At 72.0% G+C, this 57296-nt stretch carries 51 protein-coding genes, 2 pseudogenes and 1 riboswitch (1 of these 54 cut by a window edge); of the genes and pseudogenes, 43 read left to right on the top strand and 10 right to left on the bottom strand.

Translation table 11 applies throughout. The annotated features are described in order from the left end of the window. The 9 genes and pseudogenes from carB to AC07CM_RS33090 form a co-directional block, all read left to right on the top strand. On the top strand, positions 1 to 2451 hold the 3' portion of the coding sequence (carB, locus tag AC07CM_RS33130) for a carbamoyl-phosphate synthase large subunit (protein ID WP_478880162.1). 867 nt of this gene lie to the left of the window's left edge; 2451 of the gene's 3318 nt are visible here — the last part of the coding sequence; its start codon lies beyond the left edge, outside the window; the stop codon is at positions 2449 to 2451. A gap of 78 nt (positions 2452 to 2529) precedes the next feature. Continuing rightward, on the top strand, positions 2530 to 3636 hold the full coding sequence (locus AC07CM_RS33125; RefSeq protein ID WP_478880161.1) for a quinone-dependent dihydroorotate dehydrogenase: 1107 nt from the start codon (positions 2530 to 2532) through the stop codon (positions 3634 to 3636). Next, complete coding sequence (pyrF, locus tag AC07CM_RS33120) at positions 3633 to 4478, top strand: orotidine-5'-phosphate decarboxylase (RefSeq protein WP_478880160.1); 846 nt, start codon at positions 3633 to 3635, stop codon at positions 4476 to 4478. Before AC07CM_RS33125 ends, pyrF begins: the two co-directional genes overlap by 4 nt. Positions 4479 to 4787: 309 nt before the next feature. Next, the gene (locus AC07CM_RS33115) at positions 4788 to 5111 is read left to right on the top strand and encodes an integration host factor (RefSeq protein WP_003977346.1); all 324 of its coding nucleotides are present in this window, start codon (positions 4788 to 4790) and stop codon (positions 5109 to 5111) included. Between the two features lie 27 nt (positions 5112 to 5138). Continuing rightward, positions 5139 to 5729: pseudogene (gmk, locus tag AC07CM_RS33110) on the top strand (guanylate kinase); the annotation flags it as partial. Between the two features lie 62 nt (positions 5730 to 5791). Further along, complete coding sequence (gene rpoZ, locus AC07CM_RS33105; protein ID WP_005319902.1) at positions 5792 to 6064, top strand: DNA-directed RNA polymerase subunit omega; 273 nt, start codon at positions 5792 to 5794, stop codon at positions 6062 to 6064. A 123-nt stretch (positions 6065 to 6187) separates the two neighbouring features. Continuing rightward, positions 6188 to 7390 carry a bifunctional phosphopantothenoylcysteine decarboxylase/phosphopantothenate--cysteine ligase CoaBC gene (gene coaBC, locus AC07CM_RS33100; RefSeq protein ID WP_478880177.1) on the top strand — a complete coding sequence of 401 codons (1203 nt, stop codon included), beginning with the start codon at positions 6188 to 6190 and terminating at the stop codon, positions 7388 to 7390. A gap of 263 nt (positions 7391 to 7653) precedes the next feature. Beyond that, positions 7654 to 8862, top strand: a complete 1209-nt coding sequence (metK, locus tag AC07CM_RS33095) for a methionine adenosyltransferase (RefSeq protein ID WP_478880159.1) — start codon at positions 7654 to 7656, stop codon at positions 8860 to 8862. Between the two features lie 432 nt (positions 8863 to 9294). Further along, positions 9295 to 11454, top strand: a complete 2160-nt coding sequence (locus AC07CM_RS33090; RefSeq protein ID WP_478880158.1) for a primosomal protein N' — start codon at positions 9295 to 9297, stop codon at positions 11452 to 11454. A gap of 101 nt (positions 11455 to 11555) precedes the next feature. On the opposite strand, the gene AC07CM_RS33085 is transcribed toward AC07CM_RS33090, so the two are convergent. Then, positions 11556 to 12098, bottom strand: coding sequence for a hypothetical protein (locus AC07CM_RS33085; protein ID WP_478880157.1), 543 nt, complete (start codon positions 12096 to 12098; stop codon positions 11556 to 11558). 244 nt (positions 12099 to 12342) lie between these two features. On the opposite strand from AC07CM_RS33085, the gene fmt reads away from it, so the two are divergent. From fmt to AC07CM_RS33040, 9 genes are all read left to right on the top strand, one after another. After that, a complete protein-coding gene (gene fmt, locus AC07CM_RS33080; RefSeq protein WP_478880156.1) occupies positions 12343 to 13311 on the top strand; it encodes a methionyl-tRNA formyltransferase in 969 nt (322 codons plus the stop codon). A 44-nt stretch (positions 13312 to 13355) separates the two neighbouring features. Beyond that, positions 13356 to 14783: an RsmB/NOP family class I SAM-dependent RNA methyltransferase gene (locus AC07CM_RS33075; RefSeq protein ID WP_478880155.1), complete on the top strand. Its 1428-nt coding sequence runs from the start codon at positions 13356 to 13358 to the stop codon at positions 14781 to 14783. A 132-nt stretch (positions 14784 to 14915) separates the two neighbouring features. Beyond that, the gene (gene rpe, locus AC07CM_RS33070; RefSeq protein WP_478880154.1) at positions 14916 to 15602 is read left to right on the top strand and encodes a ribulose-phosphate 3-epimerase; all 687 of its coding nucleotides are present in this window, start codon (positions 14916 to 14918) and stop codon (positions 15600 to 15602) included. Between the two features lie 90 nt (positions 15603 to 15692). Then, positions 15693 to 16736 (top strand): sugar-binding transcriptional regulator, encoded by a 1044-nt coding sequence (locus tag AC07CM_RS33065; protein WP_478880153.1) that lies wholly within the window; start codon positions 15693 to 15695, stop codon positions 16734 to 16736. Positions 16737 to 16806: 70 nt separating this feature from the next. After that, complete coding sequence (locus AC07CM_RS33060; RefSeq protein ID WP_478880152.1) at positions 16807 to 17235, top strand: guanyl-specific ribonuclease; 429 nt, start codon at positions 16807 to 16809, stop codon at positions 17233 to 17235. Then, the gene (locus AC07CM_RS33055; RefSeq protein ID WP_478880151.1) at positions 17232 to 17600 is read left to right on the top strand and encodes a barstar family protein; all 369 of its coding nucleotides are present in this window, start codon (positions 17232 to 17234) and stop codon (positions 17598 to 17600) included. Before AC07CM_RS33060 ends, AC07CM_RS33055 begins: the two co-directional genes overlap by 4 nt. 93 nt (positions 17601 to 17693) lie before the next feature. Continuing rightward, positions 17694 to 19136: a GuaB1 family IMP dehydrogenase-related protein gene (locus tag AC07CM_RS33050; protein ID WP_478880150.1), complete on the top strand. Its 1443-nt coding sequence runs from the start codon at positions 17694 to 17696 to the stop codon at positions 19134 to 19136. A gap of 366 nt (positions 19137 to 19502) precedes the next feature. Then, positions 19503 to 20993, top strand: coding sequence for an amino acid permease (locus AC07CM_RS33045; RefSeq protein ID WP_478880149.1), 1491 nt, complete (start codon positions 19503 to 19505; stop codon positions 20991 to 20993). A 27-nt stretch (positions 20994 to 21020) separates the two neighbouring features. Continuing rightward, complete coding sequence (locus tag AC07CM_RS33040; RefSeq protein ID WP_478880148.1) at positions 21021 to 21473, top strand: Lrp/AsnC family transcriptional regulator; 453 nt, start codon at positions 21021 to 21023, stop codon at positions 21471 to 21473. 165 nt (positions 21474 to 21638) lie between these two features. On the opposite strand, the gene AC07CM_RS33035 is transcribed toward AC07CM_RS33040, so the two are convergent. Next, the gene (locus AC07CM_RS33035) at positions 21639 to 22379 is read right to left on the bottom strand and encodes a GntR family transcriptional regulator (protein ID WP_478880147.1); all 741 of its coding nucleotides are present in this window, start codon (positions 22377 to 22379) and stop codon (positions 21639 to 21641) included. Positions 22380 to 22606: 227 nt separating this feature from the next. Here AC07CM_RS33035 and AC07CM_RS33030 point away from each other — a divergent pair, with 227 nt between their 5' ends. The 8 genes from AC07CM_RS33030 (at position 22607) to AC07CM_RS32995 (ending at position 31312) form a co-directional block, all read left to right on the top strand. Then, the gene (locus AC07CM_RS33030) at positions 22607 to 23767 is read left to right on the top strand and encodes an ABC transporter substrate-binding protein (RefSeq protein WP_478880146.1); all 1161 of its coding nucleotides are present in this window, start codon (positions 22607 to 22609) and stop codon (positions 23765 to 23767) included. After that, positions 23764 to 24663 carry an ABC transporter permease gene (locus AC07CM_RS33025; protein ID WP_478880145.1) on the top strand — a complete coding sequence of 300 codons (900 nt, stop codon included), beginning with the start codon at positions 23764 to 23766 and terminating at the stop codon, positions 24661 to 24663. The genes AC07CM_RS33030 and AC07CM_RS33025 overlap by 4 nt, the downstream gene beginning before the upstream one ends. Next, a complete protein-coding gene (locus AC07CM_RS33020; protein WP_478880144.1) occupies positions 24648 to 25466 on the top strand; it encodes an ABC transporter permease in 819 nt (272 codons plus the stop codon). The genes AC07CM_RS33025 and AC07CM_RS33020 overlap by 16 nt, the downstream gene beginning before the upstream one ends. A 2-nt stretch (positions 25467 to 25468) precedes the next feature. Continuing rightward, positions 25469 to 26545, top strand: coding sequence for an ABC transporter ATP-binding protein (locus tag AC07CM_RS33015; protein ID WP_478880143.1), 1077 nt, complete (start codon positions 25469 to 25471; stop codon positions 26543 to 26545). A 14-nt stretch (positions 26546 to 26559) separates the two neighbouring features. Beyond that, the gene (locus AC07CM_RS33010; RefSeq protein ID WP_478880142.1) at positions 26560 to 28038 is read left to right on the top strand and encodes an HAD-IA family hydrolase; all 1479 of its coding nucleotides are present in this window, start codon (positions 26560 to 26562) and stop codon (positions 28036 to 28038) included. 113 nt (positions 28039 to 28151) lie between these two features. Continuing rightward, on the top strand, positions 28152 to 30494 hold the full coding sequence (locus tag AC07CM_RS33005; protein ID WP_478880141.1) for a sensor histidine kinase: 2343 nt from the start codon (positions 28152 to 28154) through the stop codon (positions 30492 to 30494). Further along, a complete protein-coding gene (locus AC07CM_RS33000) occupies positions 30484 to 30921 on the top strand; it encodes a roadblock/LC7 domain-containing protein (protein WP_478880140.1) in 438 nt (145 codons plus the stop codon). The genes AC07CM_RS33005 and AC07CM_RS33000 overlap by 11 nt, the downstream gene beginning before the upstream one ends. A 7-nt stretch (positions 30922 to 30928) precedes the next feature. Then, a complete protein-coding gene (locus tag AC07CM_RS32995; RefSeq protein WP_478880139.1) occupies positions 30929 to 31312 on the top strand; it encodes a DUF742 domain-containing protein in 384 nt (127 codons plus the stop codon). Between the two features lie 18 nt (positions 31313 to 31330). On the opposite strand, the gene AC07CM_RS32990 is transcribed toward AC07CM_RS32995, so the two are convergent. Further along, a complete protein-coding gene (locus AC07CM_RS32990; protein ID WP_478880138.1) occupies positions 31331 to 31876 on the bottom strand; it encodes a Repetin in 546 nt (181 codons plus the stop codon). Between the two features lie 305 nt (positions 31877 to 32181). Between AC07CM_RS32990 and AC07CM_RS32985 the strand changes: the two genes are divergently transcribed. Together AC07CM_RS32985 and AC07CM_RS32980 are read left to right on the top strand one after the other, a co-directional pair. Then, complete coding sequence (locus AC07CM_RS32985) at positions 32182 to 32970, top strand: carbon-nitrogen hydrolase family protein (RefSeq protein ID WP_478880137.1); 789 nt, start codon at positions 32182 to 32184, stop codon at positions 32968 to 32970. A gap of 52 nt (positions 32971 to 33022) precedes the next feature. Further along, positions 33023 to 34735, top strand: coding sequence for a flavin monoamine oxidase family protein (locus AC07CM_RS32980; RefSeq protein WP_478880136.1), 1713 nt, complete (start codon positions 33023 to 33025; stop codon positions 34733 to 34735). A gap of 33 nt (positions 34736 to 34768) precedes the next feature. Here AC07CM_RS32980 and AC07CM_RS32975 read toward each other — a convergent pair whose 3' ends face one another. Continuing rightward, positions 34769 to 35698, bottom strand: coding sequence for an LLM class F420-dependent oxidoreductase (locus tag AC07CM_RS32975; RefSeq protein ID WP_478880135.1), 930 nt, complete (start codon positions 35696 to 35698; stop codon positions 34769 to 34771). 99 nt (positions 35699 to 35797) lie between these two features. Then, complete coding sequence (locus tag AC07CM_RS32970) at positions 35798 to 36484, bottom strand: DUF5995 family protein (RefSeq protein WP_478880134.1); 687 nt, start codon at positions 36482 to 36484, stop codon at positions 35798 to 35800. A gap of 151 nt (positions 36485 to 36635) precedes the next feature. On the opposite strand from AC07CM_RS32970, the pseudogene AC07CM_RS32965 reads away from it, so the two are divergent. Further along, a pseudogene (locus tag AC07CM_RS32965) lies at positions 36636 to 36818 on the top strand (glycoside hydrolase family 6 protein); the annotation flags it as partial. Here the strand turns inward: AC07CM_RS32965 and AC07CM_RS32960 are convergent. Next, a complete protein-coding gene (locus AC07CM_RS32960; protein WP_478880133.1) occupies positions 36800 to 38194 on the bottom strand; it encodes a uracil-xanthine permease family protein in 1395 nt (464 codons plus the stop codon). The pseudogene AC07CM_RS32965 and the gene AC07CM_RS32960 sit on opposite strands and share 19 nt — an antisense overlap. Before the next feature lie 132 nt (positions 38195 to 38326). Between AC07CM_RS32960 and AC07CM_RS32955 the strand changes: the two genes are divergently transcribed. After that, the gene (locus AC07CM_RS32955; protein WP_478880132.1) at positions 38327 to 39583 is read left to right on the top strand and encodes an alginate lyase family protein; all 1257 of its coding nucleotides are present in this window, start codon (positions 38327 to 38329) and stop codon (positions 39581 to 39583) included. A 99-nt stretch (positions 39584 to 39682) separates the two neighbouring features. After that, positions 39683 to 40141, top strand: coding sequence for an acyl-CoA thioesterase (locus tag AC07CM_RS32950; protein ID WP_478880131.1), 459 nt, complete (start codon positions 39683 to 39685; stop codon positions 40139 to 40141). Here the strand turns inward: AC07CM_RS32950 and AC07CM_RS32945 are convergent. After that, on the bottom strand, positions 40101 to 41315 hold the full coding sequence (locus AC07CM_RS32945) for an MFS transporter (protein ID WP_478880130.1): 1215 nt from the start codon (positions 41313 to 41315) through the stop codon (positions 40101 to 40103). The two genes, AC07CM_RS32950 and AC07CM_RS32945, sit on opposite strands and share 41 nt — an antisense overlap. 120 nt (positions 41316 to 41435) lie before the next feature. Between AC07CM_RS32945 and AC07CM_RS32940 the strand changes: the two genes are divergently transcribed. Beyond that, the gene (locus tag AC07CM_RS32940; RefSeq protein WP_478880129.1) at positions 41436 to 42671 is read left to right on the top strand and encodes an ROK family transcriptional regulator; all 1236 of its coding nucleotides are present in this window, start codon (positions 41436 to 41438) and stop codon (positions 42669 to 42671) included. Between the two features lie 66 nt (positions 42672 to 42737). Here AC07CM_RS32940 and AC07CM_RS32935 read toward each other — a convergent pair whose 3' ends face one another. Continuing rightward, on the bottom strand, positions 42738 to 43481 hold the full coding sequence (locus AC07CM_RS32935; RefSeq protein ID WP_478880128.1) for an SDR family oxidoreductase: 744 nt from the start codon (positions 43479 to 43481) through the stop codon (positions 42738 to 42740). Positions 43482 to 43786: 305 nt separating this feature from the next. Further along, positions 43787 to 43917, top strand: a riboswitch (FMN riboswitch). Positions 43918 to 44080: 163 nt separating this feature from the next. On the opposite strand from AC07CM_RS32935, the gene AC07CM_RS32930 reads away from it, so the two are divergent. From AC07CM_RS32930 to AC07CM_RS32890, 9 genes are all read left to right on the top strand, one after another. Beyond that, a complete protein-coding gene (locus AC07CM_RS32930; RefSeq protein ID WP_478880127.1) occupies positions 44081 to 44689 on the top strand; it encodes a riboflavin synthase in 609 nt (202 codons plus the stop codon). After that, the gene (locus tag AC07CM_RS32925) at positions 44686 to 45327 is read left to right on the top strand and encodes a nicotinamide mononucleotide transporter family protein (protein ID WP_478880126.1); all 642 of its coding nucleotides are present in this window, start codon (positions 44686 to 44688) and stop codon (positions 45325 to 45327) included. Before AC07CM_RS32930 ends, AC07CM_RS32925 begins: the two co-directional genes overlap by 4 nt. Continuing rightward, positions 45324 to 46637, top strand: a complete 1314-nt coding sequence (locus AC07CM_RS32920; protein ID WP_478880125.1) for a bifunctional 3,4-dihydroxy-2-butanone-4-phosphate synthase/GTP cyclohydrolase II — start codon at positions 45324 to 45326, stop codon at positions 46635 to 46637. Before AC07CM_RS32925 ends, AC07CM_RS32920 begins: the two co-directional genes overlap by 4 nt. A gap of 22 nt (positions 46638 to 46659) precedes the next feature. Beyond that, positions 46660 to 47145, top strand: coding sequence for a 6,7-dimethyl-8-ribityllumazine synthase (gene ribH, locus AC07CM_RS32915; protein ID WP_184973168.1), 486 nt, complete (start codon positions 46660 to 46662; stop codon positions 47143 to 47145). Between the two features lie 34 nt (positions 47146 to 47179). Next, entirely contained in the window at positions 47180 to 47452 is a 273-nt protein-coding gene (locus AC07CM_RS32910) for a phosphoribosyl-ATP diphosphatase (protein WP_478880124.1), read from the top strand. A gap of 52 nt (positions 47453 to 47504) precedes the next feature. After that, positions 47505 to 48362 (top strand): ATP phosphoribosyltransferase, encoded by an 858-nt coding sequence (gene hisG / locus AC07CM_RS32905; protein WP_478880123.1) that lies wholly within the window; start codon positions 47505 to 47507, stop codon positions 48360 to 48362. A 15-nt stretch (positions 48363 to 48377) separates the two neighbouring features. Next, positions 48378 to 48839: a PH domain-containing protein gene (locus AC07CM_RS32900; protein ID WP_478880122.1), complete on the top strand. Its 462-nt coding sequence runs from the start codon at positions 48378 to 48380 to the stop codon at positions 48837 to 48839. A gap of 175 nt (positions 48840 to 49014) precedes the next feature. After that, the gene (locus tag AC07CM_RS32895) at positions 49015 to 50349 is read left to right on the top strand and encodes a hemolysin family protein (RefSeq protein ID WP_478880121.1); all 1335 of its coding nucleotides are present in this window, start codon (positions 49015 to 49017) and stop codon (positions 50347 to 50349) included. Next, the gene (locus AC07CM_RS32890) at positions 50346 to 51434 is read left to right on the top strand and encodes a hemolysin family protein (RefSeq protein ID WP_478880120.1); all 1089 of its coding nucleotides are present in this window, start codon (positions 50346 to 50348) and stop codon (positions 51432 to 51434) included. Before AC07CM_RS32895 ends, AC07CM_RS32890 begins: the two co-directional genes overlap by 4 nt. Before the next feature lie 80 nt (positions 51435 to 51514). On the opposite strand, the gene AC07CM_RS32885 is transcribed toward AC07CM_RS32890, so the two are convergent. Beyond that, a complete protein-coding gene (locus AC07CM_RS32885; protein ID WP_478880119.1) occupies positions 51515 to 53383 on the bottom strand; it encodes an AAA family ATPase in 1869 nt (622 codons plus the stop codon). A gap of 410 nt (positions 53384 to 53793) precedes the next feature. Continuing rightward, positions 53794 to 54414 carry a uridine kinase family protein gene (locus AC07CM_RS32880; protein ID WP_478880176.1) on the bottom strand — a complete coding sequence of 207 codons (621 nt, stop codon included), beginning with the start codon at positions 54412 to 54414 and terminating at the stop codon, positions 53794 to 53796. A gap of 251 nt (positions 54415 to 54665) precedes the next feature. On the opposite strand from AC07CM_RS32880, the gene AC07CM_RS32875 reads away from it, so the two are divergent. Beyond that, positions 54666 to 55622 carry a hypothetical protein gene (locus AC07CM_RS32875; protein ID WP_478880118.1) on the top strand — a complete coding sequence of 319 codons (957 nt, stop codon included), beginning with the start codon at positions 54666 to 54668 and terminating at the stop codon, positions 55620 to 55622. Between the two features lie 41 nt (positions 55623 to 55663). Next, positions 55664 to 57205: an amino acid permease gene (locus AC07CM_RS32870; RefSeq protein WP_478880117.1), complete on the top strand. Its 1542-nt coding sequence runs from the start codon at positions 55664 to 55666 to the stop codon at positions 57203 to 57205. Positions 57206 to 57296: the final 91 nt, after the last annotated feature.

The raw sequence follows: 57296 nt of genomic DNA, 5'->3' as shown, positions 1-57296 counted from the left end.
ATCCAGTTCGCGGTGAATCCCGAGGACGGTCGCGTGATCGTCATCGAGATGAACCCGCGCGTGTCGCGCTCCTCGGCGCTCGCCTCCAAGGCGACCGGCTTCCCGATCGCCAAGATCGCCGCCAAGCTGGCCGTCGGCTACACGCTGGACGAGATCCCGAACGACATCACGCGGGAGACCCCGGCCTCCTTCGAGCCGACGCTCGACTACGTGGTCGTCAAGGTGCCGCGTTTCGCCTTCGAGAAGTTCCCGCAGGCCGACAGCACCCTCACCACCACCATGAAGTCGGTCGGCGAGGCCATGGCCATCGGCCGCAACTTCACCGAGGCCTTCCAGAAGGCGCTGCGCTCGCTGGAGAAGAAGGGCAGCCAGTTCACCTTCGTCGGCGAGCCCGGTCACGGCGGAGACAAGGAGGCGCTGCTGCGCGAGGCCGTACGGCCCACCGACGGCCGCATCAACACGGTCATGCAGGCCATCCGCGCGGGCGCCACGCCCGAGGAGGTCTTCGAGTACACGAAGATCGACCCGTGGTTCGTGGACCAGCTCTTCCTGATCAAGGAGGTCGCGGACGAGCTGGCCGAGGCGCCCGAGCTGACCCGCGACCTGCTCGCCGAGGCCAAGCGGCACGGCTTCTCCGACCAGCAGGTCGCCGAGATCCGCGGCCTGCGCGAGGACGTCGTCCGCGAGGTGCGGCACGCCCTCGGCATCCGTCCGGTCTACAAGACGGTCGACACCTGCGCCGCCGAGTTCGCCGCGCAGACGCCGTACTTCTACTCCTCCTACGACGAGGAGTCCGAGGTCGCGCCCCGAGAGAAGCCCGCGGTGCTCATCCTGGGCTCCGGCCCGAACCGCATCGGCCAGGGCATCGAGTTCGACTACTCCTGCGTCCACGCCTCCTTCGCGCTGTCCGACGCCGGGTACGAGACCGTGATGGTCAACTGCAACCCGGAGACCGTCTCCACGGACTACGACACCTCCGACCGCCTGTACTTCGAGCCGCTGACGCTCGAGGACGTGCTGGAGATCGTCCACGCGGAGTCCCTCGCGGGCCCGATCGCGGGCGTGATCGTGCAGCTGGGCGGCCAGACCCCGCTGGGCCTCGCGCAGGCCCTGAAGGACAACGGCGTGCCGATCGTGGGCACCCCGCCCGAGGCGATCCACGCCGCCGAGGACCGGGGCGCCTTCGGCCAGGTCCTCGCCGAGGCCGGCCTGCCCGCCCCCAAGCACGGCACGGCCACCACCTTCGCCGGTGCCAAGGCGATCGCCGACGAGATCGGCTACCCGGTCCTCGTCCGGCCCTCCTACGTCCTCGGCGGGCGCGGCATGGAGATCGTCTACGACGAGACCCGCCTGGCGGCCTACATCGCCGAGTCGACCGAGATCAGCCCGTCCCGGCCGGTCCTCGTCGACCGCTTCCTGGACGACGCGATCGAGATCGACGTCGACGCCCTGTACGACGGCGAGGAGCTGTACCTCGGCGGCGTGATGGAGCACATCGAGGAGGCCGGCATCCACTCCGGCGACTCGGCGTGCGCCCTGCCCCCGATCACCCTCGGCGGCTTCGACATCAAGCGCCTGCGCGCCTCCACCGAGGCCATCGCCAAGGGCGTCGGCGTGCGCGGCCTGATCAACATCCAGTTCGCGATGGCCGGGGACATCCTCTACGTGCTGGAGGCCAACCCGCGCGCCTCCCGTACGGTCCCCTTCACCTCCAAGGCGACCGCGGTGCCGCTCGCGAAGGCCGCCGCCCGCATCTCGCTGGGCGCGAGCATCGCCGAGCTGCGCGCCGAGGGGCTGCTGCCGCAGAACGGCGACGGCGGCGAGCTGCCGCTGGACGCGCCGATCTCCGTCAAGGAGGCCGTCATGCCGTGGTCGCGCTTCCGCGACATCCACGGCCGCGGTGTGGACACCGTCCTCGGCCCGGAGATGCGCTCCACCGGCGAGGTCATGGGCATCGACTCCGTCTTCGGCACTGCGTACGCCAAGTCGCAGGCCGGCGCCTACGGCCCGCTGCCCACCAAGGGCCGCGCGTTCATCTCGGTCGCCAACCGCGACAAGCGCTCGATGATCTTCCCGGCGCGCGAGCTGGTCGCCCACGGCTTCGAGCTGCTCGCCACCTCCGGCACGGCCGAGGTCCTCAAGCGCAACGGCATCAACGCCACGGTCGTGCGCAAGCAGTCCGAGGGCACGGGTCCGAACGGCGAGCGGACCATCGTCCAGCTCATCCACGACGGCGAGGTCGACCTCATCGTCAACACCCCGTACGGCACCGGCGGCCGCCTCGACGGCTACGACATCCGTACGGCCGCGGTGGCCCGCTCGGTGCCGTGCCTGACGACCGTCCAGGCGCTCGCGGCGGCCGTCCAGGGCATCGACGCCCTCAACCACGGGGACGTGGGCGTCCGCTCGCTCCAGGAACACGCGGAACACCTGACCGCTGCCCGCGACTAGCGGCCCCGAGGGGGACACCGGAAACGGTGTCCCCCTCTTCATGAGGGCTCCCTGAAGCTTCAAGAGGACATTCAGAACATGTACAAGCTCTTCTTCCGCCTGGTCTTCAAACGGATGGACGCCGAGAAGGCCCACCACCTGGCCTTTCGCTGGATCCGCCTCGCCGTCCGCATCCCGGTCCTGCGCACGTTCCTCGCCGCCGCGCTCGCCCCCCGCCACAAGGAGCTGCGCACCGAGGCCCTCGGACTGCGCATGCACGGCCCCTTCGGGCTCGCGGCCGGCTTCGACAAGAACGCCGTCGCCGTCGACGGCATGTCCATGCTGGGATTCGACCACGTCGAGATCGGCACGGTCACCGGCGAGCCGCAGCCCGGCAACCCCAGGAAGCGGCTGTTCCGGCTGGTCGCCGACCGGGCGCTGATCAACCGCATGGGCTTCAACAACGACGGCTCCCTGGCCGTGGCGGCCCGCCTGGCCTCCCGTGAGGCCGTCTTCAAGACCGTCGTGGGCGTCAACATCGGCAAGACCAAGGTCGTCCCGGAGGCGGAGGCCGTCGGCGACTACGTGAAGTCGGCCGAGCGCCTGGCTCCGTACGCCGACTACCTGGTCGTGAACGTCTCCTCGCCGAACACGCCCGGCCTGCGCAATCTCCAGGCGACGGAGGTGCTGCGGCCGCTGCTCGGCGCCGTGCGCGAGGCCGCCGACCGTACGGTGGCCAACCGGCGCGTCCCGCTCCTGGTGAAGATCGCTCCCGACCTCGCGGACGAGGACGTCGACGCCGTCGCCGACCTGGCCGTGGAGCTGGGTCTGGACGGCATCATCGCCACCAACACCACCATCGCGCGCGAGGGGCTCGGGCTGAGGTCCGCGCCCTCGCTGGTGAAGGAGACCGGAGGCCTGTCCGGCGCACCGCTCAAGGAGCGCTCCCTGGAGGTCCTGCGCCGCCTGTACGCGCGCGTGGGCGACCGGATCACCCTGGTGGGCGTCGGCGGCATCGAGAACGCCGAGGACGCCTGGCAGCGCATTCTGGCCGGTGCCACGCTGGTCCAGGGATACAGCGCCTTCATCTACGAGGGGCCCTTCTGGTCCCGTGCCATCCACAAGGGCCTCGCCGCGCGCCTGCGCACCAGCCCGTACGCCACCCTCGCCGACGCGGTCGGTGCCGACGTGAGGAGGACGGCATGACTGTTCTGGAGCCCTTCGGTGCCCGTCTGCGCCGCGCCATGGACGAGCGCGGCCCGCTGTGCGTCGGCATCGACCCGCACGCCTCCCTGCTCGCGGAGTGGGGCCTGAACGACGACGTGGCCGGTCTGGAGCGGTTCAGCCGCACGGTCGTCGAGGCGGTGGCCGACCGGGTCGCCGTCATGAAGCCGCAGAGCGCCTTCTTCGAGCGGTTCGGCTCCCGGGGCGTCGCCGTCCTGGAGAAGGCCGTCCAGGAGGCGCGTGCGGCCGGCACCCTCGTCGTGATGGACGCCAAGCGCGGCGACATCGGCTCGACCATGGCCGGATACGCCGAGGCCTACCTGCACAAGGACGCCCCGCTGTTCTCCGACGCCCTCACCGTCTCGCCCTACCTCGGCTACGGCTCGCTGAGCCCGGCCGTCGCGCTGGCCCGGGAGAGCGGCGCCGGACTGTTCGTGCTGGCCCTGACGTCGAACCCGGAGGGCCCGGAGGTCCAGCACGCCGTCCGCGCCGACGGCCGGAGCGTCGGCGCGACCATGCTGGCCCACCTGGCCGCCGAGAACGCGGGCGAGGCGCCGCTGGGCTCCTTCGGGGCGGTCGTGGGCGCCACGGTGGGCGACCTGTCGTCGTACGACCTGGACATCAACGGTCCTCTCCTCGCGCCCGGCGTCGGGGCGCAGGGGGCGACCGCGGCCGACCTTCCCGGGGTCTTCGGCGCGGCGCTGCGCAACGTCGTCCCGAACGTCAGCCGAGGTGTGCTGCGGAAGGGTCCCGACGTCGGGGCGCTGCGCTCGGCCGCGGAGCGCTTCGCGGAGGAGATCAGGGCCGTCGTCGCCGATGGCTGAGCTCTCCGGCGTTCTCCGGCGCGCGTTCCGGCGGGCGGCGCCGGGCCGACTTGAGTGTGAATACATCCTCAAATCGAGGGCAGTATGTCTGAAATGTCCGACCTGGCGGCGGCTGACCAGTACTTTTCCGCTGTTCTCGCTGACTCTGGCGGACTTGCCCGCTAGTCTCCGAGCAGTGGGGGCACCTCCCACGCCGTCAAGGCAGTGGGGGACAACGGGCAGCGTGTTGCTCGTGGCTCCCCAGGTGTGGGGCGACTAGGTTCCTCACCGGTCCGTATCCGACAGTTCGACATCCGAGGTGACGTAGGCGTGGCTCTTCCGCCCCTTACCCCTGAACAGCGCGCAGCCGCGCTCGAAAAGGCCGCCGCGGCTCGCCGGGAGCGGGCCGAGGTCAAGAATCGACTCAAGCACTCCGGCGCCTCCCTGCACGAGGTCATCAAGCAGGGCCAGGAGAACGACGTCATCGGCAAGATGAAGGTCTCCGCCCTGCTCGAGTCCCTGCCGGGCGTGGGCAAGGTCCGCGCCAAGCAGATCATGGAGCGTCTGGGCATCTCCGAGAGCCGCCGCGTGCGCGGCCTCGGTTCCAACCAGATCGCCTCCCTGGAGCGTGAGTTCGGCAGCACCGGCTCCTGAGTCCGGCCCCCGCCGGACCGGGAGTCCCGGGCACTCCGGGATTGCTGGAATAATCGCTGCATGAGTGAACGTCCGCGGCTGACCGTGCTCTCCGGCCCCTCGGGGGTCGGCAAGAGCACGGTCGTCGCCCATATGCGCAAGGAACACCCCGAGGTTTGGCTCTCGGTGTCGGCGACCACCCGCAAGCCGCGCCCCGGCGAGCGGCACGGAGTCCACTACTTCTTCGTCACCGACGAGGAGATGGACAAGCTGATCGCCAACGGTGAGCTGCTGGAGTGGGCCGAGTTCGCCGGCAACCGCTACGGCACGCCCCGCGCGGCCGTGCTGGAGCGGCTGGAGAACGGCGAGCCCGTCCTGCTGGAGATCGACCTCCAGGGCGCCCGGCAGGTCCGCGAGTCCATGTCCGACGCCCAGCTGGTGTTCCTCGCTCCGCCCACCTGGGAGGAGCTTGTGCGCAGGCTGACCGGCCGGGGGACCGAGCCGCCCGAGGTCATCGAGCGCCGTCTGGAGGCGGCCAGGACCGAGCTGGCGGCCGAGCCGGAGTTCGACGTGACCTTGGTCAACACCTCTGTCAAGGATGTGGCGAGCGAGCTGCTAGCCTTGATGGACGTTGTGTGATCGTGACCGCCTGTGATCCGGTCGCACCGACCGAATCTTTCCCACCCATCGGAAGGTAGAGCGTGTCCTCTTCCATCACCGCGCCCGAGGGCATCATCAACCCGCCGATCGACGAGCTTCTCGAGGCCACCGACTCGAAGTACAGCCTCGTGATCTACGCGGCCAAGCGTGCGCGCCAGATCAACGCGTACTACTCGCAGCTCGGCGAGGGCCTCCTCGAGTACGTCGGTCCGCTCGTGGACACCCACGTCCACGAGAAGCCGCTCTCGATCGCCCTGCGCGAGATCAACGCCGGTCTGCTGACCTCCGAGGCCATCGAGGGCCCGGCGCAGTAGTACCGTCAGATCGCAGTTGCTTTATCCACAGGCCCGGCAGTCACGCTGCCGGGCCTGTGGTGTGTGATGGTCTCGTACGTTGCTCGTACGGTGCGCCGTACGTTGCCGAGCCGGGGAGAGATGGTGGACAAGCCGAGGGTCGTTCTGGGGGTCAGCGGTGGCATCGCCGCCTACAAGGCCTGTGAGCTGCTGAGAAGGTTCACCGAGTCGGGCCACGACGTGCGCGTCGTGCCCACCGCGTCCGCGCTGCACTTCGTCGGCGCCGCCACCTGGTCCGCGCTCTCCGGCAACCAGGTCGCCACGGAGGTCTGGGACGACGTCCACGAGGTCCCGCACGTCCGCATCGGCCAGCACGCCGACCTGGTCGTGGTCGCCCCGGCGACCGCCGACACCCTCGCCCGGGCCGCCCACGGCCTCGCCGACGACCTGCTGACCAACACGCTCCTGACCGCTCGCTGTCCCGTGGTCTTCGCCCCGGCGATGCACACCGAGATGTGGGAGCACCCCGCCACCCAGGAGAACGTGGCCACGCTGCGCCGCCGCGGCGCCGTCGTCATCGAGCCGGCCGTCGGCCGCCTCACCGGCGTCGACACCGGCAAGGGCCGGCTGCCCGACCCGGGGGAGATCTTCGAGGTCTGCCGCAGGGTGCTGGCCCGGGGCGTCACCGAGCCGGACCTCGCGGGCCGCCACGTCGTCGTCTCGGCCGGCGGCACGCGCGAGCCCCTCGACCCGGTCCGCTTCCTCGGCAACCGCTCCTCCGGCAAGCAGGGCTACGCCCTCGCCCGCACGGCCGCCGCGCGCGGCGCCCGGGTGACCCTGATCGCGGCCAACGCCGGCCTGCCCGACCCGGCCGGGGTCGACGTCGTGCACGTGGGCACCGCCGTTCAGCTGCGCGAAGCGGTCGTGAAGGCCGCCGCGGACGCCGACGCCGTGGTCATGGCCGCCGCCGTCGCCGACTTCCGCCCCGAGACCTATGCCGCCGGAAAGATCAAGAAGAAGGACGGCCAGGAACCGGACCCGATCGTTCTGGTGCGGAATCCGGACATCCTCGCGGAGATCTCGGCCGACCGGGCACGCCCCGGACAGGTCGTCGTCGGCTTCGCCGCCGAGACCGACGACGTCGTGGCCAACGGGCGCGCCAAGCTGGCCCGCAAGGGCTGCGACCTGCTCGTGGTGAACGAGGTGGGCGAGCGCAAGACCTTCGGCTCCGAGGAGAACGAGGCCCTCGTCCTGGGCGCCGACGGCAGCGAGACCCCGGTGCCGCACGGGCCGAAGGAGGCTCTCGCGGACATCGTCTGGGACCTCGTGACGGCTCGGCTGGGCTGATCGGGTTCCGCCGTCCGGGCCGAATTGTTTCAGCCGTTTGACGTCTTTTTTCCGTACGACAATGTCGCGTGGTGCCCCTGGCCAAGGCCGCACGGCATTGTGCAGAATGCCCGTGCCGCAGGTCACAGCGCTCCCGAGAGGCGAGACGGGTGGGCCGGCGGCCCAGTGCGACCGATAAACTGTTCTCGGACCACGCCGGGCGCAGCCCCCGCGCGCAGTCCGCCAATGATCAGCCAGCAGCCGCTGCAACCCCAGGGAGCGTTGTGTCCCGTCGCCTGTTCACCTCGGAGTCCGTGACCGAGGGTCACCCCGACAAGATCGCTGACCAGATCAGCGACACCATTCTCGACGCGCTTCTGCGTGAGGACCCGACCTCCCGGGTCGCCGTCGAGACGCTGATCACCACCGGCCTGGTGCACGTGGCCGGCGAGGTGACGACCAAGGCCTACGCGGACATCGCGACCCTGGTCCGCAACAAGATCCTCGAGATCGGTTACGACTCCTCCAAGAAGGGCTTCGACGGCGCCTCCTGCGGTGTCTCGGTGTCCATCGGCGCGCAGTCCCCGGACATCGCGCAGGGCGTCGACACGGCCTACGAGACCCGGGTCGAGGGCGACGAGGACGAGCTGGACCGGCAGGGCGCCGGCGACCAGGGCCTGATGTTCGGCTACGCGTCCGACGAGACGCCGACGCTGATGCCGCTGCCGATCTTCCTGGCGCACCGCCTGTCCAAGCGGCTGTCCGAGGTCCGCAAGAACGGCACCATCCCCTACCTGCGTCCGGACGGCAAGACGCAGGTCACCATCGAGTACGACGGCGACAAGGCCGTCCGCCTCGACACGGTCGTGGTCTCCAGCCAGCACGCCTCGGACATCGACCTGGAGTCGCTGCTGGCCCCCGACATCCGCGAGTTCGTCGTGGAGCCGGAGCTGAAGTCGCTGCTGGACGACGGCATCAAGCTGGACACCGAGGGCTACCGCCTGCTGGTCAACCCGACCGGCCGCTTCGAGATCGGCGGCCCGATGGGTGACGCCGGCCTCACCGGCCGCAAGATCATCATCGACACCTACGGCGGCTTCGCCCGCCACGGCGGCGGCGCCTTCTCCGGCAAGGACCCGTCCAAGGTCGACCGCTCCGCCGCCTACGCGATGCGCTGGGTCGCCAAGAACGTGGTGGCGGCGGGCCTGGCCTCCCGCTGCGAGGTTCAGGTCGCCTACGCCATCGGCAAGGCCGAGCCGGTGGGTCTGTTCGTGGAGACCTTCGGCACGGCCAAGGTCGACGCCGAGAGGATCGAGAAGGCGATCGACGAGGTCTTCGACCTCCGCCCGGCCGCCATCATCCGCGACCTCGACCTGCTCCGCCCGATCTACGCCCAGACGGCGGCGTACGGCCACTTCGGCCGCGAGCTGCCCGACTTCACCTGGGAGCGCACGGACCGCGTGGACGCCCTCCGCACGGCCGCGGGCCTGTAGTCCCGGCACCCTTTCCGCACCGAGGCCCGGCCTCCCTTCGGGGGCCGGGCCTCGGCGTCGCCCGGGCGGGCGGGAGGGTGGCACAAAACCGCTCGCCCCGGCGGAGCCCCACCCGTAGGGTGATGATCTCCCGGTGCGCCGGCGGCGGTTACTTCGGTGGAGTGCGCTTCGTGCGTGCGGTGAATCTGGAACATGTCCACCACTGTCGAACTGATCTCGGGAGACCGGCGCCCGCCCGGTGTGAAGGCCGCGGATACTTCTGGGTCGATCCCTCGCAGGTTCGAATCCTGCCGCCGGTTCCGGCGACGGAACCGGCGTGGCCGAGTGGCCGAAGGCGGAAGCGCCGTCAGGCGTCGGTCCGCGGCCGGGCCGATCTCGGGCGGACGCCGGTCGGCAGGTCCGTTGTCGGTGCCGTTTGGTAAGAATGCAAGCGTGAGCAGCGAGAACGGGGCGCCCCGGCCGGACGGGGACGACGGGGCCGAAGGGGCGCCGCCGGAGCAGCTCGCGCTCATCCGGGAGAGTGTGCGCGGGGCCAAGGTGCCCCGGGCCAAGCCCCGGACCTGGCGCGGGGCCGCGCTCGCCAAGGAGCTGCCCGTCGCGCGCGTGCTCGTCGACAAGGGCGTGCTGCACCTCGACCGCTACTTCGACTACGCGGTCCCCGAGGAACTGGACGCCGAGGCCCAGCCCGGCGTGCGGGTGCGGGTGCGGTTCGGAGCCGGACGGCATCGGGTCCGGGACGGGCGGCGCGAGGGCGGCGGGCTCATCGACGGGTTTCTCGTCCAGCGGCTGGCCGAGTCCGACTACTCCGGGCCGCTGGCCGCCCTCGCCCAGGTCGTGTCGCCCGAGCCCGTGCTGGGCGAGGAACTGCTGGGGCTCGCGCGGGCCGTCGCCGACCGGTACGCGGGCAGCCTCGCCGACGTGCTGCAGCTGGCCGTGCCGCCGCGCAGCGCCCGGGCCGAGCGGCGGCCGTCCCCCGAACCCCTGCCGGCACCGGCCGCACCCGCCACCGGGTCGTGGGCGCGGTACGAGCACGGGCCCGCCTTCCTCGACTCCCTGGCCTCCGGGGGTGCGCCCAGGGCCGTGTGGAACGCCCTGCCGGGGCCGCTGTGGAGCGATGAGCTGGCCCGGGCCGTCGCCGCGGCGCTCGCCTCGGGCCGCGGCGCGCTCGTCGTCGTCCCCGACGGGCGGGCCGCCGCGCGGGTCGACGCCGCGCTGACCGCGCTGCTCGGCGAGGGCCGGCACGCGCTCCTCACCGCCGACGCGGGGCCCGAGAAGCGGTACGCGCAGTGGCTCGCCGTGCGGCGCGGATCCGTACGGGCCGTGGTCGGGACGCGGGCGGCCATGTTCGCTCCCGTGCGGGAGCTGGGGCTCGTCGCCATCTGGGACGACGGGGACGACAGCCACAGCGAGCAGCACGCGCCTCAGCCGCATGCGCGCGATGTACTGCTGCTGCGTGCCGCCCTGGACAAGTGCGCCTTTCTGCTGGGCGGTTGGAGCTGCACGGTGGAGGCCGCGCAGCTCGTGGAGAGCGGCTGGGCGCGGCCCCTGGTCGCCGGTCGTGAGCAGGTACGGCGCACCGCGCCCCTGGTGCGGACCGTCGGGGACGACGACCTCGCGCGCGACGAGGCCGCCCGGGCCGCCCGGCTGCCCACCCTCGCCTGGCAGGCGGTCCGCGAGGGGCTGCGGCACGGGCCGGTACTGGTCCAGGTGCCCCGGCGGGGGTATGTGCCGCGCATGGCGTGCGCCCAGTGCCGCGCGCCCGCCCGGTGTCGGCACTGTTCCGGGCCGCTGGAGGCGCAGGACGGGGGTGCGCTGAAGTGCGGCTGGTGCGGGCGCGAGGAGGGGGCCTGGCACTGTCCCGAGTGCGGGGGATTCCGGCTGCGTGCCCAGGTGGTCGGGGCCCGGCGGACCGCCGAGGAGCTGGGGCGGGCCTTTCCCGCCGTGCCGGTGCGCACCTCGGGGCGTGAGCATGTGCTGGACACCGTGCCGGGCACACCCGCGCTGGTCGTGAGCACCCCGGGAGCCGAGCCGGTCGCCGAGGGCGGCTACGCGGCGGCCCTGCTGCTGGACGGCTGGGCGATGCTCGGGCGGCCCGACCTGCGGGCCGGTGAGGACGCGCTGCGCCGGTGGATCGCGGCCGGGGCCCTCGTACGGCCGCAGACAGAGCACGGGACCGTGGTCGTGGTGGCCGAGCCGACCCTGCGGCCCGTGCAGGCGCTGGTGCGGTGGGACCCCGTGGGCCATGCGGTCCGGGAACTGGCCGAGCGGGCCGAACTGGGGTTCCCGCCGGTGTCCCGGATGTCGGCCGTGTCGGGGACGGCCGAGGCCGTCGCCGAGTTCCTGCGGACGGTGGAACTGCCCTCCGACGCCGAGGTGTTGGGGCCGGTTCCGGTGCCGCCCACCTTGCCCGGACGACCGCGCAGGCCGGGGGCGCCGCCGCCCGGCGAGCACTGGGAGCGGGCGCTGGTGCGAGTGCCGCCGGGGAGCGGTGCCGCGCTGGCCGCCGCCCTGAAGACGGCCCAGGCCGCGCGGATGGCCCGGGGGAGCGGGGAAGCGGTGCGCGTGCGGATCGATCCGCCGGACATCGGGTGAGGGGTGCCCCGTCGTGCGGCGACGGGGATGCGGCCCGGCATGCGGCTGCCGCCTCCCGGAGGTCTCCCGGGAGGGCGGGCGAGGGCGTCGGCCGCTACCGGTCAGCCGTTGCGCGGGCCGGGGAAGGCCGTCGGCCTGGCGTCTTCGCGGAGCGTCGGGCTGCCCGCCGTGGGCTGGGTCGGCATGGAGCGGGCCGCGGGCACCGTCGGGACCGCGGGCAGGCCGGCGGTCACGTTGAGCGTGCGGGTGCCTGTCGGCTCCGTCGCCCGCTCGGTCTCGGCGGCCGCCTGGGCCGCGGCGCGGCGGGCGCCGTAACGGCGGTGCACCGCCTGCTTGGTGACCCCGAGCGCCGAGCCCACGGCGTCCCAGGAGAAGCCCAGTGAGCGGTCGAAGTCCACGGCGGCCGTGACCAGCGTTTCGACACTGTCCCGGAGTTCCTGGGCGAGGCGGACCGTCGGGGCGGGGGCGCGTCCGTAGACGACGAAGCCCGTGGATGGGCCGGAGCGGCGCGGGCGGTAGACGTTGCCCAACTGGGCGGTGAGCGTACGCAGTGCGTCCACCTGCCGGCGGACCCGCTCGATGTCCCGCACCAGCAAGTGCAGGCTGGCCCGGGCCTGGGCGTCGTGGGTTGCGTGGTCGGCCATGAACAAGCCTCTCGAACCGGCGTTGAAAGGAATTGGGCCGCGAAAGCGGCCCGAGGTGGTCAACTCTTTCTTGACCAACGCGTATTTGCTCCGCTGGTCACGGGCTGGGGGCGTACAGGCATATGCGTACGCCTGTCTCCCACCCGCGCACTCCCCGTCCTCGGTCGGCAGGTCCTCGTCGTGGACGTCGTCATAGACTTGTGCGTTGCCCGTCCGACCCCGCCCGAGAGGCCCCAACCCACCCATGAAGCTCGTCTTCGCCGGTACCCCCGAGGTCGCCGTTCCCGCCCTGGACGCTCTCATCGCCTCCGGGCGGCACGAGGTGGCCGCCGTCGTCACGCGGCCCGACGCGCCGGCCGGGCGGGGGCGCAGGCTGGTCGCGTCGCCCGTGGCCGAACGGGCGATGGAGGCCGGGATCGAGGTGCTGAGGCCGGTCAGGCCGCGGGACCCCGAGTTCCTGGAGCGGCTGAAGGAGATCGCCCCGGACTGCTGCCCCGTCGTCGCCTACGGCGCCCTGCTGCCCAGGGCCGCCCTGGACATCCCGGCGCACGGCTGGGTCAACCTGCACTTCTCGCTGCTCCCCGCCTGGCGCGGGGCCGCGCCCGTGCAGCACGCCCTCATGGCGGGTGACGAGATCACCGGTGCCTCCACCTTCCTCATCGAGGAAGGGCTCGACTCGGGTCCCGTCTACGGCACCGTCACCGAGGAGATCCGGTCCACCGACACCAGCGGGGACCTGCTCACCCGGCTCGCGTTCGCGGGTGCCGGGCTGCTCGCCGCCACCATGGACGGCGTCGAGGACGGCACCCTGAAGGCCGTACCGCAGCCGGCCGAGGGCATCACCCTCGCGCCGAAGATCACCGTCGAGGACGCCCAGGTGGACTGGGCGGCACCCGCGCTGCGGGTCCACCGGGTCGTGCGCGGATGCACGCCCGCGCCCGGCGCCTGGACCACCTTCCGCGCGGAGCGGCTGAAGCTGATCCAGGTCACGCCGGTGCCCGAGCGCACCGACCTCGCCCCGGGACAGCTGGCGGTCGGCAAGAACAGCGTGCACGTGGGCACCGGTTCGTACGCCGTCGAGCTGCTGTGGGTGCAGGCTCAGGGCAAGAAGCCGATGCGGGCGGCCGACTGGGCGCGCGGGGTGCGCATCGCCGAGGGCGAGCGGCTCGACGGCCAGGGCCCGCGAGTCGGGGGTGCCGGCGTTCCGACGTAGGCTGGGAGGCGCACCCCTCTCTTCACATCCGGAGCACCTTTTTCGTGAGCGAGCAGTCCCGGCGGCCGCACAGGCCCGCCAAGCCCTACCGCCGTCCCAAGAAGGACCCCGTCCGCGTCCTCGCCTTCGAGGCACTGCGCGCGGTCGACGAGCGGGACGCGTACGCCAACCTGGTGCTGCCGCCGCTGCTGCGCAAGGCGCGCGAGAAGGAGGGGCCGGACAAGTTCGACGCGCGGGACGCCGCCCTCGCCACCGAGCTGGTGTACGGCACGCTGCGCCGGCAGGGCACGTACGACGCCGTCATCGCCGCGTGCGTCGACCGGCCGCTGCGTGAGGTCGACCCGCCGGTGCTCGACGTGCTGAGCCTCGGCGTGCACCAGCTGCTCGGGACGCGGATCCCCACCCACGCGGCCGTGTCCGCCTCCGTCGAGCTGGCGCGGGTGGTGCTCGGCGACGGGCGGGCCAAGTTCGTCAACGCGGTGCTGCGCAAGGTCGCGCAGGACGACCTCGACGGATGGCTGGAGAAGGTCGCGCCGCCCTACGACGACGACCCCGAGGACCACCTCGCCGTGGTGCACTCGCACCCGCGCTGGGTCGTCTCCGCGCTGTGGGACTCCCTCGGCGGCGGCCGGGCCGGCATCGAGGACCTGCTGGAGGCCGACAACGAGCGGCCCGAGGTGACCCTAGTGGCACGGCCGGGTCGGGCCACCACCGAGGAACTGCTCCGGGAGGACGCCGCCGTTCCGGGGCGCTGGTCGCCCTGCGCCGTGCGGCTCACCGAGGGCGGTGAGCCGGGTGCCGTCGAGGCCGTGCGCGAGGGCCGGGCCGGTGTGCAGGACGAGGGCAGCCAGCTGGTCGCGCTCGCCCTCGCGAACGCCCCGCTCGACGGTCCCGACGAGAAGTGGCTCGACGGGTGCGCCGGTCCCGGAGGCAAGGCGGCGCTGCTGGCCGCCCTCGCCGCCGAGCGCGGGGCCGTGCTGCTCGCCTCCGAGAAGCAGCCGCACCGGGCCGGACTGGTGGCGAAGGCCCTGCACGGCAATCCGGGGCCGTACCAGGTCATCGCCGCCGACGGGACCCGGCCGCCGTGGCGGCCCGGGAGCTTCGACCGCGTGCTGATGGACGTGCCCTGCACCGGGCTCGGCGCGCTGCGCCGGCGCCCCGAGGCGCGCTGGCGGCGGCGGCCCGAGGACCTGGACAACTTCGCGCCGCTCCAGCGCGCCCTGCTGCGCACGGCGCTGGACGCGGTGCGCGTGGGCGGCGTCGTCGGCTACGCCACCTGCTCGCCGCACCTCGCCGAGACCCGCGCGGTCGTCGCCGACGTGCTCAAGCAGCACCCGGACACCGAGCTGCTCGACGCCCGCCCGCTGCTCCCCGGCGTCCCCGCGCTCGGCGAGGGGCCGGACGTGCAGCTGTGGCCGCATCTGCACGGCACCGACGCGATGTACCTCGCGCTCATCCGGCGGACCGGCTGACGGACACGGGCGGCGTCCGGCTCCGAACGGCGCTGTCCACAGGCCCGCGCATTCCGTCGCATATGTGTGATGAACGGCTTCGGCTGTGGACCGGCGCGAACATCCGTGCGCCGGGCATGGCAGGCTTGGGTCATGGCCGTGCAGATCAACCCCAGCATTCTGTCCGCCGACTTCGCCCGCCTCGCGGACGAGGCGCGGGCGGTCGAGGGAGCCGACTGGCTCCATGTCGACGTCATGGACAACCATTTCGTCCCCAACCTCACGCTCGGCGTGCCGGTCGTGGAGTCCCTGGCCCGCGCCACGGGCACCCCGCTGGACTGCCACCTGATGATCGAGGACCCCGATCGCTGGGCTCCGCAGTACGTCGAGGCGGGGGCCTCGTCCGTCACCTTCCACGTGGAGGCGGCGGCCGCGCCCGTGCGGCTCGCCCGGGAGATCCGCGCCAAGGGCGCCCGCGCCTCCATGGCGCTCAAGCCCGCGACGCCGATCGAGCCGTACGAGGACCTGCTCCCGGAACTCGACATGCTGCTGATCATGACGGTCGAGCCGGGCTTCGGCGGCCAGGCCTTCCTCGACATCATGCTGCCGAAGATCCGCCGCACCCGCGAGCTGATCGGCAAGCACGGTCTGGAGCTGTGGCTGCAGGTCGACGGCGGTGTCTCGGCGTCCACGATCGAGCGGTGCGCGGACGCGGGGGCGGACGTCTTCGTCGCGGGATCGGCCGTCTACGGGGCGAAGGACCCGGCCGAGGCGGTACGTGCACTGCGAACCCAGGGGGAGGCGGCCGCGGCCAAGGCCTCCTGGGCATGCGACCACTGAGCCACGGCTACGTGAACGGTTAAGTGAACGGCCCCGATCAGGGCAGATCAGTAGCGCCGAATCTGCAAGGATGAACGGCGAATCCAGAGTGTGAACAGCAGTGAGGAGATCGCCGTGTCGGGTATGTCGGCGGGCCGGTCAGCCATGCGGATGGGACCCGCTGAGCTGGTGCAGGCGGCGGCCATGGCCCGCCGCTTCTACCTCGAGGGCAAGTCCAAGATCCAGATCGCGGAGGAGTTCGGCGTCAGCCGCTTCAAGGTGGCCCGGGTCCTGGAGACCGCCCTCGAACGGGATCTCGTACGCATCGAGATCCGGGTGCCTGCCGAGCTGGACGCCGAGCGCTCGGACGCGCTCCGCGCCCGCTACGGCCTGAGACACGCCGTCGTGGTCGAGTCCCCGGCCGAGGCCGAGGAGACCCCCGACCCCGAGAACCTCGGCGAGGTCGCCGCCGACCTGCTCGGCGAACTCGTGAACGAGGGGGACGTGCTCGGCCTCGCCTGGGGCCGGTCCACCATCCACATGGCGGCGGCGCTCGACCGGCTGCCGCCGTGCACGGTGGTGCAGCTGACGGGCGTGTACGACGCCGGCACCGCCGAGCGCGGCTCGGTGGAGGCGGTGCGCCGTGCCGCCCAGGTGTCGGGCGGCGACGCACATCCCATCTACGCGCCGATGCTGCTGCCGGACGCGGCCACCGCGGCGGCGCTGCGCAACCAGACCGGGATCGCCCGGGCCTTCGAGTACTTCGACAAGGTCACGGTCGCCTGCGTCTCCATCGGCTCCTGGGAGCCGGGCATCTCGACCGTGCACGACATGCTCAGCGACGAGGAACGCGCGCACTACGCCTCGCTCGGTGTCGCCGCCGAGATGTCCGCGCACCTCTTCGACGCCGAGGGGCGCCGGATCGGGCGTGACCTGGGGGAGCGGTGCATCACGGTCAAGGCCGACCAGCTGCGCCGTATCCCGGAGGTCGTGGCGATCGCCGGCGGGCAGCGCAAGGCGTCCGCGATCGACGCGGTGCTGCGCTCCGGGCTGGTCACCAGCCTGGTGACCGACACCTCTGCCGCCGACTACCTGATGACGGCGGGCCCGACGCCGAAGCCCGCGCTCAACCGCGCGGACCCCGATGGGCACTGAAGGGCACTGACGCCCCTGACGGCGGGTCGTGGCGAGGGGGTCACGGGACGGCCGTGACAGCATCGGTGGCATGCTGCTGCGGTTCGTCCCCCGCCCCGTCCCGCGGGTCGCCCGCGCGCTCGCGGGTCTGCTGGTCTGTCTCGCCGTCCTGCTGACGGGATGCTCGCCGGGCACGGGCAGCGCGACGGCTTCGGGCGCGTCCACGCCGGCCTGGGCCCGGGGCATGGCCACCGTCCAGGAGTCACAGCTCCCGGCCGAGGCCCGGCAGACCCTCGCCCTGATCGACAGAGGCGGCCCCTTCCCGTACGCCAGGGACGGCGTCGTCTTCGGGAACCTCGAGGGGCTGCTGCCCCGGCACCAGCGCGGCTACTACCACGAGTACACCGTGCGGACCCCGGGCTCGCAGGACCGCGGAGCGCGGCGCGTCGTCACCGGACAGGGCGCGGAGATCTACTACACCGATGATCACTACAAATCGTTCCGGGCGGTGCTGAGATGAGCGAAGACCTGGTGGGCCGGCTCGTGGTCACCCTCGACCTCGGGGGTGTCACGGACAAGGCGGGCCTGATGGACCGTGCCGCCCGGGCCCTGGCCCTGCCCGACTGGTTCGGCCGCAACTGGGACGCGCTGGTGGACTCCCTCTCCGACCACACGGTCTGGCCCGAGGCCGCCGTCGAGCAGGGACTGCTGGTCGTCGTACGGGGCTGGCGGCCGTACGCGGAGGCGGAGCCGGAGGAGTGGCGGACCGCGCAGGACGTGTTCGCGGAGGCGGCGGACCGCACCCCCGCGCTCGACGTCGTCCTGGCCCTCGGAGGATCCTCCAACGTGCTCTCCGGCGGCGCTGGAGGTTCTGTGGGGACGTGACCGGGCCCCCGTCATGGGACAATGAAGTACGTGCTCTTTTCCCCTGGCGCACCCGTCGGGGGGTCACCTCTGATCGACTGGGATGTGCAGCACGTGCGTTTCCTCAATGACATCCAGCCCGCGTACGACCTGACGTACGACGACGTGTTCATGGTGCCGAGCCGCTCCGCGGTGGGCTCGCGTCAGGGCGTGGACCTCAGCTCGCCGGACGGCACGGGCACCACCATCCCGCTCGTCGTCGCCAACATGACCGCCATCGCCGGCCGCCGCATGGCCGAGACGATGGCTCGCCGCGGCGGCCTGGTGGTCATCCCGCAGGACATCCCGATCGACGTGGTCACCGACGTCGTCTCCTGGGTCAAGAGCCGCCACCTGGTGCTGGACACCCCGATCGTGCTGGCCCCGCACCAGACCGTCGCCGACGCCCTCGCGCTGCTGCCCAAGCGGGCCCACAACGCCGGCGTGGTCGTCGACGAGGACCACCGCCCCGTCGGCGTGGTCACCGACGCGGACCTCAGCGGTGTCGACCGCTTCACCCAGCTCGAAGTGGTCATGTCCAAGGACCTGCTGCTGCTCGACGCGGACATCGACCCGCGCGAGGCCTTCAACACCCTGGACACGCACAACCGCCGCTACGCCCCCGCCGTGGACAAGGACGGCAAGCTCGCCGGCATCCTGACCCGCAAGGGCGCGCTCCGCGCCACGCTGTACACCCCGGCCGTGGACGCGCGGGGCAAGCTGCGCGTCGCCGCCGCCGTCGGCATCAACGGCGATGTGGCGGGCAAGGCCAAGCAACTGCTCGACGCGGGTGTGGACACGCTCGTCATCGACACCGCGCACGGCCACCAGGAGTCGATGATCAGCGCCATCAAGGTGGTGCGCGCGCTCGACCCGCGGGTGCCGATCGCCGCGGGCAACATCGTCTCCGCCGAGGGCGTGAAGGACCTGATCGACGCCGGTGCGGACATCATCAAGGTCGGTGTCGGCCCCGGCGCCATGTGTACCACCCGCATGATGACCGGCGTGGGCCGGCCGCAGTTCTCGGCCGTCCTGGAGTGCGCCGCCGAGGCGAGGAAGTACGGCAAGCACGTATGGGCCGACGGCGGTGTCCGTCACCCGCGCGACGTGGCCATGGCCCTCGCGGCCGGCGCGTCCAACGTGATGGTCGGCTCCTGGTTCGCGGGCACCTACGAGTCCCCGGGCGACCTCCAGCAGGACGCCAACGGCCGCCTCTACAAGGAGTCCTTCGGCATGGCGTCCGCGCGTGCCGTGGCCAACCGCACCTCGGACGAGTCGGGGTACGACCGGGCCCGCAAGGCGCTGTTCGAGGAGGGCATCTCCACCTCCCGCATGTTCCTCGACCCGGCCCGCCCGGGCGTCGAGGACCTGATCGACTCGATCATCGCGGGCGTCCGCTCCTCCTGCACCTACGCCGGCGCCGGTTCCCTCGAGGAGTTCGCCGAGAAGGCGATCGTCGGCATCCAGAGCGCCGCCGGCTACGCCGAGGGCAAGCCGCTGCACGCCAGCTGGAGCTGACCCTCAAGTCCCTTCCGCATAGCCCCCGTTGCTCCCGTTCCCGGGAACAACGGGGGCCGTCGGCGCACCCGGGCTTCCAGCGGGCGTGCGGCAGGGCCCGTGCGGCCGCCGTGCAACGCTCGACAGCCCGCGCGCAACGATTTGGCATTCCGGTCCGATGAACGCAATGATCATGCGGGGATGCGCAAGGTTGCTGCATTACGCCCGTTAAGCCCACCCCCGTAGGGTGCTGCGCTGTACGTGGCGTGGCGGGGACTCCGCTCGGCGGGTTCCTGCCCTCGCGGGCTTCCCCCGGTCCCCGCCCCGAGGGCCGGCGGCCATGCCGGACCCGACCCCATCCGACCGGCAGCGATAAGGAGCCAGCGCGTGCTCGATCAAGGCGCACCCCCGCACAACGAGAGAACGGCCGCCCCCGCGTCCCCGGGCGTCGCCGCGCGCCTCATGCGCCGCAAGCCCGTGGAACGCCTGGTCGCGGAGGGCGGCCAGGGTGAGGGAGGGCAGCTTCGGCGGTCCCTCGGGCTGTGGCAGCTGACCATGATCAGCATCGGTGCCACCCTCGGCACCGGCATCTTCGTCGTCCTCGGGGAGGCCGTCCCGAAGGCGGGCCCGGCCGTCACGCTGTCCTTCGTGATCGCCGGTCTCACCGCGCTGTTCTCGGCCCTTTCCTACGCCGAGCTGGCGGGCACCATCCCGGTCTCCGGGTCCTCGTACTCGTACGCATACGCAACCATGGGCGAACTGGTCGCCTGGGTCTGCGGCTGGTGTCTGCTGCTGGAGTACGGCGTCTCGGTCGCCGCCGTGGCCGTCGGCTGGGGCGAGTACCTGAACGAGCTGCTGGACGGCACCATCGGCGTCACCATCCCCGCCGCCCTGGCCAACCCGCCCGGCGTCGACGGCGGCGTCTTCAACCTGCCCGCCCTGATCGTCGTGCTCCTCGCGATGGCGTTCCTGATGGGCGGCGCCAAGGAGTCCGCGCGGGCCAACACCATCATGGTGTGCGTGAAGATCGCCGCGCTGGTGCTGTTCTGCGCCATCGGCTTCATGGGCTTCAAGTCCGGCAACTACTCCCACTTCATGCCGCTCGGCATGGCGGGTGTCAGCGCGGCCGGTGCCACGCTGTTCTTCTCCTACATCGGCTTCGACGCCGCCTCCACCGCCGGTGAGGAGGCCAAGGACGCCCAGCGCGACCTGCCCCGCGCCATCATGCTGTCCCTGGTCATCGTGACGGCCCTGTACGTTCTGGTCGCCGCCGTCGCGGTCGGCGCCAAGCCGTGGCGGAAGTTCAACGACTCCGAGGCGGCGCTCGCCCAGATCATGACGGACGTCACCGGGCAGAGCTTCTGGGGCACCCTGCTGGCCTTCTGTGCCGTCATCGCCATCGCGAGCGTGGTCCTGACCGTGCTCTACGGCCAGACCCGCATCCTCTTCGCCATGTCCCGCGACGGCCTGGTGCCCAAGATCTTCGCCAAGGTCCACCCGAAGACCGGCGCCCCGCGCGCCAACACGGTGATCGTCTCCCTGTTCTGCGGTGTCCTCGCCGCCGCGATCCCGCTGGGTCAGCTGGCCGACGCCACCAGCATCGGCACGCTGTTCGCCTTCGCTCTGGTCAACGTGGCCGTCGTGGTGCTGCGCCGGACCCGCCCGACCATGAAGCGCACCTTCCGCGTCCCGCTGTCGCCGGTGCTGCCGGCGCTGGGCTTCGCCTTCTGCGTGTGGATGATGGGCAGCCTGTCCACCGTCACCTGGGTCGTGTTCGGTGTCTGGATGGCCGTCGGGCTCGTGTTCTACTTCGTGTACGGCTATCGCCGTTCCCGTCTCGCGACCGCTGAGGACGTCGCGGTGGCGGCAGAGAAGTGACCGGACCGAAGAAGTGAACAACCCCCTGTGCTGAACGATCTCGACGAACGCATCGTGCACGCCCTCGCCGAGGACGCCCGCCGCTCCTACGCGGACATCGGGCAGCTCGTCGGTCTGTCCGCCCCCGCGGTCAAGCGGCGCGTGGACCGGCTGCGGGCCACCGGAGCCATCACCGGATTCACCGTCCGGGTGGACCCGGCCGCGCTCGGCTGGGAGACCGAGGGGTTCGTCGAGATCTACTGCCGGAGCAACACCTCGCCGGAGACCATCCAACAGGGTCTGGAGCGCTACCAGGAGGTCGTGGCCGCGTCGACCGTCACCGGTGACGCGGACGCGATCGTGCAGGTCTTCGCCTCCGACATGCGGCACTTCGAACGGGTCCTGGAGCGGATCGCCGGGGAGCCGTTCGTGGAGCGGACCAAGTCGGTGCTGGTGCTCTCGCCGTTGTTGCGGCGCTTCTCCTCCGGGGCGCCGGGGTAGGGGCGGTTCCGCCCCGGGGTGGATCGACCGTGGCCGGGTGGGGGTGCTCCGTGGCTGGTCGCCCGGCTCCCCGTGCCCCTGAGGATGCCGCGGTCCAGCGGGCCTGAAGGGGGCGCGGGGAACCGCCACGCACCCGCACCCAGCACCCGACAGTGCCCCCGAGCCCTACCCCGCCGTCTTGCGGGCCAGCGCGTTGTTCCCGATCGAGTTGTGCACGCTGAAGCTCACCGCGTCCGAGCGGTAGCGGTCGTCGGACCACTCCACCGGGCGCCCTTCGCGCGTCGTGGTCACCCGGCGCACCCGCAGCAGGGGACTCGTGCGGCGGACACCCAGCAGCTCGGCGTCCTGCGCGCCCGCCGCGACCGCGTCGATGACGTGCTCCCCGTAGGCGAAGACCAGGCCCGTGTCGTCGTAGAGGCGTTGGGTCACCGAGGGGCAGTCGGGCTCGATCGCCTCGACCGCCGTGGCGATCCAGTCCGCGTACACCGTCCGCTCCAGCAGCACCGGCTCGCCGTCCAGACCGCGTATCCGCAGGACGTGCAACACGCGTGTCCCGGAGGTCAGTTGGAGGCGCACGGCGTCCTCCTGCGTGGCCGCTCGGTACTCCTGCGCCACCACGTGCCCGGTGGCCTCGCGGCCCATGGCCCGCGCCCACTGGGCGAAGCTGCGCAACTCCTCGAAGGTCTGGCTGCGGCGGCTGGCGAGCACCACACGCCGGGCGCCCTGGCGGGAGCCGATCAGACCCTCGGAGGTGAGGGCGGCGACGGCCTGGCGGACCGTGCCGCGCGAGACGCCGTAGTGCGCCGCGAGCTCCGACTCCGAGGGCAGCCGGCTGCCGACCGTGTACTCCTCGCGGTCGATCGCGCGCCGCAGTTCGTCGGCGATCTCCTCGTGTCGCGCGGTCATGCTTCCCCTCTGCGTAGGTCGCTGTGCACAGCGTGACCAGCCTAATCGAGACCTGAGTGTGATCTGCAGCGGTCTGGATTGTGCAGACAACAAGCGTTCAAAGTTTCGCATCGGTTTACGGACAGGACACCTGCGGCGGGCGTACTGTGAGCCAACTTGTTCAGACAAGTTCTCCGCAGTTCCGCAAACGCACCGCCTCAACCCTCGTGCGCACCCCTGGAGAGACCGTGACCGTGTCCCTGCCGAGAAACGCCGTCCTCGGCGGCTCCCTCGCCGTCGTCGCCGCGCTCGCGCTGAGCGCCTGTGGCGCCGCCCCCGACAACGCGTCCACCACCACGAAGGACGGCAAGAACGCCGCCACCGCCACCTCGGCCGCCGACTTCGGCGGTCTCGACGCCCTGGTCAAGGCGGCGAAGAAGGAGGGCACGCTGCACATCATCGCGGTGCCCCGCGACTGGGCCAACTACGGCGCGATCATCGACGGCTTCAAGAAGAAGTACGGCATCAAGATCGAGGACGAGAGCCCCGACGGCTCCAGCCAGGACGAGATCAACGCCGTCACCTCCAGGAAGGGCCAGGACCGCGCGCCGGACGTCCTCGACCTGGGCAGCTCCTTCGCGCTCAGCGCCGCCCAGCAGGGCCTGCTCGCGCCCTACAAGGTGGCCTCCTACGCCGACATCCCCGAGGGCCAGAAGGACCCGCAGGCCCGCTGGTACAACGACTACGGCGGCTACATCTCCATCGGCTGCGACGCCAAGCGCGTGAAGTCCTGCCCGACCAGCTTCAAGGACCTCCTCAAGCCGCAGTACAAGGGCCAGGTCGCCCTCAACGGCAACCCCACCAAGTCCGGTTCCGCCTTCGGCGGCGTCTACGCGGCCGCGCTCGCGAACGGCGGCTCGTTCGACGACATCCAGCCCGGCCTCGACTTCTTCGCCAAGCTGAAGAAGAACGGCAACTACACGCCCGTCGAGTCCACCCCGGCGACCGTCGAGAAGGGCGAGACGCCGATCTCCATCGACTGGGACTACCTGAACGCCGGGTACGCCGACGAGTTCAAGTCCAAGGGCGTCGACTGGAAGGTCGCGATCCCGGGCGACGGCCAGTACGCCCAGTACTACTCCCAGGCCATCAACAAGGGCGCTGCGCACCCGGCGGCCGCCCGCCTCTGGCAGGAGTACCTGTACAGCGCCGAGGGCCAGAACCTGTGGCTCAAGGGCTACGCCCGCCCGGCCCTGATGACCGCGATGGACAAGGCCGGCACCCTCGACAAGACTGCCGCCGCCAAGCTCCCGAAGGTCACCGGCACGCCGTCCTTCCCGACCGAGGCCCAGCAGAGCAAGGCCAAGACGGCCCTCGCTCAGGGCTGGGGCAAGGCCGTCTCCGGATGACCGCCGCCCTCACGCGTGCGGACGTGGCGCCCGTCGCTTCGGCGAAGCGGCGGCGCCGCGCCCCCGGCTGGCTCGCGGTACTGCCGCTGCTGGTGTTCACGGCGATCGCCTTCGGGCTGCCCGCCCTCGCCATCCTGGACGGCGCCTTCACGGTCAAGAACCCGACGACCGGCGCCACTTCGTACACCGGTGGGAACCTGACCACCTCGCTGCAGGGCCCGTACCTCACCGCGCTCGTCGGCAGCGTCAAGCTCTCGGCCGTCTCCGCGGCGCTCGGCGCCCTGCTCGGACTGCCGCTCGCACAGGCCGTGGTCAGCTCCCGCTCCCGCGCGCTGCGCGAGGCCGTGCTGACCGCCTCCGGCGTGCTCGCCAACTTCGGCGGGGTCCCGCTGGCCTTCGCCTTCGTCGCCACCCTCGGCAACGCCGGCGTGCTGACCCTGCACCTGGGTCTGAAGGACCACGGCTGGGACCTCTACAGCTTCTGGGGCCTGGTCCTGGTCTACCTGTACTTCCTGATCCCGCTGATGGTCCTCACCATCACCCCGGCCCTGGACGGCCTGCGCGTGCAGTGGCGGGAGGCCGCGCTCAACAACGGCGCCACCGGTGTGCAGTACTGGCGGCACGTGGCCCTGCCCGTCCTCGCGCCCTCCCTGCTCGGCGGGCTCGTGCTCCTGTTCGGCAGCGCCTTCGCCGCCTACGCCACCGCCGCCGCGATGGTCGGCAGCGCGGTACCGCTGGTCACCCTCCAGATCGCCGACGCCCTGTCCGGCAACGTGCTGGTCGGCCAGGAGAACGTCGCCCTCGCCCTCAGCCTCGACATGGTGCTGGTGGCGGGCCTGGTGATGGCCGTGTACCTGCCCCTGCAACGACGGAGCGCCCGATGGCTCGACGCCTGACCCCCTGGCGCTGGGCCGTCCTCGGCCTGGCCGCGCTGTACTTCCTGGTGCCGCTGGCCGCGTCCGTGGTCTTCACCGTCGACGTGCCCGGCCACGGTGTCACCCTCGACGCCTACACCCGGATCCTGTCCGCCGACGGCTTCGTCTCCAGCCTGCTGCTCTCGCTGGAGCTGGCCGTGGCCACCATCGTGGTCGTCCTGCTGCTGATGGTGCCCGCCGTGGTCGCGCTGCGGCTCGGCGCGCCCCGGTTGCGGCCGGTGGTGGAGGTGGTGTGCTCGCTGCCGCTGGTGGTGCCGCCGATCGCGTTCGTCGCGGGCATGGTGAGCGTGCTGAAGTGGGGGCCGGACCACCTGTCCCGGACCCCGTTGTTCCAGACGTTCGTGGCGATCCAGAACCCGAGCTTCCCGGTCGTGCTGGTCCTCGCCTACGTCGTCATGGCACTGCCGTTCGTCTACCGCGCCCTGGACGCGGGCCTGCGCGCCATCGACGTGCGCACCCTCGTCGAGGCCGCCCGCAGCTGCGGCGCCTCCTGGCCGCAGGCCCTGGTGCGGGCCGTGCTGCCGAACCTGCGCGGGGCGCTGCTGAACGCGGCCTTCCTCACGCTGGCCCTGGTGCTCGGCGAGTTCACCGTCGCCCAGCTGCTCGGCTACCAGCCCTTCGCCGTGTGGATCTACAACGTCGGCGGCTCGCAGGCCCAGATGTCCGTCGCCGTGTCCGTGCTCAGCCTGCTCGTCACGTGGGCCCTGCTCCTCGCGCTCGCCGGCGCCGGCGGACGTACCCGAACCGCTTCCTCCCGGGGATGAACATGACCGTCACCACGCTTGAGAAGGCCACCGCAGAGAAGGCCGCCACTGTCGAATTCCGGGGACTGAGAAGGGAGTTCGGGGCCACCGTCGCCCTCGACGGGCTCGACCTGACCGTCCGCCCGGGGGAGTTCCTGGCCCTGCTCGGCCCGTCCGGCTGCGGCAAGACCACCGCGCTGCGCATGCTCGCCGGGTTCGAACACCCGGACTCCGGCGCGGTGCTGGTGGACGGCGAGGACGTCACCCACGTCCCGGCCCACCGCCGCGACGCCGGGATGGTCTTCCAGTCGTACAGCCTCTTCCCGCACCTGAACGCCGTGGACAACGTGGCCTTCGGGCTGCGCATGCGCAAGGTGCGCACGGCCGAACGGCGGTCCCGCGCGGCCGAGTTGCTGGAACTGGTCGGCCTCGGCGACAAGGGTGAGCGGTACCCGCACCAGCTCTCCGGCGGTCAGCAGCAGCGCATCGCGCTCGCCCGCGCCCTCGCCCTGCGCCCACGCGTGCTGCTGCTCGACGAGCCGCTGTCCGCACTCGACGCCAAGGTGCGCCTGACCCTGCGCGAGGAGATCCGCAGACTCCAGCAGGAACTCGGCATCACCACCCTCTTCGTCACCCACGACCAGGAGGAGGCCCTGTCGGTCGCCGACCGGGTCGCCGTCATGCGCGCCGGCCGGCTCGAGCAGTGCGCCGAGCCCGCCGAGCTGTACGGCCGCCCTGCCACCGCCTTCGTCGCCGAGTTCGTCGGCACGATGAGCCGGATCCCGGGGGAGCTGAAGGACGGAACGGTCGAGGTGCTCGGGCAGCGGCTGCCCGCCGAGGGGGAGGCGCCGAACGGCGAGGTGGACGTACTCGTGCGGCCCGAGGCGGTCAGCGTGCGGGCCGACGAGCAGGGCGACGCCCGGGTCGTCGCCACCGCCTTCCTGGGCGCCGTCGTCCGGGTCACCGTGCGGCTCGCCGACGGCACCGAGGTCAAGGCCGACCTGCCCGTCCACGAGGCCGCCGGACTCGGCGCCGGAACGGCCGCCGAGGTGTCGCTGCCCGAGCGGCCGGTGCTGGTGGCCGAACGCATCCAGAAGTGAGGAACGACGACAACGTGACCCCCCACACCCCCGTACTCCCGCCCCACGCCGTGCTGTTCGACATGGACGGCACACTCGTCGACACCGAGCGACTGTGGTGGGAGGCGGTCGAGCAGATCGCCGGACGGCCGCTGACCGAGGCCGACCAGCCGGAGGTGCTCGGCCGGCCCGTCGAGCACACCGCCGCGTGGCTCGCCGCCGCCACCGGCCGCGACGGCACCGAGCTCGCGGCCGAGCTGCACCGGGAGTTCGCCGCCCGCGTCCGCACCGGGATCGTGCCCCGCCCCGGCGCGCCGGCCCTGCTGGACGCGCTGGCCGCCGCCGGCGTCCCCACCGCCCTGGTCACCGCGTCCCCGCGTGCGGTCGCCGACGTGGTGCTGGACGCCCTCGGCGCCGGACGGTTCGCGGTCTCCGTCACCGCCGACGACACCGCCCGCACCAAGCCGGCCCCCGACCCCTACCTCGCCGCCTGCCGGGCCCTCGGTGTCGATCCCGCCGCCTGTGTGGCCGTCGAGGACACCGAGACCGGTGTGGCCTCCGCCGAGGCCGCCGGGTGTGCCGTCCTCGCCGTGCCGTCCCTCGCGCCGATCGGCGCGGCACCCGGACGGACCGTGCGCGACAGCCTCGTCGGCGTCACCCCGGAGGAGCTGCGGCGGATGGTGACGCCCGAACTGCGCGTGATGAGCTGGAACCTGTGGCTCGGCGGCGACAGGATCGACGACCATCGCGCCAAGCAGCTCAAGGTGATTCTGGAGAGCGGCGCGGACGTCGTCGGGCTCCAGGAGACCGCCGGCACCGCCGCGCGGGAACTGGCGGACGCGCTCGGCTGGCACCATCACCGGGCCGGGGAGAACCTCGGCGTCATCAGCCGCCACCCGATCACCGCACGCTTCGGCGATCCCGAGGTCGGCTTCTACGGCGCCGCCGGCGTCCGGATCCAGGTCGCGCCCGGCCACGAGGTGGACGTGTGGACGGCGCATCTGCACTACACGCCGTACGGCCCCTACGAGTCCGCCTTCGACGGGCTCGACGCGCCGGAGCTGATCGCCCACGAGGACGTACGGCTCGGGCAGATGCGGGACGCCCTGCGGCGGATCGCCGAGTCGGCGCCCGGAGGCGTCCCGGTCGTCCTCGTCGGCGACTTCAACTGTCCCTCCCACCTGGACTGGCCGGACGTGGAGTGGCCGGTCACGAAGGCCGCCGAGGAGGCGGGCTTCGCCGACTCCTTCCGCGAGGCCCACCCCGACCCGGCGGCCGAGCCCGGACACACCTGGTCCCCGATCCACCCCGTCCACGAGGACGGCAGCGGGCGGCCCGAACCGCAGGACCGGATCGACTACGTCCTGCACCGGGGCCTGACCGTTCGGGACGCGCGGACCCTGGTCACCGGCACCCCGCGCCCGTGGCCCGACGTGGCGGGCAACGACTGGCCCTCGGACCACGCGGCGGTCGTGACGACTTTCGGGCTGCCCGTGAAGGCGGCGTCCGGGTAGGCGACGCCCCGGAAGTGACCCCGGGTTACCGCAGGTCACCATTGCGGTAACAGGTGACGATCCCGTAGGTTGTGCCGAACTTTCTACTGACTGGTAACACCGGCAGGTATCCCATGCGCTGGCCCGTCGGCCGTCCCACCACCGTCCGCGCCCGGATCGTGGCGCTCGCCCTCGCCCCGGCCGTCGCCCTGATGGCCCTGTGGAGCTTCGCCATGGTGTCGGTCACGGCCGAACTGCGCGCGCTGATCAGGCTCCAGGGGGTGTACGAGGACTTCGGCACCCCCGTGGACACCGCGATCGGGCAGATCCAGATCGAGCGCCGGATGTCCGCCGCCTACCTGGGCGCCCGCCTCGACACGGCCGCCGCCGGCCACCTGCTCGAACAACAGCGCCGCACCGACCGGGCCGTCGACGCCATGCGGCAGGCGGTCCGGGGCGGGGACGGCGGCCGGCTCACGGACCGGCAGCGGCAGGCCCTGGACGCCGTGGTCGCGGCCACCGGGAAGCTGGACGGCCTGCGCGACCGCGTGCTGTCGCGGGACATCACCTGGGACCGGGCGGTCGACGAGTACAGCGCGCTGGTCGAGCCCGGCTTCGACGTGCAGTCCACCCTCACCGCGCTCCAGGCCGGGCAGCTCGCCCGCGAGGCCCAGGTCGTCATCGAGCTGGTGCGGGTACGGGAGTTCGTGTCCCGCGAGGACGCCCTGGTCGCCGGGGCGCGGGCGGCCGGAACCCTGACCGACCGGCAGTACGACACCCTGACCGCGACCATCGAGGACCGGCGCGTCTTCGAGCGCACGTACGTGCCGGACCTGCCCGCCGACTCGCGCGGGCTGTTCGAGGAGTTCCAGCGCGGGAACCTGCACCGCTCGCTGGTGCGGGGCGAGGACGCGCTGCTGCGGGCCGGCGCCGGGCGGGCCGGGGAGGCCGTCGCGGCGGACACCTGGCGGTCCACCACCGACCGGGCCGTCAAGCGCTACATGCAGCTGTGCACCCGCTCCGCCGAGAACTCCGCGGCGCGCGGTCGTGCCTTCGCCTACCACGAGCTGACCAAGGCCGCCGTCGTCGGTGCGGTCGGGCTGGCCGCCGTCGCGCTGTCCCTGTGGCTCGCGGTGCGCGGCGCGCGGCGCATCTCGCGCAGGCTGGAGACCCTGCGGGACGCCGCCGACGTGCTCAGCACCCGGCAACTACCGGACGTCATGCGGAGGTTGAGCGCCGGTGCGGAGGTGGACGCACTCGCCGAGGCGCCGCCGCTCGCCGCCGACGAGGTCAGGGACGACGAGATCGGACAGGTCGGCCGGTCCTTCAACACCGCGCGGCTCGCCGCCGTCGAGGCCGCCGTCAGGCAGGCCATGCTGCGCCGGGGCCTGTTCGCGGTGCTGCTCAACATCGCGCGCCGCAACCAGGCCCTGGTGCACCGGCAGCTGAAGCTCGTCGACACGCTGGAACGGCGCACCGACGACCCGGAGGTGCTGCGCCAGCTGTTCCGCATCGACCACCTGACGACCCGCATGCGCCGGCACGCGGAGAGCCTGATCATCCTCTCCGGCGCGGCCCCCGGCCGCCGCTGGCGCAGGCCGGTGCCGGTCGCGGACGTCGTCGCCTCCGCGGTGAGCGAGATCGAGGACTACACCCGCGTGGTGGTCCCGCCGATGCCCGAGGTCGGCGTCGCGGCGGACGCGGTCGCCGACGTCGCGCATCTCCTCGCCGAGCTGCTGGAGAACGCCACGGTGTTCTCGCCGCCGCACACCCAGGTCACGCTGCGCCCGGGGCGGGTGGGAAGCGGCTTCGTCCTGGAGATCGACGACCGAGGCCTCGGCCTCGACGCCGAGCAGCGCGCACAGGCCCACCGCACCCTCACCGACCCCGACGCCTTCGACCCCACCCGGCACGACCGGCTCGGCCTGTACGTCGTCGGCCGCCTCGCCGCCCGGCACGGCGTCGAGGTGAGCCTGCGGGACTCGCCGTACGGGGGGACGACCGCGGTGGTGCTGCTGCCCGAAGGGGTGCTGGCCGAGGTGGAGCCGGCGGGGGCGCCGGCCGCCGCGGCCGACGGGCGGGAGCCGGCCGCGGAGCCGCCGAGGCCGGTCGAGGCGGCGGCGCCGGTGCTGGAACTGCCCACCCGGAGGCGGTCCACACCCCCTCCGGCCACCGCACCCGGGCCTTCCCCGCGGGACACCGCCGCGCACTCCCGAACCGAGACCACTCCCGCCCTGCCCACCCGCACCCGCCAGGCCGCCCTCGTCCACGAGCTGCGCGACGATCCGCCACCCCGTGCCGCCGCCCCCGGGCGCGAGATCGACCCCGACGAGATGCGGGCGATCTTCGGCGCCTTCCAGCGCGGCCTGGACCGCGGCCGCAAGGGCCTGCCCGCAGAAGCCGGCGACCCGACCGCCGCGCCCGACGACGCGACCACCCGAGCCGACGAAGGGACGGACACCGACGATGCACGGTGACGACCAGAACCCCGAGAACCCCGCAGCGCCCGCCGGGGCGCCCGGCACGGACCTCGGCTGGCTGCTCGACGACCTCGTGGCCCGCACCGAACACGTCCGCCAGGCCGTGCTGCTCACCGCCGACGGCCTCCCGCTGAGCAGCTCCGACGGCATGCGCCGGCGGGACATCGAGCACCTGGCCGCCGTCTGCTCCGGGTTCCACGGACTGGCCCGCTCGGCGGGGGAGCGGTTCGCGGCGGGAGAGGTGCGGCAGACCATGGTCATGCTGGAGGACGCCTACCTCTTCATCACCCCGGCCGGGCACGGCAGCCGACTCGCCGTGCTCAGCGAGGCACGCACCGACGTCGGACAGCTCGCCCACGAGATGGCCCTGCTCGTCCGCCGCCTCGGCCGCCACCTGGACGCCGCCACCCGCTCGACCTCCTGACCCCGCGGTGAGCGACGAGCACTGGTACGAGGACGAGACCGGGTCGATGGTGCGCCCCTACACCGTGACCCGGGGCCGTACCCGCCCCTCGGAACGGCACCCCATCGACCTGATGTCCCCGGTCACCGCGCTGGAGCCGGACGGCGGGGCCGAACCGGCCCTCGACCATGCCCGCGTCCGTCTGCTCGAACTGGTCCGCCGCGGCCCGCGGCCCGCCGTCGAGCTGGCGGCCGACGCCGACCTGCCGCTGACCGTCCTGCGCGTCCTGCTCGGCGACCTGGCCGAGGCCGGACTGGTCCGCATCGACGAGCCCCGCCGCCTCGCGGTCGCGGGCCCGGCAGCCGACCCCGAGCTGCTGCGGGAGATCATGCGGCGGCTGAAGGAGCTGTAGCCGCCGGGCAGGCAGGGCTCACAGCGCCGGCCGCCAGGGCACGACCGTGAAGTCGCCGGTGCCCTGCCTCACCTTCTCGAAGGGCGCCGACGACACGCACGGGGGCAGGTCCTTGGTGTCCGTGGGGCTGCCGACCCCGGCCCAGCTGTAGCCCAGCCGGTCGTGCCGGCCGAGGTCGTGGACCGTGACGCCGACCCGCCTGCCCTTCGCTCCCGGCAGGTCCGAGGCCGTGATCACACCGGAGACGACGGCGACCTTCCCGCCGGTGACCAGGCAGTCCACCTCGGCCTTGGCCCAGGCGCCCTTGCCGTGCAGGTAGTGGCTCCACTCGAAGGTCCCGGTGGCCTTCAGCGGGTCGGTGTCGTCCTTCAGATGCGCGTCGAAGGAGAAGGTGATGTCGTCCCCGGCCGACCGGTACAGCTTGGCCGTGCCGGTGAGCGCGGCTGCCTCGCGCTGGGGGTGCCGGGCCCCGGCCCCCGATGCCATCGCCGCGCCCGCCGTCCCGGCGGTGATCAGCAGGGCGGTGGCCAGAGTGACGGCGGCGATCTTCGTGCGACGCTCCATGACGGTCCTTTCCGCAGGTCAAGCGCGTGAACTGAACGCACACCACTCTTCCGGCGCCGCGCCTTCGGCACATCCCCCCGCAGACGTCGTCCCGCCTCCGCCGTCCGGCGGGGACCTCCAGCCGTGACCTGCGTCCCAGGGAGGAGCGGAACCGCCGGCGAGGCCGCGCAACGAATCGCCGTCCGACCCCCGACCCACGCAACGATCAGCGCACCGGCGCGCAACGGCTCCTTCTTGTCCTGCCGAGCGCGCCGACCGTACCTTCTAAGCAATCCCCGAATCGTCCCTTTCCGGTGAGGACCCGCATGCGCACCGCCCTGCTCCAGAGCTCCGGCCGTCCCGGCTCCGTCGCCGAGAACCTCAAGGTCCTCGACGCGGCCGCGGGCCGCGCCGCCGCCGCGGGGGCCGCGCTGCTGGCCGCGCCGGAGATGTTCCTGACCGGGTACGCGATCGGCGACGACATCGCCCGCCTCGCCGAGCCCGCCGACGGCGACTCCGCCGACGCGATCGCCGAGACCGCCACCCGGCACGGTATCGCGATCACCTACGGCTACCCGGAGCGCGACGGCGAGACCGTGTACAACTCCGCCCAGCTGATCTCCGCCGACGGCACCCGGCTCGCGAACTACCGCAAGACCCACCTCTTCGGCTGCGCCGAGCGCGACCACTTCACCCCGGGCGAGCAGTCGCTCGTCCAGGCCCGGCTGGGCGGCCTGACCGTCGGCATCATGATCTGCTACGACGTCGAGTTCCCGGAGAACGCGCGCGCCCACGCCCTGGCCGGCACCGACCTGCTCGTCGTGCCGACGGCGAACATGCACCCGTTCCAGTTCGTCGCCGAGTCCATGGTGCCGGTGCGCGCCTGGGAGAACCAGATGTACGTCGCGTACGTCAACCGGGTCGGTCCGGAGGGCGAGTTCGAGTTCTTCGGACTCTCCGCCCTCGCCGGACCCGACGGCATCGCCCGCACCCGTGCCGGCCGCGGCGAGGAGCTGGTGATCGCCGATGTCGACCCGGCCTTCCTGGCCGCCTCCCGCGAGGCGAACCCGTACCTGAAGGACCGCCGCCCCGGTCTGTACGGGTCCCTGGTCTGACCCCCCTCAACGCCTTCCCCCGAACCACCCCCGCGCAAGGAGTCCGTACCCCATGACGTCCACGGTGCCCAACGCCGTCGAGCACGCAGACGAGCAGCAGCCGCCGATCACCATGTTCGGCCCGGACTTCCCGTACGCATACGACGACTTCCTCGCCCACCCGGCGGGTCTCGGCCAGATACCGGCGACCGAGCACGGCACCGAGGTCGCGGTCATCGGGGGCGGTCTGTCCGGCATCGTGGCCGCCTACGAGCTGATGAAGATGGGCCTCAAGCCCGTCGTCTACGAGGCCGACCAGCTCGGCGGCCGGCTGCGCACCGTCGGCTTCGAGGGCTGCGACGACGAGCTCAACTGCGAGCTGGGCGCGATGCGCTTCCCGCCGTCCTCCACCGCCCTGCAGCACTACATCGACATGGTCGGTCTGGAGACCAGGTCCTTCCCGAACCCGCTCGCCGAGGCCACCCCCTCCACCGTGGTCGACCTCAAGGGCGAGTCGCACTACGCCGAGACGATCGACGACCTGCCCCAGGTGTACCGGGACGTCGCCGACGCCTGGAACAAGTGCCTGGAAGAGGGCGCCGACTTCTCCGACATGAACCGCGCGATGCGCGAGCGGGACGTCCCGCGCATCCGAGAGATCTGGGCGAAGCTCGTCGAGAAGCTCGACAACCAGACCTTCTACGGCTTCCTCTGCGACTCCGAGGCCTTCAAGTCCTTCCGGCACCGCGAGATCTTCGGCCAGGTCGGCTTCGGCACCGGCGGCTGGGACACCGACTTCCCGAACTCCATCCTGGAGATCCTGCGCGTCGTCTACACCGAGGCCGACGACCACCACCGCGGCATCGTCGGCGGCTCCCAGCAGCTGCCGCTGCGCCTGTGGGAGCGCGAGCCGGAGAAGATCGTCCACTGGCCGTACGGCACCTCGCTGAAGACCCTGCACGTGGACGGCGAGCCCAAGCCTGCCGTGACCCGGCTGCACCGCACCGCGGGCAACCAGATCACCGTGACGGACGCGAACGGCGACATCCGCACCTTCCAGGCGGCCGTCTTCACCGCCCAGTCCTGGATGCTGCTGTCCAAGATCGCCTGCGACGACTCGCTGTTCCCGATCGACCACTGGACGGCGATCGAGCGCACCCACTACATGGAGTCCTCGAAGCTCTTCGTCCCGGTCGACCGGCCTTTCTGGCTGGACAAGGCCGTCGACGACAGGGGAAACCCGACGGGCCGGGACGTCATGTCGATGACGCTCACCGACCGCATGACCCGCGGCACCTACCTGCTGGACGACGGCCCGGACAAGCCGGCCGTGATCTGCCTGTCCTACACCTGGTGCGACGACAGCCTGAAGTGGCTGCCGCTGTCCGCGAACGAGCGGATGGAGGTCATGCTGAAGTCACTCGGCGAGATCTACCCGAAGGTCGACATCCGGAAGCACATCATCGGCAACCCGGTGACCGTCTCCTGGGAGAACGAGCCCTACTTCATGGGCGCGTTCAAGGCCAACCTGCCGGGCCACTACCGCTACCAGCGGCGCCTGTTCACGCACTTCATGCAGGACCGGCTGCCCGAGGACAAGCGGGGCATCTTCCTCGCCGGCGACGACATCTCCTGGACGGCCGGCTGGGCCGAGGGCGCGATCCAGACCGCGCTGAACGCGGTCTGGGGCGTCATGCACCACCTCGGCGGCGCGACCGACCCGGCCAACCCCGGCCCGGGCGACCGCTACGACGAGATCGCGCCGGTGGAGCTTCCCGAGGACTGACCGGGACAGGGACCGAGGCGCGGGCGGCCGGCCTCAGACTCCGGCCGCCCGCGCCTTCTCGTAGACCTCCGCGGCGACGTCCTTGAGTTCCTGGGCGTCGCGCACAGTGGTCTGCAGGTCGACCAGGATCTCGTCCAGGCCCAGTTCCGCGTGCCTGACCAGGTCCTCGACGATCTGTTCGGCGCTGCCCTGGAACGGCCGGCGGTCGTCGCCGTCGTACGGCTTGGCCGAGTACACCGCGTTCGTGCGCAGGACGGTCTGGATCGACTGCTGGCGGCCCCGCTCGGCGGCCAGGTCCTGCAGCTCGGCCCACTGGGCGGCGATCTGCTCGACGCCCATGCCCACGGGCAGCCAGCCGTCGGCGTGGTCGACCAGGCGCCGCTGCGCCCGCTTGCCGCTCGCGGCCAGCAGGATCGGGATCGGGCGGGCGGGCTTGGGGCCGACCGCGGCCGAGGCGATCCGGGTGACCCGGCCGTCGTGCACCACGGGGTCCGGGCCCCACACCGCCCGGCACACGTCGATCAGCTCGTCCAGTACCCGGCCGCGCTCCTCGAAGGGGCGTACGCCCGCCGCCGCGTACTCGTCGTGGGACCAGCCGGTGCCGAAACCGGCGAGCACCCGCCCCCCGCTCGCCGCGTCCAGCGTGGCGAGGGCCTTGGCGAGCTGGAAGGGCACGTGCAGCGGCGCCACCAGCACGCTGGAGCCCAGCCGGACGCGTTCGGTGACGGCGGCCGCGAGGGTGAGGGTGACCAGCGGCTCGGCGACCCCGCGGTAGCTGTCGGGCCAGGGCAGCCCCTCGATGCCGTAGAGGCCCTGGGTGGCGGGCTCCGGGAAGAGGGCGCGCTCGTACACCCACAGACTGTCGTATCCGATGGTCTCGGCCGTGCGTGCCACGTCGGGCACGTCCCTGCCGAGGTCGTACTGCCGATTCTGCGGGAGGCCGAGTCCGAGCCGAGTAGCCATGTGCCGTGAAACTCCTTCGCGATCGGTTGCCGGTTCAACGTACAGAGATCGCGGCGGAGTGCCGGCAGGCCCGGCGGAGTTTGGCCTGAACGGCCCGGTTCAGTCGCCGCACGGCGTGAGCAGCATGCGGCCCGCGAAGCCGACCGCTGCGTCCAGGCGCTCGGTGAACTCCTCGGCGACGTCCTCGCAGTGCCGCAGCGCCCACAGCGCACGCGCGGCCGCCCACGTCGCGTCCCGGGCCCGCTCCAGGCTCCAGGAGCCCAGCAGATGGGTGACCGGGTCGGCGATCTGCAGCAGGTCGGGGCCCGGCATCAGATCCTCGCGGATGCGCTCCTCCAGCGAGGCGAGGAGATCGCCCACACGGTCGAACTCGTCCTCCAGCTCGGCCGGTTCGCAGCCGAGCGTACGACAGGCGTCCACCACGGCGAGCGCCAGATCGTGGCCGATGTGCGCGTTGATGCCCGCCAGCGCGAACTGCAGCGGCCGTACGCCGGGATGGCGGCGGAACTGGAACAGGGGCCGCCAGCAGGCCGGCGGGCGGCGGCCCCGGTCCACCGCGTCGACCGCCGTCAGATACCGCTCCGCGAACCGCACGTCCAGCGCCGTCGCCGCCCGCCGGTCCCGGAACCCCCCGGCGTCCAGGCACTGGTCGACCTCCTCGGTGACGGCCAGGTAGACGCGGTTGAACACGGCGACCCCGTCCCGTTCGGGCAGTTCCGCGTCGAGGGCGCGCATCCGGGCGAGCACGGTGTCGACGGGCGTGGTGAAGTGTTCCAACTGCGCCATGGGGGAAGGGTCCCAGCCCTGGGCTGCCCCGCGTGCCGACCGGTCCGTCGCTTCGCCGGAACGGGGGAACGCCGGGCGGTGGGCAAGAGGGGGGAGCAGCACGGTGTCAGGCTTACGTGCCCGGCGCCTGGCCGAGCGCAGGCGTGCCGTCGCCCCGCCCGACGGCCGGTGGTGCGACCCGGCGGGGCGGAGGATCGGCCGGGCGCCGACCCTGACCACGGGCGAGGCCCGGATCGACGCCTACCTGTGGGTGAAGCTGCCGGGGGAGTCCGACGGCTGCCGGGGCGCGGCCGGGACGTTCACTCCGGCGTACGCCTACGAGCCGGCGCGCTGACCCTCTCCCTCGTCGTAGGTGGAGGTGCCCTCGTCCAGCAGCGGCTCCTGCGGCTTGAGATGGGCCGGCGCGAAGGCGCCCAGGGCGTGGTAGCCGGTGATGACGACCAGGGTGCCGAGCGCGATGCCGCTCAGGGTGAAGTGCTCGCCGAACTTCATGGAGACGTTGCCGACGCCGATGATGATGCCCGCGGCGGCCGGAACCAGGTTCAGCGGGTTGCGCAGGTCGACCCTGGCGCTGGTCCAGATCTGGGCGCCGAGCAGGCCGATCATGCCGTAGAGGATGACGGTGATGCCGCCGAGCACCCCGCCCGGGATCGCGGCCACGACGGCGCCGAACTTCGGGCAGACGCCGAAGAGCAGCGCGAAGCAGGCGGCGGCCCAGTAGGCGGCCGTCGAGTAGACGCGCGTCGCGGCCATCACGCCGATGTTCTCGGAGTACGTGGTGTTGGGCGGACCGCCGACCGCGGTGGACAGCACGGAGGCGACGCCGTCGGCCGAGATCGCCGTACCGAGCTGGTCGTCCAGGTGGGTGCGGGTCATCTCGCCGACCGCCTTGACGTGCCCGGCGTTCTCCGCGACGAGCGCGATGACGACGGGCAGCGCCACCAGGATCGCCGACCACTGGAAGGACGGTCCGTGGAAGGAGGGCAGCCCGATCCACTCGGCCTTCGAGACGCCGGAGAGGTCCAGACGCCAGTGGTCGGTGACCTTGCCGCTGGGGCTCAGGGAGTGGATCTGCCCGAAGATGCGGTCGAACGCCCAGGAGATGCCGTAGCCGAAGACCAGACCGAGGAAGATCGCGATGCGGGACCAGAATCCACGCAGACAGACGACGGCCAGACCGGTGAAGAGCATCACCAGCAAGGCCGTCCACTGGTCCTGCGGCCAGTAGGTGGAGGCGGTCACCGGGGCCAGGTTGAAGCCGATCAGCATGACGACCGCGCCCGTGACGATCGGCGGCATGACCGCGTGGATGATCCGCGCCCCGAACCGCTGCACCGCGAGACCCACCAGGAACAGCACGACACCGACCACGAGGACCGCGCCGGTCACGGTGGCGCTCGTACCGCCCTGCGCGCGGATGACGGCGGTCACGCCCACGAACGACAGCGAGCAGCCCAGATAGCTGGGCACCCGGCCGCGGGTGGCGAGCAGGAAGATCATGGTCGCCACACCCGACATCATGATCGCCAGGTTGGGGTCCAGGCCCATGAGCACCGGGGCCACGAAGGAGGCCCCGAACATCGCCACGACGTGCTGGGCGCCCAGGCCCACCGTGCGCGGCCAGGACAGCCGTTCGTCGGGGCGTACCACCGCTCCGGGCGCGGGCGTGCGCCCGTCACCGTGCAGTTTCCAGCGCACGCCGAGGTCCATGGTGGGGTTTCGCTTTCTCTGTACGTGAAGACGGTCCGAACCATTGTCACGGGTACCTGGCCGCTCTACGCTCACACGGTCCTACTCATGAACTACGTTCACATACTTGACTCGCGATGATCGGAGTACCCGATGAGTGGAAGATCCCGTGCGGCCATGCTGCTGGCCGCGGTGGTGAGCTTCTCGGCCGTGCTCGTCCCCTCCGCCCACGCCGCGCCCAAGGTCCCCCGGACGGCCGTCCTCGACGGCACCCGCCTCCAGGAGGCCCGGGGCCGTCTGCACCGCGACCCCGAACTCCGGCGTGCGGTGGAGGACTTGACCACCCGGGCGGACGCCTGGCTGGACCGGGGCCCCTGGACGGTGGTCGACAAGCCGAAGCCCGCCCCCGGGGGTGACGTCCACGAGTACCTCAGTCAGGCGCCCTACTGGTGGCCCACCACGACCCCCACCGCCGACAACCCCTGGGGCTGCCCGTACGTCCAGCGTGACGGCCAACGCAATCCCGAGGTCGACAGCGGCACGGACCGGCAGGACGCCGAGAAGGTCTTCGACTCGACCTACGACCTCTCGCTCGCCTGGTACTACACCGGAAAGCGGAGCTACGCCGAGAAGGCCGGGCAGATCCTGCGCACCTGGTTCCTCGACCCGGCCACCCGGATGAATCCCGACCTGGACCACGCGCAGTTCATCCCGTGCAAGTACGACGGCCGGGCGATCGGCATCATCGACTTCTCGCAGTCGTACACGAGCGTGCTCGACGCCCAGGCGATCCTCGCCGCCGGCGCCCCCGGCTGGAGTGCCGAGGACCGCACGGCGATGGGCAGGTGGAACGCCGACTTCCTCGGCTGGCTGAAGAACAGCGACTTCGGCAGGCAGGAGGGAGCGGCCGCCAACAACCACGGCACCTTCTACGACATGCAGCTCGCCGCCCTCGCCTACGCCACGGGCGACACGGCCCTCGCCCGGCGGACCGTGCTCGACGCGCGGAGCAGACGGATCGCCCCGCAGATCGCGGCCGACGGCAGCCAGCCGCAGGAGCTCGCCCGCACGCGCAGCTGGCACTACTCGACCTTCGACCTGGTCGCCTACACCCGGCTCGCGGCCATCGGCAGACATGTCGGCGTGAACCTGTGGGCCTATCGGGGGCCGGACGGCCAGAGCCTGTTCAGGGCGGTGGACTACCTGCTGCCGGCCGCGACCGGCAGCGCCGCGTGGCCGCATCCCGAGCTGGAGTTCCATCGCTATGCCGCGAGCGACGTCGTGCACGCGGCGGCGGACGCGGGCGACCCGGCGGCCAAGGCGGCCGTGCCGAGCCTCCAGACGCCCCCCGGCGGTGACCTGTGGGCGCTGCGGCCCGCCTCCGAGCAGCTGGACTCGATTGCGGGCTGAGAGGCCCTGACCAGGGGGCTTCCCGACCGGGGCTCCTGAGCGGTCGCTTAGTATGGGGTGTCCCCACCGCCCCGTACCCGTCGTTCAGGAGCCCCTCCCGTGACCGCCGAAGCCCCGACCGCCCCCGCCGTCTCCTACGGCCGGCTGATCCCCGTCACCGTCCACTTCGACGACCTGGATGCGCTCGGGCTGCTCCACAACGCCCGCTACCCGCTGCTGGTGGAGCGCGCCTGGACGGAGCTGTGGAACGAGCACGGAGTCCGCTTCGACGGCGACTGGCAGGCGGCCGGCGACGCCTGCAACGCGGTCAGGGAACTGCGCATCGGCTACGAGGCACCGGTCACCAGCCCCGGCACCTACGCCGTCCACCTGTGGCTGGAGCGGCTCGGCACCACCGGCCTCACCTACGGCTTCCGCCTCTGCTCGGCCGACGGGACGCGGACCTACGCGCAGGGCACCCGGGTGCTGGTCCGGCTGGACGCGACCACGCTGCGCCCCGCGCCGTGGAGCGACGCCTTCAGGGCCGCGGGTCGGGAACTGCTGCGGCCTGCGGACTGACCCGGGTCCGGCCGCCGCGCTCGGCGGTGCGCAGCACGCCCGCGAACACGGCGAGCCCGCACGCCAGCACGGTCACCACGCAGAACGACACCATCAGGCTCGTCGCCTGGGCCACCCCGCCGATCAGGCCGGGCGCGATCAGCCCCGAGGTGTAGGTGATGGTCGCGACGCCCGCGATGGCCTGACTGGGGTTGGGGCCCGCGTGCCCGGCCGCCGCGAAGCACAGCGGCACGACCACCGCGATGCCGAGCCCCATCAGCGCGAACCCGGTCATCGCCACCGCCGGGTGCCCCGCGAGGACGATCAGCAGGCCGCCCAGACCGGCCAGTACACCGCCGGCCCGGACGGTGCGGACCGCGCCGAAGCGGTTCACCACGGCGTCACCGGCGATCCGGGCCACCGCCATGGTCAGCATGAAACCGGTCGTCGACGCGGCGGCCAGACCGGCCGAGGTGTCCAGCCGGTCCCGCAGGAACACCGCCGACCAGTCCAGGCTCGCGCCCTCCGCGAACACCGCGCAGAAGCCGACGGCGCCGATCAGCAGGGCCGAGCGGGGCGGCAGCGCGAACCGCGGCGGCGGCTCCTCGTCCTCGGCGGGCTGCACGTCCAGCACCCAGGAGCAGGCCGGCACGCCGAGCAGGGTGAGGGCGGCGGCGGCGAGCGCGAAGTGCAGGCGCGCGTCCGAGCCCAGGTGCGCGGCGAGCGTGCCCGCGGCCGAGCCGATGAGCGCGCCCGCGCTCCACATGCCGTGCAGGCCGGACATGATCGACTTGCCGAGCAGCCGCTCCACCTCGACACCCAGCGCGTTCATCGCCACGTCGGCCATGCCCGCGGTCGCGCCGTAGGCGAACATCGCCAGGCACAGCGTGTACAGGTTCGGCGCGAGGGACGGCAGGACCAGGGACAGCGTCCACAGCGCGATCAGCCCCCGCAGGGCCGTACGGCTGCCGAAACGGTGACTGATCCGGCCCGCCAGCGGCATCGCGCACGAGGCGCCGAACGCCGTGAACGCCAGCGCGAACCCGAGCTGCCCCGCGCTCAGCGAGGCGTGGTCCTGGATCCACGGCACGCGGGTCGCGAAGGACCCGGTCACCGCGCCGTGCACGGCGAACACCGCCGCCACGGCGTAGCGGGCGCGCCGGACTTCCTCGGGCGTGCAGGCCACGTCACCCATGTTTCCAACCCTCCCCGGGGAGTCCCCACCGCGCCCCCGCTGTCCCGCCGTAAACTATCAGGGACCCTGCCTGATAGATAGGCGGTTTCGCGGCGGCCCGCGTCTGGGAGGATGCCCGTCATGCCCGCATCACCGAGCACCGCCCGGGCCCTCAACGACCGGCTCGCCCTGCGGCTGCTGCAGCAGGAAGGCCCGCTGACGGCGGGGCAGTTGAAGCAGCTGACCGGACTGTCCCGGCCCACGGTCGCGGACCTCGTCGAACGGCTCACCGCCTCCGGCCTGATCACGGTCGTCGGGGAGTCCGGCGAGCTGCGCCGGGGCCCGAACGCCCGGCTGTACGGCATCGTCGCCGACCGCGCCCAGCTGGCCGCGCTGGACGTCCGTACCGAGGGCGTCCTCGTGCTGGTGTCCGACCTCGTGGGCCGGGTGCTGGCCGAGGCGTCCGTGCCGATCGGCGGGGACACCGGGACCGGGCCCGCCGTGGAGCGGGCGGTGGCGGCGGTGGAGCGCACCGTGAAGGAGGCCGGCGCCGACCGGCTGCACACGGTCGGCATCGGGGCACCCGGTCTCATCGACCCCGCCACCGGCGACCTCCGCGACTCCGGCGGGCTGCCCGCCTGGCACCGGCGGCTGGCCGCGGCCCTGCAGGAACGGCTGCCCGAGGCCCGGGTGACGGTGGAGAACGAGACCAACCTGGCCGCCCTGGCCGAGCAGCGCGAGGGCGCCGCGCACGACCGGGACACCTTCGTGCTGCTGTGGCTGGGCCACGGCGTCGGCGCGGCGGTCGTCCTGGACGGCGCCCTGCGCCGCGGCGCCTCCGGCGGCACGGGCGAGATCGGCTTCCTGCCGGTCCCGGGGACGACCTCGCTGCCCTCGGCGAAGGACTGCGACGGAGGCTTCCACTCGCTGACCGGCGCGGCCGCGATCGGGGCCCTGGCAAGGGAGTTCGGCCTGCCGGCGGAGGGCGCGATGGACGGCCCGGGGGCCGCCGGGGTGGTGCGGCGGGCGGTGGCGCGGGTGGCTGCCGCCCCCGGTGCGGGAACGGGGCCCGCCGCCGGAGCCGACCCCGCCGACCGCTTCCTGGACGCCCTCGCCGACCGGATCGCCGTCGGCGCCGCCTCCGTGGTCGCCATCCTCGACCCCGGCTGTGTGGTCCTCGGGGGAGAGGTCGGCCAGGCCGGGGGAGAGGTGCTCGCCGCGCGCGTGGAGGAGCGGATCCGCCGTATGTCACCGCTGTCCACCGAGGTACGGGCCGGCAGCCTCGGCGGAGCCGCCGTCCTGCGCGGAGCCCTGCTGACGGCCAGGGACAGGGCGCAGGACGAGCTGTTCGCACCGGCCGAGCGCCAGGTGCACTGACCCGCGAGGTCGCTCATGCGGGTGATGGGCGACCGGCCGCCGAGTGCGGTGCGACCGCGAGGCCCGTCAGCTCCCGAACCGCCTCTCCAGGTACTCCTCGAAGCTGCCCTTGCCCACCGCCTGCTCCGGTGCCAGGTGGCCGCCCGCGCGAAAGGCGCGGTACGTCTTCCCGGGCAGGGGCATGCCGACCACCGCCCGGCGCCGTCCCGTCGCCCGGAGGTAGGCGCGGGCCAGAGAGTCGAACGACCGCACCTCCGGACCGCCCATGTCCGGCACCCGTCCGGCCGGCGCCGCGACGGCCAACTCGGCCAGGCGGTCGGCCACTTCGGCCACCTCCACCGGCTGGTCCGGCACTCCGGCCGGCAGCAGCGCCACGGGCGGCCCGGTCAGGTTCTGGAGCAGTGTCACCAGCAGGTCGTGGAACTGTGTGGCCCGCAGCACGGTCCAGCGGAGCCCCGACTCCTCGATCCGCCGCTCCACCGCGAGCTTGGTCCGGTAGTAGCCGAGCGGCACCCGGTCGACGCCCACGATGGAGATGTACACCAGATGCCCCACCCCGGCCCGCCGCGCCGCCGTGATCAGGTTCTCCGCGGCCCGCTCGTCCCCGCCCCGGGGACTGCTCGCGCAGTGCACGACGGTCTCCACGCCCGCGAGTGCCGTCTCCAGTGCGGCCCCGCCCTCGCGCAGGTCGACCGCGTACGGCCGGCTGTGCCGGCTGAGCACCCGCACCTCGTGCCCGTCCGCCCGCAGCCGCTCGGTGACGAGCCGTCCGAGCGTGCCGGTTCCGCCGGTCACCAGGATCGTGGTCATGCTGTTTCCGTCCCTCCGGACACCGGGGCACCCCCGGTCGGAATGCCCTTCGTCAAGAGAGACCGAACAGCCTCCGGAAATGTGACATCGTCCGGCGAACGCCTCGCTGACGACCCGGCGGCGGGCAAGGGCCGTCGTCACCGCCACCGGGCCCGCCCGCACACTAAGAGGACTAGACCAGTGAGGTCAATGGTCCGGACTAATTGACCGTCAGGGAAGTCCAGTGATCCGGGCTGTGAGCCAACCCACACCATTCACCCGCATGGAGCAGTGCCGGCCGTGGCACACTGGCCCTGTACCAGAAGCAGCGCACTCCGGGGTCGGTGAAAGTCCGAACCGGCGGTTACAGTCCGCGACCCGGTCGCTTCCAGCGGCCGGTTGACCAGGTGAAATTCCTGGACCGACGGTTAAAGTCCGGATGGGAGGCAGTGCGCGGCGGGCGGGCATGTTCGTGTGCGCGCCGCCGTATCTGGGCTCGTCCGTGTGTGGACGGGTCCTCTTCGGCGTCGGCTGAGCTCACGGTAGTGCTCACCCGTAGATTCTGTCGTCATCGACAGGCCCCGGAGTCCGTGCCCGAATGAGGCAGGAGGACCCGGGAAGTGTTCACCGGAATCGTCGAAGAGCTGGGTGAGGTCACCGCCGTCGAGAATCTCGGCGACGCCTCCCGCTTCAGGCTCCGCGGCCCCGTCGTGACCGAGGGCGCGCAGCACGGCGACTCCATCGCCGTGAACGGGGTCTGTCTCACCGTCGTCGAGCACGAGGGCGACGAGTTCACCGCCGACGTCATGGCCGAGACCCTGAACCGCTCCAGCCTGGGCGCGCTCGCCGTCGGCTCCCGCGTCAACCTCGAGCGCCCCACCGCCGTGGGCGCGCGCCTCGGCGGGCACATCGTGCAGGGCCACGTCGACGGCACCGGGCAGGTGCTGGAGCGCAAGCCCTCCGAGAACTGGGAGATCGTGAAGGTCTCGCTCCCCGCGGACCTCGCCCGCTACGTCGTGGAGAAGGGCTCCGTCACCGTCGACGGCATCAGCCTCACCGTCGTGGAGGCCGGCCCCGACTACTTCACGGTCAGCCTCATCCCGACCACCCTCGCCCTGACCACGCTCGGCGTGAAGCAGGCCGGCGACCCGGTCAACCTCGAGGTCGACGTCATCGCCAAGTACGTCGAGCGGCTCCTCGGCGACCGTGCGCAGGGAGCCGCCAAGTGAACTGGATGAACTCCGAGGCCTTCACCCTCTTCGGCCAGCACATCATCTGGTCGGACATGGTCGGCAACATCCTCGGCCTGATCACCCTCGCCCTCGGCTGGCGCCGCTCCCTGCTGACCTGGCCCGTGCAGTTCCTGTCCGGCCTCGTCCTCTTCGCGGCCTTCTACGGCCATCTGACCGGCAGCGCCGGCAAGCAGGCCGTCGTCATGGCCGTCGCACTGTACGGCTGGTGGCAGTGGCAGCGCACGAGGGGCCGGTCCGAGGACGGCCACATCATCCCCCGGTTCGCCACCTGGACCGAGCGCGCGGCGATGCTCGCCGCCGCCGCGGCCGGCACGGTCGCGGTGGCCCTGCTCTTCAAGGCCCACCCGAGCCTGTCCTGGGACCCCTGGCCCGACGCCTACATCTTCGTGGGCACCATCGTCGCCATGTACGCCCAGGCCAAGGGCATGGTCGAGTTCTGGTTCGCCTGGCTGCTCGTCGACCTCGTCGGCGTGCCCCTCAACTTCACCAATGGCTACGCCTTCTCCGGATTCGTCTACGTCATCTACGGCGCGCTCGTCCTGTGGGGCATGCGCGACTGGTGGCTGCGCTCCCGCCGGACCGCGCAGCCGGTTCTGGAAGGAGCCCCGGCATGACCACGGCACCCGCCCTCTACAGCACGCACGACATCGAGGACTTCGAGCTCGACCCGGTCGAGCAGGCCATCGCCGACATCGCGGCCGGACGCCCGGTCGTGGTCGTCGACGACGAGGACCGGGAGAACGAGGGTGACCTCGTCATCGCCGCCGAGAAGGCGACCCCCGAGATCGTCGCCTTCATGATGAGCGAGTGCCGGGGACTCATCTGCGCCCCCATGGAGGGCGAGGAACTCGACCGGCTGCGGCTGCCGCAGATGGTCGAGGACAACACCGAGTCGATGAAGACGGCGTTCACCGTCTCCGTGGACGCCTCCGCCGCCCACGGTGTCAGCACCGGCATCTCGGCCTCCGACCGCGCCACCACGCTCCAGCTGCTGGCGGACGGCACCGCCGAGCACACCGACTTCGTCCGCCCCGGCCACGTCTTCCCGCTGCGGGCCCGGCCCGGCGGCGTGCTCACCCGCAACGGCCACACCGAGGCCGCCGTGGACCTCGCCCGGCTCGCGGGCCTGCGCCCGGCCGGTGCCATCGTGGAGATCGCCGGCGAGGACGGCCGGATGCTGCGGCTGCCCGAGTTGATCCCGTTCGCCCGCAAGCACGGCCTGACGATCATCTCCATCGAGGACCTGATCGCCTACCGCCGCGGCAGCGAGCCCACCGTCCGCCGCGAGGCCGAGACCCGCCTGCCCACCTCGCACGGCACGTTCACCGCCTACGGCTACCGGTCCGCCGTCGACGGGGTCGAGCACGTCGCCCTCGTCCACGGCGCGATCGGTGACGGCGAGGACGTCCTGGTCCGGGTCCACTCCGAATGCCTCACCGGCGACGTCTTCGGCTCCCTGCGCTGCGACTGCGGCCCCCAGCTGGACGCCGCCCTCGACCGCATCCAGGAGGAGGGCCGCGGAGTCGTCGTCTACCTGCGCGGACACGAGGGGCGCGGCATCGGCCTGCTGTCCAAGCTGCGCGCCTACGAGCTCCAGGAGCAGGGCCACGACACCCTGGACGCCAACCTGGAGCTCGGTCTGCCCGCCGACGCCCGCGACTACGCCGCCGGGGCGCAGATCCTCGCGGACCTCGGCGTCCGCAGCGTCCGCCTGATGACCAACAACCCCGACAAGACCGACGCTCTGCTGCGCCACGGCCTGAAGGTCAGCGGCCGCGAGCCGATGCCGATCGAGGCCGGCGAGCACAATCTCCGGTACCTGCGCACCAAGCGGGACCGGATGGGGCACGACCTGCCCTGGCTGGACACGCCGGCCGTGGCAGCCTCCGCGGCCGCGGCCGCGACCACCTGCGGCAACCAGTAAGCGAAGAGCACTTAGGAGAGACGTGAGCGGCAAGGGTGCACCGGAGCTGTCCGTACGCAACGTGAGCGACCTCAGGGTCGCGGTCATCGCGGCGCAGTGGCACGAGAAGGTGATGGACGGTCTGGTGAACGGCGCTCTGCGCGCCCTGCACGAACTGGGGATCGACGAGCCGACCCTGATCCGGGTCCCCGGCAGCTTTGAGCTGCCGGTCGCCGCCAAGGTCCTCGCGGGCCGCGGCTACGACGCCGTGGTCGCCCTCGGCGTCGTCATCCGGGGCGGCACCCCCCACTTCGACTACGTGTGCCAGGGAGTCACCCAGGGCCTCACCCAGGTCTCCATCGAGACCGGTGTCCCCGTCGGCTTCGGCGTGCTCACGTGTGACACCGAGGAGCAGGCCCTGGACCGGGCCGGCATCGAGGGCTCGAACGAGGACAAGGGGCACGAGGCGGTCACCGCCGCGGTCGCGACCGCGGCCACACTCCGCTCAGTATCCGAACCCTGGCACTGAGGAGTCCCGCACACCGCGTAGGGTGGGGCCCACCATGTCCAAGAAGACGTTCGAGGAGCTCTTCACCGAGCTCCAGCAGAAGGCCGTCCACGGCGATCCCGCCACCTCCCGCACCGCTGAGCTGGTCGGCAAGGGGGTCCATGCCATCGGCAAGAAGGTCGTCGAGGAGGCCGCCGAGGTCTGGATGGCCGCCGAGTACGAGGGCAAGGAGGCGGCCGCCGAGGAGATCTCGCAGCTGCTGTACCACGTCCAGGTGATGATGGTCGCCCGCGGCATCTCCCTGGACGACGTCTACGCCCACCTGTAAACCGCCCGCCGCACCGAGCCGCAAGAACTCTCACGCAAAGGAAGCCGACCTCATGCTGCGCATCGCCGTCCCCAACAAGGGTTCACTGTCCGGCCCTGCGGCGGAGATGCTGCATGAGGCCGGCTACCAGCAGCGCCGGGAGTCCAAGGAGCTGCGGATCGTGGACCCGGAGAACGAGGTCGAGTTCTTCTACCTCCGCCCCCGCGACATCGCGATCTACGTCTCCTCCGGCCGCCTCGACATCGGCATCACGGGCCGGGACCTGCTGGTCGACTCCGCTGCCGACGCCGAGGAGATCCTGCCGCTCGGTTTCGCCCGGTCCACCTTCCGTTTCGCCTCCAAGCCGGGCACCGCGAACGGCATCGCGGACCTGAAGGGCAAGACGGTCGCCACCTCCTACGAGGGCATCGTCGCCAAGCACCTCGCCGACAGCGGCATCGACGCCTCCGTCGTCCACCTCGACGGCGCCGTCGAGACCGCCATCGAGCTGGGCGTCGCCGAGGTCATCGCCGACGTGGTCGAGACCGGCACCTCGCTGCGCAACGCGGGCCTGGAGGTGTTCGGCGACCCGATCATGAAGTCCGAGGCCGTCGTCATCCGCCGCACCGGCGCGGACGGCGAGGAAGCCGCTGACCCCAAGGTCCAGCAGTTCCTGCGCCGCCTGCAGGGCGTCCTGGTCGCCCGGACCTACGTGATGATGGACTACGACTGCCGCGTCGAGCAGCTCGAGAAGGCCGTCGCCCTGACCCCGGGCCTGGAGTCGCCGACCGTCTCCCCGCTGCACAACGAGGGCTGGGTCGCGGTCCGTGCCATGGTCCCCGCCAAGGAGGCGCAGCGGATCATGGACGACCTCTACGACATCGGTGCCCGGGCCATCCTGACCACGGCCATCCACGCCTGCCGCCTGTAAGGGGTACGCCGAGAGATGTCCGATCTTTCCGAGTCTTCCGGGCTTCCCGACCTGCCCGTCACCTTCCGGCCGGGTCACACCCGGGCGGTCCTGCTCACCGCCGGCGTCGTGATCTTCCTGGTGATCTCCGGGATCGCGATGCTGCTGGAACAGCTCGGCCCGGGGGAGCGCCTGAGCTTCGTCATCACCGGGGCGCTGATCTTCTGGGTGCTCGCCCAGCTCGCCCGGGTGAAGGTCGTCGCCGACGAGTCCGGCGTCACCGTCGTGAACATCGCGAGCAGGCGGCGGCTGGACTGGGCGGAGATCGTCCAGGTGAACCTCCGGCCGGGCGATCCCTGGGTGTTCCTGAACCTCAGCGACGGCACCAGTTTGCCCGCGCTCGGCATCCAGCCGGGCATCGCCAAGCAGCGGGCCATCGCCGACGCGAGGGCCCTCCGGGCGCTCGCCGAGGCCCACTCGACGACGGATCTGACGTAGAGGGCCATGTCTTGATTAATCTGTTGGCGGAGGCGTTCTAGGTACGCCTCCGCCGCTGATGTGCCCCCGCGGTCCTCAGAGGCCCCCTGCTACCCGAGGAGTGACTCCCTCCAGCGATGGACGGATCGTCCTGTAGTACCTGCGCCGCCCCCTCCCGAGATTCCGAGGCGGCGGCATGACCATCCCCCTGCTGCTCCTCGGAGCCGCGTTCCTGCTGATCCTCGCCAATGGCTTCTTCGTGGCGGCCGAGTTCGGTCTGGTGACGGTCGAACGCCCGGACGCCGAGCAGGCCGCCGCCGAGGGCGACAAGCGCGCCGGTACGGTCGTGGAGTCGCTGAAGGAGCTGTCCTTCCAGCTCTCCGGCACCCAGCTCGGCATCACCATCACCTCCCTCGTCGTCGGCATGCTCGCCGAGCCGGCCCTGGCCGAGCTGCTGCGCGGTCCGTTCTCGGCGATCGGCATCCCCTCGGGTGCCGTCTCCGGCGTCGCCGTGGTCGTCGGCATGCTGGTCGCCTCCGCGATCCAGATGGTGATCGGCGAGCTCGTGCCCAAGAACTGGGCGGTGTCCCGGCCGCTGCAGGTGGCGCGCTTCGTCGCGGGCCCACAGCACCACTTCTCCCGCCTGTTCCGCCCGGTGATCGCCGCGCTCAACACGGTCGCCAACCGGCTGGTGCGCGCCCTCGGCGTCGAGCCCACCGAGGAACTGGCCTCCGCCCGCACCCCGGGCGAACTGGTGTCCCTGGCCCGGCACTCGGCCCAGGCCGGCGCCCTGGAGCAGGACACGGCCGACCTGTTTGTGCGCACCCTGTCCCTGGGCGACCTGACCGCGCAGCACGTCATGACCCCGCGCGTGAAGGTCAGCGCCCTGCAGGACTCGGCCACCGCCGAGGACGTCGTCAACCTGACCCGGGCCACCGGTCTGTCCCGCTTCCCCGTGTACCGGGAGAAGATCGACGAGATCGTCGGCATGGCCCACCTCAAGGACGCGCTGGCGGTCCCCGTGCAGGACCGGCTGCGCACTCCGGTCGGCCGCATCGCCCGCAAGGCACTGCTCGTCCCCGAGACGCTGCCGGTGCAGCCCCTGCTCGCCCGGCTGCGCAGCGAGCAGCCCATCGCGGTCGTCGTGGACGAGTACGGCGGCACGGCGGGCGTGGTCACCCTGGAGGACATCGTCGAGGAGCTCGTCGGCGAGGTCCGCGACGAGCACGACGCCAAGGACGTGCCCGAGCTGGCCGCCGCCCCGCCGGAGGACGGCAGGCCGGCCTGGGACGTCGACGGCAGCTGCCGGGTCGACATCCTGCAGCGCATAGGACTCGACGTGCCCGAGGGGCCGTACGAGACCGTCGCCGGCCTGGTCGCCGATCTGCTCGGCCGCATCCCGGCCCCCGGCGACAGGGCCGAACTGCCCGGCTGGCGGCTGTCCGTCCGCCAGGTCGGCCACTACCGCGCCGAACGGGTCCGCCTGGTCCGGACGGCCGCCGCGCTCAACGTCATGGAGGCCGCCCGATGAGCGTCCTCCAACTGGTCTTCGCCGCGCTGCTCGTGCTCGCCAACGGCTTCTTCGTCGGCGCCGAGTTCGCGCTCGTCTCCGTGCGCCGCAGCCAGATCGAGCCGCTCGGCACGGCCCGGGCCCGCCAGGTGCTGTACGGCCTGGAGCGGCTGCCGCAGATGATGGCGGCCGCGCAGTTCGGCATCACCGTCTGCTCCCTGACGCTCGGCGCGGTGGCCGAGCCGACGGTGGCGCACCTCCTGGAGCCGCTGTTCGAGGCGGTCCACCTCCCGGACGGTGTGATCCACCCGCTCGGCTACGTCTTCGCCCTCGCCGGTGTGGTCTTCCTGCACCTGGTGATCGGCGAGATGGTGCCGAAGAACCTCGCGATGGCGGCTCCCGAGAAGGCGGCCCTGTGGCTCAGTCCGGGCCTGGTCTACTTCGCTCGCCTGTGCAGGCCGATCACCGTGGCCCTCGGCGCCTGCGCCCGGGGCATCCTGCGGCTCTTCCGGGTCGAGCCCAAGGACGAGGTCGAGGCCGTCGTCACCAGTGAGCAGCTGAACCGCCTGCTGGAGGACTCCGGGCAGGCGGGCCTGCTCGACCCGGAGGAGCGGGAACGCCTGGAGGACGCGCTGGAACTGGGCTCCCGCCCGGTGACGGACGTCCTGCTGCGGCGCGAGTCCCTGGTGACGGTGACTCCGTCGGTCACCCCCGGGGAGATCGTCGAGCTGACGGCCCGCACGGGCTACTCCCGCTTCCCGGTGGCGGCGACGGAGAAGGGCGCCTTCATGGGGTACGTCCACGTGAAGGACGTCCTGGACCTGGAGGACTCCGAACGGGCCGTCCCGCAAGCCGTCTGGCGCCCCATGGCCACGCTGCGCGCCGAGCTGCCGCTGGACGACGCGCTCACCGTGATGCGCCGTGCGGCCACCCACCTGGCCCAGGTCGCCGACGCGTCCGGCAGGGTGCTGGGTCTGGTAGCCCTGGAGGACGTACTGGAGCTCCTGGTGGGCGAGGTGCGGGATCCGGCGCACCGGCAGACGGCCGATGTGAGGCTGACCGAACCGAGGGTGAGCGGGGAGCCGGAGGAGGTCCTGGCCACCTAGGACCGACGTCCGGATCCTGCCGGGGGTGTGGGGACCGCTCGCGCGGTTCCCCGCGCCCCCGGGGAGCCGCGGTACAGCCCCTACAGCGCCGACGGATCCTGTGGCCCCCGCCCCGACAGCACCTCTCCGTAGGCCTGCATCAGGTCGGGCAGCCGCAGCGTCGCCAGGTCGTCCCGGGACAGCGAACCGGGATACCCGGACAGCCGCAGATCCCGGTACGCACAGCTCTTCTCGTACAGCGTGCGCAGGAACCGCCCGTTCCCCAGCTCGTCGATCCACCCCTGATCGACCACGTGCCCGGCGATGGAGCGCAGCTCCTCCAGCGCCTCCTCGTCCCAGACGTCCCCGTTCTCAGCCGCGAGCACCTTGCCGATCTCGGTGAGCTCCAGCGGCCGGTAGGACGGGAAGTCGACCCGGGTGGTGAAGCGGGAGGACAGGCCGGGGTTGGCGGCGAGGAGGCGGTCCATGCCCTCCGGATAGCCGGCCAGGATCACCACCAGGTGGTCCCGGTTGTCCTCGGCCCGTTTCAGCAGCACCTGCAGCGCCTCGTCCCCGTACGCGTCCCCCTTGCCGTACCCGGAGTTGGACAGCGAGTACGCCTCGTCCACGAACAGCACCCCGCCGATCGCGGAGTCGATCAGCTCGTTGGCCTTCACGGCGGTCTGCCCCAGGTACTCGCCCACGAGATCGGCCCGCTGCGCCTCCACGAGGTGGTCGCCCCCGAGCAGCCCCAGCGCGTAGAAGACGCGCCCGAGGATCCGCGCGACCGTGGTCTTGCCGGTTCCCGACGGTCCGGAGAAGACGAAGTGCCGCTTCGGCGGCTGCACCGGCAGCCCCTGCCCGGCCCGCAGCCGGGCCATGTTCAACTGCGCGGACAACGCCTTGACCTGGCGCTTGACCGGCTCGAGACCCACCATGCGCTCCAGCTCGGCGAGCGCCTCCTCGAGTAACGCGGGGTCGGTCGGCCCCGTCGGCAGCGGCCAGGACGACGGCGGCATGCCGCTCTTCACGCGCACCGCCGGGTCGGGCACCGTCGGCAGCGGACCGGTCGGCAGGTCAGGCTCCGGCAGCCGCAGATCGCGTGCCTCGGTGCCGAAGAGGGGGTCGAGCGTGTCCGGCCCGTCCACGGCGTCCGCCCCCGCACCGGTCAGGGTGATCGCCGCGAGGTCGACGGGATCGTCGTACCCGTCGCCCTCGGCGATGGCGGCGAGCCGGGCCGAGGTGTCCATGAAGGCGGGGTCGACCCGGTGCACCGCGCGGTACAACGGCAGTGCGGCGGCGCTGCGCCCGGTGCCCTCGTGCGCCCGTGCCAGCCAGTACCGCAGCTCCTTGCGCTGGGGCTGTTCGCTGCGGCAGCGCATCAGCGCCGCCGACAGCAGCGGCTCGGCCTGGCCGTACATCTCCAGGCGCACCCGGGCCATCCCGCCGAACAGGCCCGCCTCGATGCCCAGCATGGGCTCGTCGAGCAGCGGGTCGGTGTGCCGGACCAGCTGGTCCCAGTCCTTGACCAGATAGGAGCGGCAGGCGTGCAGGAAGCGGACCTGTGGGTCGGTGTCCACCGGGGGCAGCCCGGCGAGCGCGCGGTCCAGCTCCGGGACGTGCCGGCCGTCCAGCCAGTGCGAGGCGTGCGCCAGCAGCAGATCGCGGGGGCTCTCCAGCACCGGCTGCACCCACCAGCCCAGCCAGTACCAGGAGTTGAGGGTCCGGCGGTGCCGGGCGCGCTGCTCCCCGAAGCGGTCCCGGTGCCGGAACATCCGCAGCAGCGCGGTGGTCGTGTCCACCCGCAGGGCGTGCAGCCCGAGCCAGGCGTCCGCCATCCCGGGATCCATCCGCGCCGCGGCGCGGAACTCCTCCTCCGCCTGCGGATAGGCACCCATTGTGTAGGCGTCCACACCTCGCAGCCAGGCGAGGTCGGCCGGGGCCTCGGGGCCCTGCGTGCCGAAGTCCATCGCGTCCCCCACAGACCGTGCCCCCGTTGGTTCACCGCCGGGCAGTCGCCCGGCGGCCGCCGCGGTCGAACCGCCGTGCCGCGGACCGGAGTTGCAGGTGCGCGAGGCAGCCGCACCGAGGGCATCGTACCCGTGGGACGACCGCGCACCGAAGGGTGTCGTTCGACGAGGTGGGAGCAGACGGGGCGCACGCGAAAGGGTGACGGAGGGTGAGCGGAACGGTGCGCGGGGCGCCCGGAAAACGGGCCGCGGGCAGAACGAAGCCCCCGATCACGGGGGAACAACCGGGGGCTTCGCGTCAGTGGGCGGCTCCGAATGGCCGCACATTGAGAACGTAAGACCTGTACGGCTCCCGGGTCAAGCGGACCCGGAGCACTCAAAGAAGTTCCCCCGCAAGGGTCTTCACGGGTTCACCACACCGCGGACGATCCGTCACGTTGCGTGACCTCTTGGTCCGGACCGGCAGCCCTCGCGGGCCCCGGCAGCACCTCGTACCCCTCGGGTGTCTGGCGCACCAGAAGATCGGCATGGGGGCGCGAGGGGTCCTCGGCGAAGTGCGCCCTCTCCGCCTCGACCCACCCGGCCCAGAACTCCCGTTGCTCCGCGCCGTCCCGGGAGCGGCCTCGCGCCCAGGACTCCTCGCGCGGCAGCTCCATCCACAGCAGCCGGGCCAGATGCGGCCGCAGCGCCCTGCGGCCGGCGCCGACCCCCTCGATCACGACCACGGGAGCGGCCGGCAGCGGCAGCGGCGGCCCGAACGCGCGCGCACGCCAGTCGTAGGGGCGGTACCGCGCGCTCTCGCCGCGTGAGAGCGGGGCGATCACCTGGGCCAGGAACCGGCCGGTCCAGTCGAAGAGCTGCTCGTGGCTGGCGATGTCGTCGAGGTGGAGCACGGGCGCCCCGCCCAGCGCGGCGGCCAGACGCCCGGCGAAGGTGGACTTTCCGGAGCCGGCGTGCCCGTCCACGGCGATCAGCCGTACGGGGCCGCAGGAGGGGGGAAGCCCGCGCAGCCGGGTGGCGAGGTCGTGAATGGCGATTCCTGAGGTGTGGTGCGGTGTGGGGTGTTTTCCGGAAACAGTCTAGTAGCGGCCCATAGTGACTGGACCAGTGGGCCGGGAAACGTCACTTCTTGAACTACTGGCTGACCACCGGTCAATCCAAGGGAATAACGTTCCCAATCCGTTGACCGATATGTGAAATTCGGCGTTCCCGGTGCCCCGAGTGCTGAGTAAGGTGCCTCCTGCGCAACTGCGATGCGCCGAACGGGGACGGACAGGGGGACATGGCCGCGGAGTTATTCGAAGGGCACTATGTATGGCATCCGGCGGCCGACGACCGTGTCCTGGCGAGCGTATGCGTCGATGTGCGCGCCGGGCGTTATCGATACGCGTACGAAGCCCTCGCCGAGACCCGCTCCGACTTCGCCCTGCGGGCCCACCGCTCCCTGGTGCTGGCCTCCGAGGCCGCCGGCAGCGACCTGGTCGAGCGCTGGCTCGCGGAGGAGCCGACCCCCGAGTCCGCGCTGATGTGGGCCCGGGTCGCGGTACAGCGCGCGATGCGGGCCGCCGACGCGCGGGACGAGCGCGCCGAGGCGCTGGAGCGGATCGCCCTGACCGCCTGCGACCGGGCCGCCGCCATGGCGCCCGCGGATCCCACCCCGTGGGTCGCCAAGCTGACCATGGCCCGGCTGCACCTGCTGCGCGACCCCGCTCCGCAGGGACTGCTCACCGCCCCGCCCGGGCCCTGGCGGCTGTTCTCGCACATCCTGTCCCTGGATCCCTGGCACCGTGAGGGGCACCACCGCTTCCTGTCGTTCTTCTTCACCCGCCACGGCGGCTCGGTCAACGCGGCCTGGGACGTGGCCGCCTTCCTCAGCCAGCGGGCGCCCGCCGACTCCGCCCTCCGACTGCTGCCGCTGGTGGCCCTGGTGGAGAGCTACAACCCCACGCAGCTGCTCGCCGACCGCGTCTGGGAGCAGCCCCAGTGGCGCTCCACGGCGCTGGCGATCTACCACAACTGGCTGCCCACGGTGGCCGGTTACCGCTTCACCCCGGTGCTCGACCTGGCCTACCTCGCACACGCGCTGGTCATGGCCCAGCGCGAGTTCGAGGCCCGGGCGGTCTTCGCGGCGATGGGCCCGTACGCCTCGCGCATGCCCTGGAGCGCCTTCGGTGACCCCGCCGAACAGCTCTCCCGGGCCCGGCGCACCTGTGGCCTGCCCGTCCCGGGACCCGCCTGACCGCGCACGTGCCCCGCCCCCACCGAGAGAAAGGCCGAACTGTGTCGGAACGGACATCGACTCCACGGGCGAACGCCCACGGGGAAGACGACCCGGTCGTGCTCGACGACGACGCGACCCTGCACGCGATGGGCTATCCGCGGAAACTCACCCGGCGCTTCCAGGCGTTCGACAATTTCGCGATCTCCTTCACCATCATCAATATCATTTCGGGTATTTTCTCGTCCTTCGGATACGGCATGAACGCGGGCGGTCCCCGTATTCTCGTGTTCGGCTGGATCGGCGTCTCCGTCATGGTGCTGTTCATCGGTGCGGCGATGGCGGAAGTCGCGTCCGCCTATCCGACGAGCGGTGCGCTGTATTTCTCGGCGGGTAAACTCGCCAAGCGGCACAAGGGTGCCTGGTCCTGGTTCACCGGCTGGCTGAATTTCGTGGGGCAGATCGGCGGCACCGCCGCCACCGGCTATGCGGCGGCCACCTTCATCCAGGCGTTCGTCGCGCTGCAGTGGTCGTCGTACCGGCCGACCGCACACCAGACGGTGCTGATCACAGCCCTGGTCATCCTGTTGCAGGGCCTCGCCAACACCTACACCGTCCAGCTCGTCGCCGTGCTGAACCGGATTTCCGTCTGGTGGCTGCTGATCGGACTCGTGGTGATCGTGAGCACACTGATAGTGATGCCGGACCACCATCAGTCGGCGTCCTTCGTGACGCATTTCGAGAACAACACCGGCTTCACGAGCGGGCTTTACGGCGGCATGCTCGGTCTGCTGGTCACCAGCTGGACCTTCACCGGCTTCGACGGCAGCTTCCACATGTCCGAGGAAACGGTCCGCGCGACGGTCAACGCGCCCAAGGGGATCACCCGCGCCATCGGCTATTCGGCGATCACCGGCCTGATCCTGATGCTTGCACTGGTCTACAGCATTAGCGACTACAGCAAGGTGGCCGGCTCCTCCGCGCCGCCCGTCCAGATTCTCATCGACGGCCTCGGCCTCGGGACCGCCAAGGCGTTGCTCCTCATCGTGATCGGCGCGATGCTCTTCTGCGGTCTCGCCAACCTCACCAGCAACACCCGGCAGATCTTCGCCTTCTCCCGGGACGGTGCGATGCCCGGCTCCCGCTGGTGGCACTCGGTCTCGCCGCGCACCCGGACGCCGGTGAAGGCGGTGTGGCTCGCGGTGGCCTGCTCGCTGGCGCTCGTCGTCCCCGGCTGGTGGTCGCACACGGCGTTCACCGCCATCGTCAGCGTCAACGTGGTGGGACTCTTCCTCGCCTACGCCGTGCCGATCTTCCTGCGGCTGCGGCTCGGCGACGAGTTCCAGCCCGGTCCCTGGCACCTGGGCCGCTGGGGCCGGCCGATCGGCTGGCTCGCGGTGACCTGGATCCTGCTCAGCAGCGTCCTGTTCATGCTGCCGCAGGCCTCGCCGATCACCGTCGACTCCTTCAACTACGCGCCGATCGCGCTGGCCGCCGTCCTCGTCGTGGCCACGGTGTGGTGGTTCGCCACCGCCCGCCGCCGCTTCCAGGGGCCGGTCAGCTACGGCCGCCCCGACGAGGTCGCCGCGATGGACCTCGTCTGACCGCACCGGCCCCGGGGGGGGGGGGGGGGGGGGGGGGGGGGGGGGGGGGGGGGGGGGGGGGGTATGTGGTCGTCTCTGGTGTTGGGCGAGG

This window comes from Streptomyces sp. NPDC044061 (assembly GCF_056434305.1).
The sequence above is the reverse complement of the archived record's forward strand: the minus strand, read 5'-3'. Positions and strand labels throughout refer to the sequence as shown.

Coding starts and splice junctions, on each gene's coding strand:
- AC07CM_RS33020 (WP_478880144.1), top strand. CDS start 24,648: ATGGCTCGACGCCTGACCCCCTGGCGCTGGGCCGTCCTCGGCCTGGCC.
- AC07CM_RS33025 (WP_478880145.1), top strand. CDS start 23,764: ATGACCGCCGCCCTCACGCGTGCGGACGTGGCGCCCGTCGCTTCGGCG.
- fmt (WP_478880156.1), top strand. CDS start 12,343: ATGAAGCTCGTCTTCGCCGGTACCCCCGAGGTCGCCGTTCCCGCCCTG.
- AC07CM_RS32885 (WP_478880119.1), bottom strand. CDS start 53,383: ATGGACTTCGGCACGCAGGGCCCCGAGGCCCCGGCCGACCTCGCCTGG.
- AC07CM_RS33000 (WP_478880140.1), top strand. CDS start 30,484: ATGCACGGTGACGACCAGAACCCCGAGAACCCCGCAGCGCCCGCCGGG.
- AC07CM_RS33085 (WP_478880157.1), bottom strand. CDS start 12,098: ATGGCCGACCACGCAACCCACGACGCCCAGGCCCGGGCCAGCCTGCAC.
- AC07CM_RS32975 (WP_478880135.1), bottom strand. CDS start 35,698: ATGGCTACTCGGCTCGGACTCGGCCTCCCGCAGAATCGGCAGTACGAC.
- AC07CM_RS32920 (WP_478880125.1), top strand. CDS start 45,324: ATGACCACGGCACCCGCCCTCTACAGCACGCACGACATCGAGGACTTC.
- AC07CM_RS32970 (WP_478880134.1), bottom strand. CDS start 36,484: ATGGCGCAGTTGGAACACTTCACCACGCCCGTCGACACCGTGCTCGCC.
- AC07CM_RS32955 (WP_478880132.1), top strand. CDS start 38,327: ATGAGTGGAAGATCCCGTGCGGCCATGCTGCTGGCCGCGGTGGTGAGC.
- hisG (WP_478880123.1), top strand. CDS start 47,505: ATGCTGCGCATCGCCGTCCCCAACAAGGGTTCACTGTCCGGCCCTGCG.
- AC07CM_RS32890 (WP_478880120.1), top strand. CDS start 50,346: ATGAGCGTCCTCCAACTGGTCTTCGCCGCGCTGCTCGTGCTCGCCAAC.
- AC07CM_RS32960 (WP_478880133.1), bottom strand. CDS start 38,194: ATGGACCTCGGCGTGCGCTGGAAACTGCACGGTGACGGGCGCACGCCC.
- AC07CM_RS33035 (WP_478880147.1), bottom strand. CDS start 22,379: ATGACCGCGCGACACGAGGAGATCGCCGACGAACTGCGGCGCGCGATC.
- AC07CM_RS32945 (WP_478880130.1), bottom strand. CDS start 41,315: ATGGGTGACGTGGCCTGCACGCCCGAGGAAGTCCGGCGCGCCCGCTAC.
- AC07CM_RS32875 (WP_478880118.1), top strand. CDS start 54,666: ATGGCCGCGGAGTTATTCGAAGGGCACTATGTATGGCATCCGGCGGCC.
- AC07CM_RS33055 (WP_478880151.1), top strand. CDS start 17,232: ATGAGCGAAGACCTGGTGGGCCGGCTCGTGGTCACCCTCGACCTCGGG.
- AC07CM_RS32940 (WP_478880129.1), top strand. CDS start 41,436: ATGCCCGCATCACCGAGCACCGCCCGGGCCCTCAACGACCGGCTCGCC.
- AC07CM_RS32980 (WP_478880136.1), top strand. CDS start 33,023: ATGACGTCCACGGTGCCCAACGCCGTCGAGCACGCAGACGAGCAGCAG.
- AC07CM_RS33015 (WP_478880143.1), top strand. CDS start 25,469: ATGACCGTCACCACGCTTGAGAAGGCCACCGCAGAGAAGGCCGCCACT.
- AC07CM_RS32895 (WP_478880121.1), top strand. CDS start 49,015: ATGACCATCCCCCTGCTGCTCCTCGGAGCCGCGTTCCTGCTGATCCTC.
- AC07CM_RS33125 (WP_478880161.1), top strand. CDS start 2,530: ATGTACAAGCTCTTCTTCCGCCTGGTCTTCAAACGGATGGACGCCGAG.
- AC07CM_RS33060 (WP_478880152.1), top strand. CDS start 16,807: ATGCTGCTGCGGTTCGTCCCCCGCCCCGTCCCGCGGGTCGCCCGCGCG.
- AC07CM_RS32910 (WP_478880124.1), top strand. CDS start 47,180: ATGTCCAAGAAGACGTTCGAGGAGCTCTTCACCGAGCTCCAGCAGAAG.
- AC07CM_RS33005 (WP_478880141.1), top strand. CDS start 28,152: ATGCGCTGGCCCGTCGGCCGTCCCACCACCGTCCGCGCCCGGATCGTG.
- rpe (WP_478880154.1), top strand. CDS start 14,916: ATGGCCGTGCAGATCAACCCCAGCATTCTGTCCGCCGACTTCGCCCGC.
- AC07CM_RS32900 (WP_478880122.1), top strand. CDS start 48,378: ATGTCCGATCTTTCCGAGTCTTCCGGGCTTCCCGACCTGCCCGTCACC.
- AC07CM_RS32935 (WP_478880128.1), bottom strand. CDS start 43,481: ATGACCACGATCCTGGTGACCGGCGGAACCGGCACGCTCGGACGGCTC.
- AC07CM_RS32985 (WP_478880137.1), top strand. CDS start 32,182: ATGCGCACCGCCCTGCTCCAGAGCTCCGGCCGTCCCGGCTCCGTCGCC.
- pyrF (WP_478880160.1), top strand. CDS start 3,633: ATGACTGTTCTGGAGCCCTTCGGTGCCCGTCTGCGCCGCGCCATGGAC.
- AC07CM_RS32990 (WP_478880138.1), bottom strand. CDS start 31,876: ATGGAGCGTCGCACGAAGATCGCCGCCGTCACTCTGGCCACCGCCCTG.